The 44,297-nt window shown below is 67.1% G+C and carries 45 protein-coding genes and 3 tRNA genes; 25 read left to right on the top strand and 23 right to left on the bottom strand.

What is annotated here, in order from left to right:
* The first annotated feature begins 240 nt into the window (after positions 1 to 240).
* Both ASE31_RS26305 and ASE31_RS26310 read left to right on the top strand, forming a co-directional pair.
* A complete protein-coding gene (locus tag ASE31_RS26305; protein ID WP_057205395.1) occupies positions 241 to 1,119 on the top strand; it encodes a 2-keto-4-pentenoate hydratase in 879 nt (292 codons plus the stop codon).
* A 143-nt stretch (positions 1,120 to 1,262) separates the two neighbouring features.
* A complete protein-coding gene (locus ASE31_RS26310) occupies positions 1,263 to 2,465 on the top strand; it encodes an L-dopachrome tautomerase-related protein (protein WP_200961170.1) in 1,203 nt (400 codons plus the stop codon).
* Here the strand turns inward: ASE31_RS26310 and ASE31_RS26315 are convergent.
* Positions 2,423 to 3,367: a LysR family transcriptional regulator gene (locus ASE31_RS26315; protein WP_057205402.1), complete on the bottom strand. Its 945-nt coding sequence runs from the start codon at positions 3,365 to 3,367 to the stop codon at positions 2,423 to 2,425. The two genes, ASE31_RS26310 and ASE31_RS26315, sit on opposite strands and share 43 nt — an antisense overlap.
* Before the next feature lie 54 nt (positions 3,368 to 3,421).
* Positions 3,422 to 4,111 carry a GntR family transcriptional regulator gene (locus tag ASE31_RS26320; RefSeq protein WP_057205405.1) on the bottom strand — a complete coding sequence of 230 codons (690 nt, stop codon included), beginning with the start codon at positions 4,109 to 4,111 and terminating at the stop codon, positions 3,422 to 3,424.
* Between the two features lie 179 nt (positions 4,112 to 4,290).
* On the opposite strand from ASE31_RS26320, the gene ASE31_RS26325 reads away from it, so the two are divergent.
* Genes ASE31_RS26325 through ASE31_RS26335 form a run of 3 tightly spaced genes read left to right on the top strand, consistent with a single transcriptional unit; the run spans position 4,291 to position 7,203 of the window.
* Positions 4,291 to 5,094: an igiC gene (locus ASE31_RS26325; protein ID WP_057205408.1), complete on the top strand. Its 804-nt coding sequence runs from the start codon at positions 4,291 to 4,293 to the stop codon at positions 5,092 to 5,094.
* Positions 5,095 to 5,120: 26 nt separating this feature from the next.
* Positions 5,121 to 6,104 (top strand): tripartite tricarboxylate transporter substrate binding protein, encoded by a 984-nt coding sequence (locus ASE31_RS26330; protein ID WP_057205411.1) that lies wholly within the window; start codon positions 5,121 to 5,123, stop codon positions 6,102 to 6,104.
* A 7-nt stretch (positions 6,105 to 6,111) separates the two neighbouring features.
* Positions 6,112 to 7,203: a TRAP transporter substrate-binding protein gene (locus tag ASE31_RS26335; RefSeq protein WP_057205414.1), complete on the top strand. Its 1,092-nt coding sequence runs from the start codon at positions 6,112 to 6,114 to the stop codon at positions 7,201 to 7,203.
* Positions 7,204 to 7,299: 96 nt separating this feature from the next.
* Here the strand turns inward: ASE31_RS26335 and ASE31_RS26340 are convergent, their stop codons facing one another.
* A complete protein-coding gene (locus ASE31_RS26340; RefSeq protein WP_162261440.1) occupies positions 7,300 to 7,722 on the bottom strand; it encodes a nuclear transport factor 2 family protein in 423 nt (140 codons plus the stop codon).
* A 26-nt stretch (positions 7,723 to 7,748) separates the two neighbouring features.
* Entirely contained in the window at positions 7,749 to 8,264 is a 516-nt protein-coding gene (locus ASE31_RS26345) for a heme-binding protein (RefSeq protein ID WP_162261441.1), read from the bottom strand.
* A gap of 158 nt (positions 8,265 to 8,422) precedes the next feature.
* Here ASE31_RS26345 and ASE31_RS26350 point away from each other — a divergent pair, with 158 nt between their 5' ends.
* The gene (locus tag ASE31_RS26350) at positions 8,423 to 9,043 is read left to right on the top strand and encodes a hypothetical protein (protein WP_057205423.1); all 621 of its coding nucleotides are present in this window, start codon (positions 8,423 to 8,425) and stop codon (positions 9,041 to 9,043) included.
* A 24-nt stretch (positions 9,044 to 9,067) separates the two neighbouring features.
* On the opposite strand, the gene ASE31_RS26355 is transcribed toward ASE31_RS26350, so the two are convergent.
* The gene (locus tag ASE31_RS26355) at positions 9,068 to 10,453 is read right to left on the bottom strand and encodes a hypothetical protein (RefSeq protein WP_057205426.1); all 1,386 of its coding nucleotides are present in this window, start codon (positions 10,451 to 10,453) and stop codon (positions 9,068 to 9,070) included.
* A gap of 179 nt (positions 10,454 to 10,632) precedes the next feature.
* Here ASE31_RS26355 and ASE31_RS26360 point away from each other — a divergent pair, with 179 nt between their 5' ends.
* A complete protein-coding gene (locus ASE31_RS26360) occupies positions 10,633 to 11,568 on the top strand; it encodes a LysR family transcriptional regulator (protein ID WP_057205497.1) in 936 nt (311 codons plus the stop codon).
* Positions 11,552 to 12,583 (top strand): tripartite tricarboxylate transporter substrate binding protein, encoded by a 1,032-nt coding sequence (locus tag ASE31_RS26365; protein ID WP_082604383.1) that lies wholly within the window; start codon positions 11,552 to 11,554, stop codon positions 12,581 to 12,583. Before ASE31_RS26360 ends, ASE31_RS26365 begins: the two co-directional genes overlap by 17 nt.
* Positions 12,584 to 12,592: 9 nt before the next feature.
* Here ASE31_RS26365 and ASE31_RS26370 read toward each other — a convergent pair whose 3' ends face one another.
* The gene (locus tag ASE31_RS26370) at positions 12,593 to 13,750 is read right to left on the bottom strand and encodes an ABC transporter substrate-binding protein (RefSeq protein WP_057205429.1); all 1,158 of its coding nucleotides are present in this window, start codon (positions 13,748 to 13,750) and stop codon (positions 12,593 to 12,595) included.
* Positions 13,751 to 13,951: 201 nt separating this feature from the next.
* Between ASE31_RS26370 and ASE31_RS26375 the strand changes: the two genes are divergently transcribed.
* Positions 13,952 to 14,242 (top strand): hypothetical protein, encoded by a 291-nt coding sequence (locus ASE31_RS26375; RefSeq protein WP_157412672.1) that lies wholly within the window; start codon positions 13,952 to 13,954, stop codon positions 14,240 to 14,242.
* Positions 14,243 to 14,575: 333 nt separating this feature from the next.
* Here the strand turns inward: ASE31_RS26375 and ASE31_RS32855 are convergent, their stop codons facing one another.
* Together ASE31_RS32855 and ASE31_RS26385 are read right to left on the bottom strand one after the other, a co-directional pair.
* The gene (locus ASE31_RS32855) at positions 14,576 to 14,914 is read right to left on the bottom strand and encodes a hypothetical protein (protein ID WP_235514779.1); all 339 of its coding nucleotides are present in this window, start codon (positions 14,912 to 14,914) and stop codon (positions 14,576 to 14,578) included.
* Between the two features lie 23 nt (positions 14,915 to 14,937).
* Complete coding sequence (locus ASE31_RS26385; protein ID WP_057205438.1) at positions 14,938 to 15,138, bottom strand: hypothetical protein; 201 nt, start codon at positions 15,136 to 15,138, stop codon at positions 14,938 to 14,940.
* Positions 15,139 to 15,379: 241 nt separating this feature from the next.
* Between ASE31_RS26385 and ASE31_RS26390 the strand changes: the two genes are divergently transcribed.
* The 3 genes from ASE31_RS26390 to ASE31_RS26400 all read left to right on the top strand — a co-directional run bounded on the left by ASE31_RS26390 (position 15,380) and on the right by ASE31_RS26400 (position 17,366).
* Entirely contained in the window at positions 15,380 to 15,715 is a 336-nt protein-coding gene (locus ASE31_RS26390; protein WP_057205440.1) for an I78 family peptidase inhibitor, read from the top strand.
* Between the two features lie 7 nt (positions 15,716 to 15,722).
* Entirely contained in the window at positions 15,723 to 16,052 is a 330-nt protein-coding gene (locus ASE31_RS26395; RefSeq protein ID WP_057205443.1) for a hypothetical protein, read from the top strand.
* 135 nt (positions 16,053 to 16,187) lie between these two features.
* On the top strand, positions 16,188 to 17,366 hold the full coding sequence (locus ASE31_RS26400; protein ID WP_057205506.1) for an MFS transporter: 1,179 nt from the start codon (positions 16,188 to 16,190) through the stop codon (positions 17,364 to 17,366).
* On the opposite strand, the gene hemW is transcribed toward ASE31_RS26400, so the two are convergent.
* The 5 genes from hemW to ASE31_RS26425 form a co-directional block, all read right to left on the bottom strand.
* Positions 17,367 to 18,644, bottom strand: coding sequence for a radical SAM family heme chaperone HemW (gene hemW, locus ASE31_RS26405; RefSeq protein WP_057205446.1), 1,278 nt, complete (start codon positions 18,642 to 18,644; stop codon positions 17,367 to 17,369).
* Between the two features lie 18 nt (positions 18,645 to 18,662).
* Positions 18,663 to 19,262 carry an RdgB/HAM1 family non-canonical purine NTP pyrophosphatase gene (rdgB, locus tag ASE31_RS26410; protein WP_057205449.1) on the bottom strand — a complete coding sequence of 200 codons (600 nt, stop codon included), beginning with the start codon at positions 19,260 to 19,262 and terminating at the stop codon, positions 18,663 to 18,665.
* Positions 19,263 to 19,317: 55 nt separating this feature from the next.
* On the bottom strand, positions 19,318 to 20,046 hold the full coding sequence (gene rph, locus ASE31_RS26415; protein WP_057205451.1) for a ribonuclease PH: 729 nt from the start codon (positions 20,044 to 20,046) through the stop codon (positions 19,318 to 19,320).
* 141 nt (positions 20,047 to 20,187) lie between these two features.
* Positions 20,188 to 21,090 carry a PP2C family serine/threonine-protein phosphatase gene (locus tag ASE31_RS26420; RefSeq protein WP_057205454.1) on the bottom strand — a complete coding sequence of 301 codons (903 nt, stop codon included), beginning with the start codon at positions 21,088 to 21,090 and terminating at the stop codon, positions 20,188 to 20,190.
* Between the two features lie 82 nt (positions 21,091 to 21,172).
* Positions 21,173 to 22,189: a serine/threonine-protein kinase gene (locus tag ASE31_RS26425; RefSeq protein ID WP_008905072.1), complete on the bottom strand. Its 1,017-nt coding sequence runs from the start codon at positions 22,187 to 22,189 to the stop codon at positions 21,173 to 21,175.
* A 75-nt stretch (positions 22,190 to 22,264) separates the two neighbouring features.
* Here ASE31_RS26425 and ASE31_RS26430 point away from each other — a divergent pair, with 75 nt between their 5' ends.
* From ASE31_RS26430 to ASE31_RS26445, 4 genes are all read left to right on the top strand, one after another.
* Positions 22,265 to 23,182, top strand: coding sequence for a YicC/YloC family endoribonuclease (locus tag ASE31_RS26430; RefSeq protein ID WP_082604384.1), 918 nt, complete (start codon positions 22,265 to 22,267; stop codon positions 23,180 to 23,182).
* A gap of 36 nt (positions 23,183 to 23,218) precedes the next feature.
* Entirely contained in the window at positions 23,219 to 23,839 is a 621-nt protein-coding gene (gmk, locus tag ASE31_RS26435; RefSeq protein ID WP_057205460.1) for a guanylate kinase, read from the top strand.
* A 19-nt stretch (positions 23,840 to 23,858) separates the two neighbouring features.
* Positions 23,859 to 24,062 carry a DNA-directed RNA polymerase subunit omega gene (gene rpoZ / locus ASE31_RS26440; protein WP_005794722.1) on the top strand — a complete coding sequence of 68 codons (204 nt, stop codon included), beginning with the start codon at positions 23,859 to 23,861 and terminating at the stop codon, positions 24,060 to 24,062.
* A gap of 98 nt (positions 24,063 to 24,160) precedes the next feature.
* On the top strand, positions 24,161 to 26,437 hold the full coding sequence (locus ASE31_RS26445; protein ID WP_057205462.1) for a bifunctional (p)ppGpp synthetase/guanosine-3',5'-bis(diphosphate) 3'-pyrophosphohydrolase: 2,277 nt from the start codon (positions 24,161 to 24,163) through the stop codon (positions 26,435 to 26,437).
* Positions 26,438 to 26,455: 18 nt separating this feature from the next.
* On the opposite strand, the gene greB is transcribed toward ASE31_RS26445, so the two are convergent.
* From greB to hrcA, 7 genes are all read right to left on the bottom strand, one after another.
* A complete protein-coding gene (gene greB / locus ASE31_RS26450) occupies positions 26,456 to 27,046 on the bottom strand; it encodes a transcription elongation factor GreB (protein WP_057205465.1) in 591 nt (196 codons plus the stop codon).
* 52 nt (positions 27,047 to 27,098) lie between these two features.
* Positions 27,099 to 27,293 carry a hypothetical protein gene (locus tag ASE31_RS31940; protein WP_157412673.1) on the bottom strand — a complete coding sequence of 65 codons (195 nt, stop codon included), beginning with the start codon at positions 27,291 to 27,293 and terminating at the stop codon, positions 27,099 to 27,101.
* Positions 27,283 to 27,612 carry a hypothetical protein gene (locus tag ASE31_RS26455; protein WP_057205468.1) on the bottom strand — a complete coding sequence of 110 codons (330 nt, stop codon included), beginning with the start codon at positions 27,610 to 27,612 and terminating at the stop codon, positions 27,283 to 27,285. Before ASE31_RS26455 ends, ASE31_RS31940 begins: the two co-directional genes overlap by 11 nt.
* 210 nt (positions 27,613 to 27,822) lie before the next feature.
* Positions 27,823 to 27,899 (bottom strand) — tRNA-Arg (locus ASE31_RS26460).
* 338 nt (positions 27,900 to 28,237) lie between these two features.
* Positions 28,238 to 29,299 carry a hypothetical protein gene (locus ASE31_RS26465; RefSeq protein ID WP_057205470.1) on the bottom strand — a complete coding sequence of 354 codons (1,062 nt, stop codon included), beginning with the start codon at positions 29,297 to 29,299 and terminating at the stop codon, positions 28,238 to 28,240.
* A gap of 591 nt (positions 29,300 to 29,890) precedes the next feature.
* Positions 29,891 to 29,967, bottom strand: a tRNA-Ile gene (locus ASE31_RS26470).
* A gap of 52 nt (positions 29,968 to 30,019) precedes the next feature.
* The gene (gene hrcA, locus ASE31_RS26475; protein ID WP_007855554.1) at positions 30,020 to 31,018 is read right to left on the bottom strand and encodes a heat-inducible transcriptional repressor HrcA; all 999 of its coding nucleotides are present in this window, start codon (positions 31,016 to 31,018) and stop codon (positions 30,020 to 30,022) included.
* A 365-nt stretch (positions 31,019 to 31,383) separates the two neighbouring features.
* Between hrcA and ASE31_RS26480 the strand changes: the two genes are divergently transcribed.
* From ASE31_RS26480 to rapZ, 3 genes are read left to right on the top strand one after another with little or no spacing between them, the layout of a single operon-like run.
* The gene (locus ASE31_RS26480) at positions 31,384 to 32,289 is read left to right on the top strand and encodes an NAD kinase (protein ID WP_057205471.1); all 906 of its coding nucleotides are present in this window, start codon (positions 31,384 to 31,386) and stop codon (positions 32,287 to 32,289) included.
* Positions 32,290 to 32,291: 2 nt separating this feature from the next.
* Positions 32,292 to 34,022 (top strand): DNA repair protein RecN, encoded by a 1,731-nt coding sequence (recN, locus tag ASE31_RS26485; protein WP_057205473.1) that lies wholly within the window; start codon positions 32,292 to 32,294, stop codon positions 34,020 to 34,022.
* Complete coding sequence (gene rapZ / locus ASE31_RS26490) at positions 34,012 to 34,890, top strand: RNase adapter RapZ (protein WP_057205475.1); 879 nt, start codon at positions 34,012 to 34,014, stop codon at positions 34,888 to 34,890. The genes recN and rapZ overlap by 11 nt, the downstream gene beginning before the upstream one ends.
* Before the next feature lie 11 nt (positions 34,891 to 34,901).
* On the opposite strand, the gene mutY is transcribed toward rapZ, so the two are convergent.
* The 3 genes from mutY to mutM all read right to left on the bottom strand — a co-directional run bounded on the left by mutY (position 34,902) and on the right by mutM (position 38,920).
* A complete protein-coding gene (gene mutY, locus ASE31_RS26495; protein ID WP_057205476.1) occupies positions 34,902 to 35,972 on the bottom strand; it encodes an A/G-specific adenine glycosylase in 1,071 nt (356 codons plus the stop codon).
* A complete protein-coding gene (locus tag ASE31_RS26500; protein ID WP_057205478.1) occupies positions 35,972 to 37,945 on the bottom strand; it encodes a dynamin family protein in 1,974 nt (657 codons plus the stop codon). The genes mutY and ASE31_RS26500 overlap by 1 nt, the downstream gene beginning before the upstream one ends.
* 159 nt (positions 37,946 to 38,104) lie before the next feature.
* Positions 38,105 to 38,920, bottom strand: coding sequence for a bifunctional DNA-formamidopyrimidine glycosylase/DNA-(apurinic or apyrimidinic site) lyase (mutM, locus tag ASE31_RS26505; protein ID WP_057205480.1), 816 nt, complete (start codon positions 38,918 to 38,920; stop codon positions 38,105 to 38,107).
* A 29-nt stretch (positions 38,921 to 38,949) separates the two neighbouring features.
* Here mutM and ASE31_RS26510 point away from each other — a divergent pair, with 29 nt between their 5' ends.
* The 6 genes from ASE31_RS26510 to ASE31_RS26535 all read left to right on the top strand — a co-directional run bounded on the left by ASE31_RS26510 (position 38,950) and on the right by ASE31_RS26535 (position 44,090).
* A complete protein-coding gene (locus tag ASE31_RS26510) occupies positions 38,950 to 40,746 on the top strand; it encodes a tetratricopeptide repeat protein (RefSeq protein WP_057205483.1) in 1,797 nt (598 codons plus the stop codon).
* Entirely contained in the window at positions 40,746 to 41,264 is a 519-nt protein-coding gene (locus ASE31_RS26515) for a lipoprotein insertase outer membrane protein LolB (RefSeq protein ID WP_057205485.1), read from the top strand. Before ASE31_RS26510 ends, ASE31_RS26515 begins: the two co-directional genes overlap by 1 nt.
* A gap of 24 nt (positions 41,265 to 41,288) precedes the next feature.
* The gene (gene ispE, locus ASE31_RS26520) at positions 41,289 to 42,152 is read left to right on the top strand and encodes a 4-(cytidine 5'-diphospho)-2-C-methyl-D-erythritol kinase (RefSeq protein ID WP_057205488.1); all 864 of its coding nucleotides are present in this window, start codon (positions 41,289 to 41,291) and stop codon (positions 42,150 to 42,152) included.
* Between the two features lie 24 nt (positions 42,153 to 42,176).
* Positions 42,177 to 42,253 (top strand) — tRNA-Gln (locus ASE31_RS26525).
* A gap of 50 nt (positions 42,254 to 42,303) precedes the next feature.
* Complete coding sequence (locus ASE31_RS26530; RefSeq protein WP_057205491.1) at positions 42,304 to 43,278, top strand: ribose-phosphate pyrophosphokinase; 975 nt, start codon at positions 42,304 to 42,306, stop codon at positions 43,276 to 43,278.
* Between the two features lie 179 nt (positions 43,279 to 43,457).
* The gene (locus ASE31_RS26535) at positions 43,458 to 44,090 is read left to right on the top strand and encodes a 50S ribosomal protein L25/general stress protein Ctc (RefSeq protein WP_057205494.1); all 633 of its coding nucleotides are present in this window, start codon (positions 43,458 to 43,460) and stop codon (positions 44,088 to 44,090) included.
* Positions 44,091 to 44,297 lie beyond the last annotated feature (207 nt).

The raw sequence follows: 44,297 nt of genomic DNA on the forward strand, positions 1-44,297 counted from the left end.
GGGGTTGTGCATCTGCGGACCTTACAGGGTGGCAGGTGTTGCACTTCAGTTTTGAATCCGCCCCCTCAAACCGGATTTGAAAATCACGGCGCGGGCAGCCCGGCCACTTTCAACACCGCGCCGAAACTCTTGGCGCCGGGCAAGGCTTGGCGGCGCGGCATTTACCGTCTACGCTGCCAGCGCGGGGCATACCCCGCCGCAACGACAGCACAACAACTCACAACGACAGGAGACACCACCATGCCCTTGAAGCAAGCCCTTGCCACCACCGCCGCCGCTCTGCTGGCGCTGGGAACGGCCACCACCGCCCACGCCGATTGCCTGACCGATGCGCAGGCCGCCGAGCTGCTCGCGCATTACGTGGCGCGCACCCCAGCACCCAACCCGGTGAACCTCTCGGACGCCGATGGCGCCTGCACGCGCGGCAAGCTCAACCAGTTGCTGGCCCAGCGCATGGGCAAGGTGGTGGGCTACAAGGCGGGGCTCACCAACCCGGCGGTGCAAAAGCGCTTCAACACCGACAAGCCGGTGTGGGGCAAGCTCTATGACGGCATGGTGCTGCAGAGCGGCGCCACGGTGGAGGCGGCTTTCGGCGCCCGCGCGCTGTACGAGGCCGACATGCTGGTACGCGTGAAAAGCGCGGCCATCAACCATGCGAAGACGCCCGAAGAGGTGCTGGACGCCATCGACCAGGTGATCCCCTTCATCGAGCTGCCCGACCTGATGGTGCAGGCGCCACCCCAGCTCAACGGCGCGGGCGTCACGGCCATCAACGTGGGTGCGCGCCTGGGCGTTGCCGGCACGCCGCTGCCCATACCGGCCTACCGAGGCGAGCGCTACGCCTTCCTCAAGGCACTGGCCGACATGAATGTCTCGCTCACCGATGGCGCGGGTGCGCGCCTGGGTGGCGGCAAGGGCAGCGACATCCTGGAGCACCCGCTCAACGCCGTCACCTGGCTGGCCACCGCGCTGCAGCAGGAGGGCATCACGCTGCAGCCGGGCGATCTGGTGAGCCTGGGCTCGTTCTCGGCGCTGCTGCCGCCCAAGGCCGGTCTGGCGGTCACGGCCACCTACGACGGGTTGCCGGGCGCCGTGCCAGTGCGCGTGACCTTCAAGTAGGCGGCCTGCGGCGTCTTTCTTCAACGGAACGCCGAAACTGTTAGCGCGCCGGGGCGCTTTATCCTGGCCGTGATCGCTTCTACGCTGGCCGTGCGGGATGGACTTCCATCCCGCACGCACAACAACGACAGGAGACCGATCGAATGCACCCGACCCAATTATTCCGCACTGCGCTTGCCATGGCCTGCGCCACACTGGGCACCACCGCGCTGGCCCAGGCGGGCCACAATGCAGCCCCCGGTGCCACGGGCCAGCCCACCCTCGAAGTCCACGCCCAACTCGATGCCGCGGACATCGGCGGCATCACGCAGATGCCAGACGGCCGGCTCATCGTGGGCTACCACCCGCTCTATGGGCCCAAGGTGCAGGTGGCGCTGCTCAACGCAGACCGGCGCAGCACCACGCCCTACCCCAGCACCGATTGGCAAAGCTGCAAGCACGCCGACGGCAGTTGGAAGAGCGACTTCAACCGCTGCCTGGACTGGGTGCTGGGCCTGCACACCGATGCCAGCGGCATCCTTTGGATGCTCGATTCGGCCAAGACCACCGACCAGGCCGCGGGCCGCCCGGCCGGCCTGGTGCCCAAGCTCGTGGGCTGGAACACGCGCACCAACCGCCTGCACAAGGTCATCCCCATCACCGGCGATGCCACGGTGACCGAGTCGCAGCACAACGACTTCGTGATCGACCTGCGGCGCCAGGTGATAGTGATCGCCGACGAGGCCATCGGCGAGAACTCCAACGGCGTTGGCGACAAGGCCGCGCTGGTGGTGGTCGACCTCAAGACCGGCCAGAGCCGCCGCCTGCTGCAGGGCCACGAGAGCGTGCTGCCCGTGAAGGACCCGATCACCTGGGACGTGGGCCAGCCCACGGCCGGCAGCTTCGCGCTGGGCGTGGGGGTGGACGGCATCGCGCTCGACCGCAAGGGCGAGTGGCTGTACTTCGCGCCCTTGAGCGCCTACAAGATGTACCGCATCCGCATGCGCGACCTGCTCGATGCGCGCCTCACGCCCGAGCAGCTGGGCGCCAAGGTCGAGACCTATGCCGACAAGCCCTTCAACGGCGGCCTGTCCATCGACGCCCGGGACAACCTGTACCTCACCGAGGTGGGCGAGCGCGCCGTGGGCGTCATCCCGCCCGGCACGCGCAAGTACACGCGGCTGGTGACCGACCCCGGCATGGTCTGGCCCGATGGGGTGACCTACAACCGCGATGGCTACATGTACACCGGCGCCGCGCAGTTGCCGCTGACCGACGTGTTGCAGGCCGACAAGGTGGGCAAGAACAAGGCCCCGTACCTGGTCTACCGCTTCAGGCCGCTTGCGCCTGGAACGCCGGGGTTCTGACCGCCCTGCAGCCCGGCAAAGCGCAGGGCCAGAAAGTCCACCAGCGCGCGCACGCGCGCCGGCACGAAGCGGTTGCTGGGCAGGATGGCGTTGAGCGGGTAGTGCTCGCCATGCCAGTCCGCCAGCAGGCGCACCAGCGCACCCGAGGCCAGGTCATGCACCACGTCGAGTTCGGACTTGTAGAGCAGCCCCGCGCCGGCCAGCGCCCACTGGTGGGCGATGGCCGCGTCGTTGGCATCGCGGTCGCCGTCCACCCGCACCTCGGTCCAGTGGCCCGCCTGCTCGAAGCGCCAGGCGTCGTAGCGCTTGCCTGCCAGGTGGAAGGTCAGGCAGTTGTGCTGCGCCAGGTCCCCGGGCGTTTGCGGCGCGCCGTGGCGCTGCAGGTAGGCGGGCGCCGCGCACAGCACTCGGCGCGTGGTGTGCAGCTGGCGCGCCACCAGGCCCGAGTCGCTGAGCGCGCCGTAGCGCAGGGCGATGTCCACCGCGTCGCGCAGCACGTCCTGCACGCGGTCGCTCACCGTCAGGGCCACGCGCACGCCGGGGTGGCTTTCCACGAAGGCATCGAACCAGGGCAGCAGCACGCTGCGCGTGAGGTCCGAGGGCGCGGCCACGCGCACCGTGCCCACCAGCGAGCGGCTTTCGCTGGCCAGCTGTGCCTCGCCCTCCTCCAGCAACTCCAGCGCGCGCGTGGCGTAGTCCAGCAGGGTCTGGCCCTGCGGGGTGATGCGCATGGCGCGGGTGGAACGCTCGAACAGGCGCGCGTCGAGCTGCGCCTCCAGCCGCTTGAGCATGGCGCTGGCCGCAGCCGGGGTGATCCCGAGCACGGCCGCTGCGGCGGTGAGCGAGCCGCCGCGCGCGGTCTCCACCAGCACGCGGATGTCTTCGACGTTCTGGATCTTCATGGCCTGTCGTCTCCCGCTGGTGTGGTGGTGGTGCCCGCGCGCCGCCGTGCAATCTCAGGCGGCCGCGGCACGCGCGCGCCGGGGCGCGGGCGCAGCGGCCAGGACCTCGCGCATGGCCTGCACGATGGCCTCGCTCTTGTGCTGCAGGTGGGTTTTCAGGATGCTGGCCATGGCCGCGCTGTCGCGCCGCTGCAGGGCGTTGAGCATGCCTTCGTGCTCGGCCATGGCGCGCGCCCAGATCTCGGGCGTCATGGGCGAGGCGAAGCGTATGCGGCGGATGCGCGCGTTCAGGATGCTGTACTGCGACACCAGCACGGGGTTGCGCGCGGCCTGCACGATGGCCTCGTGGATCTGCCGGTTGAGCGCGTAGTACGGCGCCATGTCGCGCTGGTCATAGGCCTGGCGCATCTGCGCATGCAGGCCGGCCAGGGCGTCGAGCTCGGGCTGCGTGATGCGCTGGCAGGCCTGCTCGCCCGCCAGGGCCTCCAGCGCGCCGGCCACCGCGAACAGGCCCTCCACCTCGTCGAGCGAGAGCTCGCGCACGCGCGCCCCCCGGTTGGGCAGCAGCTCCACCTGGCCCTCGGCGGCCAGCACCTTGAGCGCCTCGCGCAACGGCGTGCGCGATACGCCGAAGCGCTCGCACAGCGCGGCCTCGGGCACCTTCTGGCCGGGCGGCACCTCGCCGCGCACGAACACTTCGCGCAGGTCTTCCAGCAGGGTGGTGTGGACGAATTCTTTGGACATGGGTAATTATGAATTCATTTTTAGCATCATCAGCGGAAATTACGCCTATTTCAGGATGAATTTTGCCTCTTTGAATTCAAATTGCTTGACATGCTCAGGCCGTCTCCCTACATTCGAATGCATTCATTCGGCCAATGAACACCCCAATCAACCCCTCATTCAATCCCAGGAGACAGAAAATGAATGCATTTCAGCAAGGTATCCGTGAAATCGACGGTTCCACCCACGACGAGCAACGCTATGTGAATGCGCTCGGCCCGCGCGGTGTGATTGGCGTGATGACGCCCGGCCCGAACGTGAACGTGGAGAACGAAATGATGGACATGCGCCCGCGCGGCGTGATCAACGCCGTCGACCGCTACTACGTGCCCAACCAGAAGATCCAGCAGGACGAGGACTGGTCCATCATCATGCGCAACGTGACGGCCAACCTCGACGACTCGGTGCGCCGCCTGAACGAGGCACTGATCGACCACCTGGTGCTGGGCATGTCCTCGCAGAGCTACATGGGCGGCGAGAAAGGCAGCTTTGCACTGCTGGAGCACCTGCAGAAGACCTCGGGCGTGGACGTGACCATGGGCGCGCAGTCGGCCGAGCAGGCCTTCAAGCTGTGCGGCGCCAAGCGCATCGCGCTGCTCACGCCCTACTACCCGGTGATCGAGACCAACGCCATCGACTACTTCACCGCGCGCGGCTTCGAGGTGGTGCACGTCGAGGGGCTCAAGTGCAAGAGCATCATCCACGTCGCCTCGCAGACCTACGAGCAACTAGCCGAGGCCACGCTGCGCTGCGAGGCCGCCAAGCCCGACGCCATTTTGCAGCTGGGCACCAACCTGGCCTATGCCCGCGTGGCCAACGACGCCGAGAAGTGGCTCAAGAAGCCGGTGTTCGCATCGGGCCCCGTCATCTACTGGTCGGCCCTGCGCAAGATGGGCATCAAGGACCAGTTCCCCGGTTTCGGCAGCCTGACCGAATACCACTGAGCCCTGCGGTGCGAGGAGACAAGACCATGAAAAATATCGACCGCCGCCGCGCCATCGTGGCCGCCGCCGCCTGCCTGTCTGCCCTGGCCTTGCCGGCCGGCGCGCAGGAGGCCTATCCATCCCGGCCGGTGAACCTGGTCGTAGGCTTCGCACCGGGCGGGGGCACCGACCTCATCGCGCGGCAGATCGCACCGCGCCTGTCCGAACTGCTCAAGCAGCCCGTGGTGGTGGAAAACCGCGCCGGCGCCAGCGGCACCATCGCCGCCGGCGTGGTGGCCAAGGCCAAGGCCGACGGCTACACCCTGCTGCTGGGCCACGTGAGCTCCAACGCCATGGTGCCGGCCATCACGCCCAAAATGCCGTATGCGGCGGGCAAGGACTTCGCGCCCATCGTGCTCATCGGCAGCGTGCCGCAGGTGGTGGTGGTGCCGGCGTCGTCGCCCGCAAAGACGCTGCAGGAGTTCATCGCCATGGCCAAGGCGAAGAGGGGCGCGGTCAACTACGCCTCGTCGGGCCAGGGCACGCAGCAGCACTTCGCGGCCGAGCTGTTCCAGTTGGCCACGGGCACCAGCATGACGCATGTGCCCTACAAGGGCAGCGGCGCGGCGCTCACTGACCTGATCTCGGGCCAGATCGACGTGAACTTCGACACCGTGCCCACGGTGCTGCAGCACATCCGCGCGGGCAAGCTGCGGGCCCTGGCCGTGACCACGCGCAGCCGCGTGGCTACCCTGCCCGACGTGCCGACCGTGGCCGAGGCCGGCGTGCCCGGCTACGAGATCGGCGCCTGGTACATGCTGATGGGCCCGGCCGCCCTGCCCCGCCCCGTGCGCGACGCGCTGGCCGCCGCCATGGCCAAGGTGCTGGCCACGCCCGACGTGCGCGAAAAGCTCGCCGCGCTGGGCACCGAGATCGCAGGCGGCACGCCCGAGGAGGCGCAGGCCTACCTGGGCACCGAGATCACCAAGTGGGCCCGCCTGGCGGCCGACAAGAAGATCACTGCGGAGTGAATGCGCCATGCTGAACGACACCACCAGCCCCCTGCCCCGGCGCCGCGCACTGGCTGCCGCGCTGGCCACTGCATCGCTGGCCGCCGCGCCCGCCGTGCACGCCCAGGCGGCATCGCCCGCCCCCATCCGCTGGCGCATGGGCACCTCGTGGCCCACCGCGCTGCCGCTGCTGCATGAAACCGCCGTGGACTTTGCCGACAGCGTGCGCGCCGCATCGGGCGGGCGCCTGGCCATCGAGGTCATCGACCCCGGCAAACACGGCGCGCCCGCCGGGCTGCTGCAGGCGGTAAAGGAGGGCCGATTCGAGATCGGCCACACCACCGCGCAGTACTACGCAGCCCAGGTGCCGGCCATCGACTTTTTCACCGCCATCCCCTTCGGCCTGACGGCGCTGGAAAACCACGCCTGGCTGGCCGAGGGCGGCGGGCAGGCGCTGTTCGAGCCCATCCTGGCGCAGCACAACGTGCTGCCGCTGGCGGTGGGCGACACCGGCGTTCAGATGGGCGGCTGGTTCGCCAAGGAGCTGAAGACGCCCGAGGACTTGAAGGGCGTGCGCATCCGCATCGCGGGCTTTCCGGGGCGGGTGCTGGCGCGCGTGGGCGCGGTGCCGGTGAACCTGCCGCTGGGCCAGATCGTCGCGGCCTTTGCCGAGGGCAGGATCGATGCGGCCGACGTGGTCGGCCCGGCCATCGACGCCACGCTGCCGCTGGCGCAGTACGCGCCGCACTACTACGCGCCCTGGCACGAGCCCGATGTGGTGATGCACGCCTTCATCGACCGCGCGAAGTTCATGGCGCTGCCCGCCGACCTGCAGCACATCCTGCGCCAGGTGGCCCAGGCCGCCGCGCTGCGCTCCATGGCCCGCGCGCAGGACCGCAATGCCGTGGCCATGCGCGCACTGGAAGGCCGGGGCACGGCGCTCAGGCAGTTGCCGCCATCGGTGCTGGCGGCCCTGAAGACCGCCACGGCGCAGGAGCTGGCCGAAAGCGCCAGGGCCGACGCCGATGCGAAGAAGGTCATCGACAGCCTGCTGGCGTACAAGGCGCGCGTTGCGCCGTATGCCCTGCAGGCCGATGGCGCCATCTTCCAATCGCGCTGATCCGAAGAAAAATACCCCGGGCACTAATGGTGCCCGGGGCATGCCTGTTGCGATGCAAGGGCCGGTCAGGCCCGTGCCGGCGGTCCTCCCCTCCAACTACCTGGCAGCCAGTGGCGTGTAGTGAAGGTGCTGCAGCTGCAGCGCACCGTTGGTACGTGCCCAGATCATGGTCAGGGCGTAGCGCACCTCCACCGGCGTGGTATTGGGCGCCGCCACGTAGCCGATGCGGGTGCCGGTGACCACGGCGACATCGCCGATCAGCTGCACCTTGATGTCCTCAGCACGCAGATTGATGCGCATGTCCGACGAGAACAGGTCCGTGAAGGGCTTGAGCTCCAGGCGCTGCAGCTCCTTTGACGAAGGCGTGAACTCGGTGAACCCGCCCGGGGGCCGGTACCTGAGGAAGCCCGGCGCGTCCTTGGCCGTCATGCGGGCATAGATGTCCACGCTGGCCGCCGCAGCGTCTTCGGCCAGGCCCGCCATGGCTGGCGAGGCCAGCAGCAGAAGGCCGAGGGCCATGGCGCCAGAGAGCAGGGCTTGCCGCATCATTTCAATGCCTCCGCGCCTGCGAAGGCCACCTTCTCGTCGTTGGCCGAAGCCACGCCCGAGACACCGATGCTGCCCACGATCTTGCCGCCGCTGACGATGGGCACGCCGCCCTGCAGCAGGGTCAGCTCACGGGCCGACAGCAGGCCCAGGGCACCGCCGCCCGAGGCCACGGCCTCTTCCAGCACGCGCGTGGGGCGGCGCATGTCCAGCGCCGTGCGGGCCTTGCCCTGCGCCACGGCGATGCTGGCATGGTGGGTGTTATCGAACTTCTGGTACATGACCATCTGGCCGCCGCTGTCCAGGATGGCGATGGCCACATTCCAGCCATTGCCGCGCGCCAGCGCGTCGGCGGCCGACATGGCCTTGCGCGCCATGTCCAGGGTCAGGGCCGGGCCGTAGTCGGGCACCGCCGGCTGGGCCTGCGACTGCGCACCCAAGCACAGCCCCAGCACCAGGGCTGTAGCCATGCCGGCATGGCGCAGGCCCTTCATGGGCAGGGACAAAGATTTCACCGTTCGCATCGTTTCCACCTCCAGGGTTAATGGTGGGCAAACTGTAGGAGCCGGGTGCCGCGCTGATAAGCCGGTGCGAACCGCTTTCAGTTTCAAATGAGGTTTGAAGAAGCCCATGGGGCGGGCAATTGCCCGCGCGTGCACCGGATAATCCGCCCATGAACAGCCAGCTGCGCTTTGTGATGCACCCTGCCGACGAACGCGAGTTCGCTGCGCAGGTCCTGGCCGACCCTGCGGTGCTGCTGATCGACGGGCCACGCTGGCAGGCTGCGGCGCCGCAGACCTTCCGCGACCTCGACGCCATCCGCGGCAACTACTGCATCCTCTGGTCGCCCGATGACCAAGCAGCGCTGCAAGCCCGCTACATCGCCGGCTGCAACGACTGGTATTGCGAATCGGAGTACGCCACCGTGCAGTTCCTGCGCTCCGAAATCTTTGCGGACGGTGTGCTCTTCGAGGGGCGCATCGCGGTGGCCACGGGCAGCGCCAGCGCGCAGGCCGCCCAGGGAGTCGAGCGGCGCTACAAAACGCTGGGCCGCTTCGTGCGCAAGCACTACAGCAACGCCGTGCTGCGCTGGTGCAACCCCGCCATGCCCTTCGGCCCGGCCGTGCCAGGGCGCTCGGCCAACCCCGGCAAGCCGGACGCTCAGGTCTGGGTGGGCCCGCATGCGCTGCAATGTCTGCGCGATGGTGGTGAGCAGCAGCAGCGCTGCGTCAAGCAGTCGCGCAACGCGGTGGTGGAGGCGCGGCTGGCTGACAGCTTCTCTACGGCTGCCTGACAACCGCGCCTTTGGGCCTGAGCTTCAAGGCCGCGTGCGCGCCGGCACCCGCGTCTCCAGCGCGCCGGGCACGTAGGCCGGCGCAAAGGTGCAGCCCGTGCCGAAGCGCGCTTCGAGCGACGTGCAACGCTGCGCCACGCTGGCGGGTGTGGGCTTGGTGCGCGTCTCCACCCAGTCGAGCAGCGAGGTCACCAGCGCCGGGTAGGTCGGGTCGCTGATGTAGCTGTGCGTGCCGGTGGTCACGAAGGTCTGCACCAGGCGGTCGCCGCTGCCGCCGCGGTCCATCACGGTCTTGAAGTAGGCGTCCAGCTCGACGAAGGCCGTGGGGTCGCTGATCCATTTGGTGGTGAGCACGGGCACGGGGATGGTGCCTTTGGGGTCGGTGTCGTCGGCAAAGCGCTGCACGGCCACCGGGTCGGCGCGGTAGCGCAGCACGCCGGCGTTGAGGGCGGCGTCGTCGGCCGAGCCGCTGTAGACCACGCCGGTGTTGCCAAAGGGGCTGGCGCCGCCGGTGCGCTTGGCGGTCACGTCCTGGAAGTGGTAGGTGCCCCAACTCAGGTGGGCCGAGATGGCGCTGGCGGGGATCTTGATGACTTTCTCGATGGTCTCGACCTTGCGCTGCTGCTCAGGCGTGCGCTGGGCGGCGGTCTTGTCCAGGCCCAGGCATTCGTTGGCGCGGGCGTTGAAGTCGTCGCGCGCCAGGGTCAGCGTGGCGGGCAGGCCGAGGTTGAGCGCATAGCTCGCCTCGGTGGGCCGGGGGTGGTTGTTGCACAGGTATTGGTAGACGGCGCGCAGGTCCAGGCGGAAGTCGTACGAGCGCGTGCCGCCGGCCAGCACGCCACTGGTGAGCAGCACTGCGTCGTACGGCTGCGCGCCCACGGTCTGCGCGGTGAACATCTCAGCGGCCTTGGCGGCCACGCCCGCGCCCCACGACTGCCCGTGCAGCACCGTGCGCTTGGGCACCGCCACATGCTCGTTGAAGATGCGGCGCAGGCGCTCGGTGTCTTCGGCTGCAGCGCGCACTTCCACGCCGCCCTGGCGGAAGGTGGAGCCCGCCCAGGCGTAGCCGGCCTTGACCATGATGGCCCAGCGCACCAGGTCCTCCTGCGCGCGCTCGGCCGTGGGGGCCGCCAGATCGGGCCCGCCGTGTGCGTGCAGGATCAGGTTGCCGCCCCAGTCCTTGGGCGTGGCGATGAGGTAGTAGGCTCCGGCCGAATCGCGCCCGCCCTGGCAGGTGGCGGTGGCGGGCAGTTCGGCCGGGCAAGCCACCGCAACGGGCTTGGCTTCGGGCGGGTATGCGGGGCTGTCGCTGCCGCCGCAGGCGGACAGCAGGGTGATGGCTGACAGGGTGGAAAGGACGGACAGGGTCGACGAAGCGACCGGGCTGCGCGAGCCGGTGGTGAAACGCATGGATTTTGTCTCCGGTTGTTGTTGTGTCAAAAGCGTGCTCCTGTGCGCAATGCACAGGCGGGCACGAAGCCCGCCACAGGGAAACCGACGAGGCCGGTTGCAAGGAACAGGGCGTATCCTAGGAGCGTAGGCTGCACATGCCAAACACCTGAATAATCTGTGGTCCATACGTTATGAATATCGAGTTTCGGCACCTGCGCTACTTTGTCGCCGTTGCGGATGCCAGGCACATCACGCGCGCTGCCGAGCGCCTGGGCATGCAGCAGCCCCCGCTGAGCCAGCAGATCAAGGGGCTGGAGGTGGAGCTCGGTGTGCCGCTGTTCCTGCGCCATCCCAAGGGCGTGACGCTGACCGATGCGGGCCAGCTCTTCTATGCCGAGGCCACGCGCCTGCTGCGCGACTGCGCGGCCATGCAGGAGCGCATGCTGGCCTTTGCCGACGGCAGCCAGGGCATGCTCTCCATCGGTTTCACCAGCTCGTCGGCGGCGCACGACTTCACGCCCGAGGCGCTGCGCATGTGCCGCGCCACCTACCCCGGCATTCAGCTGGTGGTAAGCGAGAACAACGCCGCCGAGATCACCGAGGCGGTGGCCTCGTCCCGACTGCACTGCGGCTTTCTGCGCGTGCCCGTGGCCTGGCCCAAGGGCGTGGTGCTCAAGACCTTGCTGCAGGAGCCGGCCGTGCTTGCCATGCCGCGCGACCACCCGCTGGCGCAGGCGCCTGTGGGCAAGAAGCAGTTGCCCGTGCAGCTCAAGGAGCTGCAGGGCGAGAAGTTCATCTTCGTGCGCAAGCCCGGCGCGCCGGGGCTGTATGCCAACCTGCTGGAGCTGTGCACGCGCGAGGGCGTGGCCATCAACGTGGTGTCTGAGGTGGACCGCATGATGACCAACCTGAACCTGGTGGCCGCCGGGGCCGGCATCTCGGTGGTGCCCTCGTCCATGCAGGGCACGCACCACAACGCCATCGTCTACCGGCCGCTGGCCCGCGCGGTGAAGCTGGGCGCGCCATTGACGCTGGCGTACCGCAAGAGCGACTGCCACGGCCCCACGGGGGCCTTCGTCGAGCTGGTCACGAAGATCGCGGCCGGAAGGGCCAAAGTTGCTGCGACGGCCTGAGCCACTTCTGCCCACCACTGCCACCCTGCCCCGCCGCCACCTGTTGCGCTGGGCTGCGGGCGGCGCGGCCCTGGTGGCTGCAGCACCCGCCGTGCATGCAGCAGCCGCACCGCGCTGGCCCAGCCGCCCGGTGCGGCTGATCGTGGTGTACCCGCCCGGCGGCGTAAGCGATGCCACGGCGCGGGCGCTGGCGCAGCCGCTGGCGCGCGCCCTGGGCGTTCCGGTGCTGGTGGACAACCGCGCCGGTGCCGGCGGCTCGGTGGGCATCGACCTGCTGGCCCGCGCCGCGCCCGACGGGCACACCCTGGCGTTCTCGGCCATCACGCCGGTCACGCTGCAGCCGCTCTTGGTGCCCGGCGGCCTGCGCGATCCGCTCGGCCTGGTTATGCCGGTCGTAGGCATCATGCACACGCCGGTGCTGGTGATGGGCACGCCGGCCCTGGGCCCGCGCTCGTTCACCGAGATGGTCGCCCTGGCGCGCACGCGGCCCGGCGCCGTGCGCTGGGCCAGTTCGGGCGTGGCCACTACCGGGCACATGGTGCTGGTGCAGACGCGCCTGCACAGCGGGGCCGACATCACCCACGTGCCCTACCAGGGCGGCGGTGCGCAGCTCAACGACGCGCTGGGGGGCCAGTTCGAGGTGCTGTCGTCCAACCTCGCGGCGCAGCAGCTCGAGTATGTGGCCGCCGGCCGCCTGCATGCACTGGCCGTGGGCTCGCCCGCGCGCCTGCCGGCGCTGCGCGAGGTGCCCACCCTGGCCGAGCTGGGCTACCCGCGCGCCAACCTGAGCTCGCTGTTCGGCTTGTTCGCCCCCGCGCGCACCCCGCCCGCCGTGGTACAGGGGCTGAACGAGGCGGTCAACCGCATCCTCGGTGCCGGGGGCTTTGCCGCGGTGCTGAGGGACAAGCACCTGCTGCCCGCGGGCGGCACAGTGGCCACCTTCGCGCAGCAGATCGCCACAGACCGGCAGGGCAACGAGGCACTGGTGCGCCACAGCAGCGCCGTGTTGCGCTGAAGCCGATCCTTATTGCCGGATGCGGCCGGTAGCGCTCACGATGGACAGCTCCACGAAGCGCGAACCCGCGCGCTGTCCGGGGCGGTAGCCCACGGTGTAGCCACCCAGGTCCAGGCTGTCGATGCTGTCCAAGGCAGCGGCCAGGTTTTCGCGCGTAGGCTTGGCGCCGGCCCGGCGGGCGGCCTCGGCGATCACCTTGGCGGCGATGTAGCCTTCCATCATGGCGTAGCTCACGGGCACGTCGGGGTCGCCGCTCTTGGCCTGCACCTCGCGGAATTCCTTGCTCAGCTTGCTCGATGCGCGGTACGGGTTGGGCGTGACCTGGGCGATCGATATGCCCTGCATGTGCTCTTCGGCCAGGCGCTTGGCCAGTTGCTCCAGGTCCACGTCGGAGGAGGCGAATAGCCGGGCGGTGCCGCCTTCCAGCCGGTACTTCTCGATGAAGGCCGAAGCGGCGGCGCCGCTGGTGATGAGGATGATGGCCTGGGGCTTGGCCGCCTGCAGCAGCTTGTTGGCGTTCTCCATGCGCAGGGTGTCCATCTCGTACGAACCCTTGGCCACGAGACTGCCGCCGTTCTTCTTCACGGCCTCCTCAGCGCTGGCCAGCAGCGCGGGGGCGTCGGGCCCCTCCTCGTACAGCAGGCCCAGCTTGGTGATGCCCACGGTGGCCAGGTGCTCGGCGATCTTGCCGATCTCGTCGCGCAGGCCGGCGCGCACGTTGTAGAGCAGGGGCGAGTCAGGCTGGAAGGTGCTGCTGCGGTAGCCCACCAGCGCGATCTTCTCCTTGGCCAGCAGGCCCGACTTCTGCAGTGCCGCCAGGTTGCCGGCGCCCATGTAGCCCGCCAGCAGCAGCGGGCGCTGCTCGGCCAGCAGCAGCTGCGTTGCGGCCAAGGTCTGGTCGGCGCGGCCGGTGTCGTCCTTGCGCGCCAGCACCAGGGTGTTGCCGTTGATGCCACCGGCTTTGTTGACGTGGTTGAAGTACATCTGCATGCCTGCCGAGTAGCCCCGGCCGTCGCTGGCCTTGAGGCCCGACAGCGGCGCCACCTGGCCGACCACGATGGGGGCTGCCTGCGCCGCCCCCACCGTAGCGGCGAGCAGCACGCCCGCACTTAGAACAGGGCTGGCAAGCCAGTGGCGGACAGCGGTCGCGGCGGCGCTCGGGTTCATGTGTCTCCTCGGGTCTTTGTCGTTGTGGGCATGCCAGCGCAGCGCGCCGGTGACCGAGCGCGTTTATACCAGCACCGCCGCCTTACCGACAGCCTTCTGTCAGCTTCGAACCCAGCGAAAACTTAGCCAGTGCTGGCCATATGGGCTTGCATGATGGCCTGCGGAGTGCAACCATGGCTGGTCAATTCCTGGGGGAACACCATGAAGAAACTGCTCTTGCTGCTGATGGCCTTGGTGGTATCGCATGGCGCCCTGGCGCAGTCCGGGGAGGCGCCGAGCCTCGACCGGGTGCCGATGCCGTCCATCGAGCGCCCGGCGGCCAGCACCGCCGGCAAAGGCGCGACGCGGGCCCTCGTGATCGAGCCCACCTATTTCTACACCTATCTGTTGAGCACCAGCACGGGCAATGTGGTACAGGTCGGCACGCAGCCGCTGGGGTACCTGACGCGCACCGATGCCTTCATCGAGTTGACCGGATACTTAGTCCACTGAAACCGAGAAATCGGCTGTGCGCCGGGGTGGCAGTGGGATGCAGCGCAAGGCGCGGGCTGCGGCCAAGGCTGGCCGACTTGGCAAAGCCCGCAACGCCGCGATGCGCCCGCGGCAACCCCGGCCCGCAGGGTGAGGGTCTGGCAGAGCCGATTTCTCGGTTTCAGTGGACTATGATGCACGGCAGCTGGCACCTTCATCCCGTTCGCGGGCTACTACGCGGACCGGTACAACTGCCCGCTCTACAACGGCATCATTGCGGTGGCATGGGCGCCTGAGCTCGTCTACGCGCCCTGGATCTGGTACTACTTCCTCACGCCGTAAAGACGCCGGGGTTCAGCGCACCACCAGGGCCAGCACCAGCAGGCGATCGGCGATGCTCTCGGCATCCTGCTCCATGTCTGCCAGGCTGAAGCTGCCCGCGCACCAGCCGCCGTACCAGATGCGAAAGGCCTGCACGCCCGCGACAGGCGAATGTTCGCCGTACCAGCGGATGGCTTCTTCGATGCGCGAGTGGTAGGTGGGGCTGCCCACTTGGTCCTGCTCGTCGAACATGCGGGCACGGTAGCCTTGCGCGCCGTCGTGCGCGATGTGCAGGATAAGGCTGACCTGCAGGCTGCCGTCGTCATTGGGTGCCAGGTTAGTGCGTTGGCTGGGGTGGGCGGCGGCAAGCATGGTGGTTGTACTCTTGAACGCCATCAGCCCATCGCCTGGAATTCGCCATGCAGCGTGTCCCCGAACTGGGGTTCCCATTGCACATGGGCCATGTCGGCCTTGCCCACCATGAGGTACTCGCTCTGCTGGGACTGCGCGGCAGCCCGCATCGGCTGGCCCATTTGCAGGGGGTCCGGCTCGCCGATCCGTTCAAGGCGCCGGGTGTAGAGGTCATCGAAGTGCATGGTTCCATCCTCGCGTTCGGGAAAAGACTGGGCTATGGAAAGATTGGCGCACTTTCGGCGGGAACCCGGGGTCGGATAGCCGATGTCACATGTGTAGGAAATGTCCTGCAATGCCCTGTCTCCCTGTAGGCGCTGGCGCCGTGGTTACGCCACGTCACAAATGACGGGCTCGCCAGGCGTTATGGTGGCAAGGCCACGCGCGCTCCGTGCGCCCCTTTTTGTCCATCCGAGGAGACCCTCCATGCACCACTGCCACCAAACCCTTCTCACCGCCTGCGCTGGCCTGTGCATGGCCCTGCTGGCGGGCTGCGCCGGCACGCCCGCGCGTCCGCCAGCAGCCGACACACCCTCGGTAGGCCCCGGCCCCAGGGGCGGAACCTGCAACGCCGCACCGGCCCAGGGTGCCAAGGGCAAGCAGCCCACGGCCAGCACGGTCGAGCAGGCGCGCGTGGCCTCGGGCGCAGCCATGGCCCGCGTGCTGCGCGACAACCAGCCTGTGACGATGGAGTTCAACGCCGAGCGGCTGAACCTGGTGACGGACGCCAGCGGCAAGATCACCACAGTGCGCTGCGGCTGAGCGCACCATGGCCGACGCAAGGGCATCCCTGCCCACCTGCCTGGCCCTGGCCCTGCTGATGGCCGGCAGCGCCCTTGCGCAGGTGCCGACAGGCACTGCACCCGCAGCGGCCGACACGCGCCTGCAGCAGCGCCGCACCTGTGATGCCTTGCCAGCCCAGATCTACCTGGGCTGGCAGGCCACGCCGTTTGTCGTGGAGCAGGCACGCCAGGCATCGGGCGCCACCTGGGCCTGGCCACTGGAGCCTGGCGTGGGCATCAAGGGCGTGGTAGTCGAAGGCCGGTTGCTGCTGGGGCTGGATGCTGCAGGAATGATCCTGTCGGCGCACTGCGCCTGATCCCCATGCGCGGGCCGGCCGGGGTGCGCGGCCAGGAACGTACGCGGCGGAGCAGACGCAGAAGGAGCATCGGCTGCAAGTACCATCACGGGGCAATTCGCACCCCGCCTGCTCTTGTGCGCCGTCCGCTTTCCGATGCATTTACCCTCCCCCACCGTCCGCGCCGTCGCCGCCCTCTCGCTCACCCAGCTCATCGGCTGGGGCTCCACCTTCTGGCTGCCGGCGGTCACCGGGCCGGCCATGGCGGCCGAGCTGGGCATGGGCCTGCCACTGGTGATGGCCGGGCCCACGGCCATGCTGGTGGTGATGGCCCTGGCCTCGTGGCCGCTGGGCGCCATGTTCGAGCGCCATGGCGCGCGCCCGGTGATGGTGCTGGGCTCGCTGCTGGGCGCGCTGGGCCTGGCGCTGGTGGGGCTGGCGCAAGGCCCCGTGTCCTACCTGCTGGCGTGGGCAGTGCTAGGCCTGGCCGGTGCCGGCATGCTGAGCACGCCGGCGCAGATCGCGGTGACCGAAATCGCGGGCGACAAGGCGCGCCGGGCGCTGGGTGTGCTGATCCTGGCTGGGGGCCTCACCTCCACCCTCTTCTGGCCGCTCTCGGGGCTGCTGCAGGCCCAGTGGGGCTGGCGCGCGGCGACGCTGGCCTTTGCCGCGCTGGTGCTGCTGGTCTGCCTGCCGCTGCACTGGGCCGTGCTGGCGCGCCGGCCCAGGGGTACCACCGCCACCCAGGTGCCGGCCGAGCCCGTCCCCATCGACCGGCCCCGCTTCGCCCTGCTGGCCGTGGGCTTTGCCGCCAATGGCTTCGTGACCTGGGGCTTTGCGCTCACCATCATCATCCTGTTCGAGGCGTCGGGTCTGAGCCACGCCAGCGCGCTGGCGGCGGCGGCCTTCATCGGCATTGCCCAGTGGGCGGGGCGGCTGTTCGACTTTCTGGGCGGCAGGCGCTGGTCGGGCTTTGCCACGGGCCTGGCTGCAGCGGCGCTGTTTCCGCTGAGCTTCATCGTGCTGATGCTTACCAGCAGCTTCACCGGCGCCCTGCTGTTCGCGCTGGTCTACGGCATGGCGGGCGGCGTCATCGCCGTGAGCCGCGCCACGCTGCCGCTGCTGGTGTTTCCGGCCTCGGCCTATGCGCGCGCGTCGGCGCGGCTGGCTATGCCGCTGAACCTCTCGTTCGCCGCCGCACCGCCGGTGTTCGCCGCCATCCTGACCTCGGCCGGACCCCATGCGGCGCTGTGGCTGGCCTTCGGCATCTCGCTCGTGGCGCTGGCGGCGCTGTTCGGGCTGTGGCGGCTGCAGGGCAGCAGCCCCACCGCCTGATCAGTCGGCCAGGAACAGCTCCTGCAGGTCGCTCAGGAAGTCGAAACCCCGCTCCGTGGGCCGCACCTGGCCACCCGGCTCGCGCACGATCAGGCCCTTGGCCTCGGCCTTGTCCAGCGCCTTGGCGATGGCAGTGACGGGCAGGCCGGTGCGCTCGGTGAAATCCTTGAGCGCAAAGCCCTCGCGCAGGCGCAGGGCGTTGAGCATGTACTCGAACGGCAGGTCGGCGCGGCGCACCTCTTCGTCCTGCGCCACGGCGTGGCCGGCCAGGGCGTTATCCATGTAGCGGCCCGGGTCGCGAAAGCGCACCTGGCGCACCACGCGGTGGGCAAAGCTGAGCTTGCTGTGCGCGCCGGCGCCAATGCCCAGGTAGTCGCCGAACTGCCAGTAGTTGGTGTTGTGCCAGCACTGGTGGCCGGCCCGCGCATAGGCCGAGATCTCGTAGCGCGAAAGCCCCGCCTGGCCCGTCATCTCGGTGATGCGGTCGAGCATGGCGTAGGCCTGGTCGTCCTCGGGGATGGCCGGCGGGTACTTGGCGAAGTAGGTGTTGGGCTCGATGGTGAGGTGGTAGATGGAGATGTGCGGCGGATTCAGCGACAAGGCCATGGCCATGTCTTCCTCCAGCTCGGCCGGGGTCTGCCCCGGCAGGGCATACATGATGTCGAGGTTGAAGGTATCGAAGGCCTCGGACGCCTCCTGCACCGCAGCCAGGGCCTGCGCGCGGTCGTGCACGCGGCCCAGGGCTTTCAGGTGCCGGTCGTTGAAGCTCTGCACGCCGATGGACAGGCGCGTGATGCCCGCAGCGCGAAAGGCCTTGAAGCGGTCTTTCTCGAAGGTGCCGGGGTTGGCCTCCATGGTGATCTCGCAATCGGGCTCCAGGCGCAGGCGCGCGCGGATGCCGCCCACCAAGCGGTCGATGGCCGAAGGCGAGAACAGGCTCGGCGTGCCGCCGCCGATGAAGATGCTGTGCACGGTGCGGCCCCAGATCAGGGGCAGCGCGGCCTCCAGGTCAGCCATCAGGGCGTCGATATAGCGCTGCTCGGGCACCTCGCCGGGCGCGGCGTGCCCCGCATCGGCCCCTGCAGCAGCGCCCCGGTACTCGTGCGAGTTGAAGTCGCAGTACGGGCACTTGCGGATGCACCAGGGCAGGTGCACGTACAGCGACAGCGGCGGCAGGCTCTGCAGCTGCAGCAGGCCCGCGCGCATGTAGTGCTGGATGTCACGCACCACGGCGGGCTCGGCCGCCTCGGTGTCGGGGACGATGGGGATGTGGGTCATGGAAATTCGGAGGGGTGCTCAGAACCAGCGCTCGCGCATCAGCGCCAGCATCTGCTGGGCAGATCGGCCGCGGTGGCTGTGGGCGTTCTTCACTTCCACGGGCAGCTCGGCAAAGGTCTTGCCGAACTCGGGGATGAACATCACGGGATCGAAGCCAAAGCCGTTGCTGCCACGCGGCTCGCGCGTGATCTCACCGACCACGCGGCCCACGGCGATCAGGGGTTCGGGGTCTTCGGGGCTGCGCACCGCCACCAGGGTGCTGACCATGGCGGCGCGGCGCTGGTCGATGCCCTGCATCTGCTCCAGGATGGCGCGCACGTTGGTGTCGTCGCCTTTTTCGTAGCCGAACTGGGTGGCGTAGTAGGCCGTGTCCACCCCCGGCAGGCCGCCGAAGGCGTCCACACACAGGCCGGCATCGTCGGCCAGGGCCGGCAGGCCGGTGTGCGCGGCAGCAAAGCGCGCCTTGGCCAGGGCGTTTTCGACAAAGGTGCGAAACGGCTCCTCGGCCTCGCCCACGCCCAGGTCGCCCTGGCGCACGAGTTCGACCGAGAGCGGTGCCAGCATGGCCTGCAGTTCGGCCAGCTTGCCGCGGTTGTTGGATGCGAGGACCAGTTTCATCGTGAAAAATCGTTGTTGTCAGGGCCGACTGGCGGCCAGCCCGGAGGGAATTGGATCAGTCGCGCAGGGCCTGCTGCTGCAGGGTGATCAGCTCGGCAATGCCCTTTTCGGCCAGGGCCAGCAGCGCATCCATCTCCTGGCGGGTGAAGGCCGCGCCTTCTGCCGTGCCCTGCACTTCCACATAGTGTCCCGCACCGGTCATGACCACGTTCATGTCGGTGTCGCAGCCCACGTCTTCCACGTACTCCAGGTCCAGCAGCGGCGTGCCTTCGACAATGCCCACCGAGATGGCGGCCACAGGCTGCACCAGGGGCGACTTCGTGATCTTGCCGGCGGCCAGCAGCTGGGTGACGGCGTCCTGCGCGGCCACCCAAGCGCCAGTGATGGCGGCGGTGCGGGTGCCGCCGTCGGCCTGGATCACGTCGCAGTCGAGCTGGATGGTGCGCTCGCCCAGCAGCTTCAGATCGAACACGGCGCGCAGGCTGCGGCCGATGAGGCGCTGGATCTCCTGCGTGCGACCGTTCTGCTTGCCACGCGCGGCCTCGCGGTCGCTGCGGCTGTGGGTGGCGCGCGGCAGCATGCCGTACTCGGCCGTGACCCAGCCTTCGCCGCTGCCGCGCTTGTGCGGGGGCACGCGCTCTTCCACCGAGGCGGTGCACAGCACCTTGGTGTTGCCGAACTCGATCAGCACCGAGCCCTCGGCATGCATGGTGTAGTGGCGCGTGATGCGCACGGGGCGCAGTTGGTCGGCGGCACGGTCGCCGGTGCGAAGGTAGGTGGTCATGTGAATTTCCGGTGTCAAAAGAAGGCAGTCGCCCGCTGCGCACGCGGGCAGGCCTGCGGGTCAGGTCGGTGCGTCAGCCAGCGGCCGGCCGCACAAGAGCCGTTCTCCACGGCGCCGCACACCGCCCGCAGCCCATGGAACTCAGGTTTTGCGCGCGGCAGAGCGGCGGATGGCTTCGTTGATCTCGGCGATCGAGCGTTCGATGGCGGCGTCGTCCAGGTCGTCCACCAGCCCGTCGAGCGGACCCGCCTGGATGGTAGAGGCGAACACGTCGTCGCTGATGCTGTCGGTGGACACGCCCTGGGTGGACTCGAACGCATCGGGGGTCTCCCATTCGAGCGCCACCACGGTCACGTTGTCGCTGCTGTCACCGGCGGTGCGCAGGGCCTCTTCCACCAGCTCCGGCACGGCGTGCGACACCGTCTGGCGGGCCATCTGCTTGGCGATCTCTTCGTCGCTGAGCGTGCCCCACAGGCCGTCGGAGCACAGCAGGATGCGGTCGCCCTGCTCCAGGTACACCGGGCCGGTGATGTCGTAGATGGGCTTGGTTGGCGAACCCAGGCAGGTGAACAGCACGTTGCGGTTGATGCGCTCAAGCCCCGGCGGCGGGTTGTTGCGCAGCTCCATGTACGAGTGGTCGCGGGTGCGGGTGAGCAGGTCGCCGTCGCGCACCATGTACAGGCGCGAATCGCCGCAGTGGATCCAGGTGGCCGTGCCGGCCTGCAGCACGGCGGCCACCAGTGTGGTGCGCGGCGTGTCGAGCATGCCCTTGTCGGTGGCGTAGCGCAGGATCTGGTGGTGCGCGGCCAGCAGCGCGCCCGAGAGGAACTCCTGCACGTCCTTGAGCTGGGGTTTGGCCTCGCGCTGGAACAGCGCCGAGATGGTCTGCAGCGCGATCTGCGCCGCCACTTCGCCCTCGGGGTGCCCCCCCATGCCGTCGGCCAGGACGAACAGGCCCGATTCGCGCGTGTAGCAATAGCCCATGCGGTCTTCGTTCTTCTCGCGGCCGCCGCGGCGGCTGATCTGGAATACGGAGAACTTCATAGTGGCCCACGCAAACAAGGATGCACCAATGCATCGTTAGTAAATATGCATCCCGCCCGAACCCGCTTTGCGTGGGTGGTTTTCATTTGGGCTTGGCTCCGATACCGGTGGCTTCACCCACCTTCTGCACATTCTTCTTGGTGTCGGACACCAGGGTGTCGAGCTGCAGGCGCATCTTCTCGGCCACCGTGAGCTTGGTGTAGCGGCGCTCGCCTTCGCGGCTGAGCTCCTTCTGCAAGGCGAACACCGACTGCGGGCGCGACAGCGGATCCAGCGCCATGCACCACTCGACCACCTCGATGAGGTTGTCGGAGTACACGCCGCGCAGCTTGGTCAGCGCCAGCGACAGGCGGTCCTTTTCGATGCGCTGGGGCGCCTCGTTGGGCGGAAAGCCCTGCATGCAGGCATAGATGCAGGCGCCGATGGCGTAGATATCGGTCCACGGGCCCATGGACGAGTCGCGCCGGTACATCTCAGGCGCGGCAAAGCCGGGCGTGTACATGGGGCGGATGAAGTTGCCCTCCTTGGACAGCACCTCGCGCGCCGCGCCAAAGTCGATCATCACCGCCTTGTTGTCGTCGGTGATGAAGATGTTGGCCGGCTTGATATCGAGGTGCAGCATCTTGTGCTGGTGCACGATGCGCAGCCCGCGCAGCACCTCGTCGAACAGCGAGCGGATGGTGGACTCACGGAACACCTTCTGCGTCTTCAGGTCGCGCGCGGTGATGATGAAGTCCTGCAGGGTGGCGCCCTCCAGGTAGTTCATCACCATGTAGACGGTTTCGTTCTCGCGAAAGAAGTTGAGCACGCTCACCACCGAGGCATGCGAGATCTGCGCCAGCGCACGGCCTTCTTCAAAGAAGCTCTTGAGGCCCAGGCGGTAGAGCGAGAGCTTTTCGGACTGCACCTTGGGCAGCAGCTCGCCCGGGGCGCGCGTGGCCAGGGACGAAGGCAGGTATTCCTTGATGGCGACCTGCTGGCCTTCGGCATCGAGGGCCAGATAGACCACACCGAAACCACCGGACGACAACCGACGCACCACACGGTAACCACCAATCGCGGTATCGGGTGGCAAGGGGGCCGGTTTGATTTTTGACATATTTTGCGAAGATGACTCGGGGGTAGGGCGGAACCCGGATAATCGCCGGATCGCAAGCAACCATCAAAAAGTCCAATGCCAGTTTACAGCATGACCGGATACGCCAGCGCGCAGCACGGCACATCCGCCGCTGGCGCTGAAACCGAGGGCCGCGCCACCCAGGCGCGCCGCCTGGGGCTGGAGATCCGCTCGGTCAACAGCCGCTTCCTGGACCTGTCGTTCCGGCTGCCCGACGAATTGCGCGCCATGGAGCCCGCCCTGCGCGCCCTGCTGACCGCGCGCTTGAAACGCGGCAAGGTGGAAGTGCGCGCCGCGCTGGAGAACGAAGACAGCAACACCCTGCAGGACCCCCCTGCCCGCCTGCTGCAGCGCCTCAATTCCCTGCAGGACTCTGTCAAGTCCTGGCTGCCCAACGCCGCGCCCCTGAGCGTGGCCGATGCGCTGCGCCTGTGCGCCAACGCCCATTCGGGCAACGAGGACTGGAGCGAGGCCGTGCCCGCTCTCGCCGAAGAGGCCCTGACCGCGCTGATGTCGGCCCGCGAGCGCGAGGGCAAGCGCCTGGCCGCCATGCTGCTCGACCGCTTGAAGCAGCTGCGCGCCCTGGCCGAGCAGGCCGTGCCCATGGTGCCCTTGCTGGTGGAGCAGCAGCGCCAGCGCTTCATGGAGCGCTGGAAGGAAGCCATGGCCCTGACCGATGGCGCCACCCTGCCCGAGGCCGCCCGCGACCGCGCCCTGACCGAGGCCACCGCCTTCGCCATCCGCATCGACGTGGCTGAGGAGATCACCCGCCTCGACTCCCACCTGGAGGAGATTGAGCGCCTGCTCAAGAAGGGCGGCGAAGTCGGCAAGCGCCTCGATTTCCTGATCCAGGAACTGCACCGCGAGGCCAATACCCTGGGCTCCAAATCGGCCGCCCTGGACCTGACCCGCATCAGCGTGGACATGAAGGTCCTGATCGAGCAGATGCGCGAGCAAGTGCAAAATATTGAATAAGACTCATGTTTTGATAGCGCCTGGCGCACATCACCAATGGACTATCCAGGAAATCTCATCGTAGTGGCAGCCCCCAGCGGCGCCGGCAAATCCAGCCTCGTCAAGGCTCTGCTGGAGCTGGACTCGCACGTCCACCTGTCCATCTCGCACACCACGCGGGCACCGCGCGGCCAGGAAAAGCACGGCCGCGACTATTATTTCGCCTCGCAGTCCGAGTTCGACGCCATGGTCGAGGGCAATGCCTTCGTGGAATGGGCGCATGTGCACGGCAACCGCTATGGCACCTCCAAGAAGGCCATCGAGGAGCGCATTGCCCAGGGCTCGGACGTGATCCTGGAAATCGATTTCCAGGGCGCACTGCAGATCAAGGAGGCGTTTGCCAATGCGCTCCTGGTCTTCATCCTGCCGCCGAGCTGGGAAGAGCTGCGCTCGCGCCTGGAACGCCGCGGCGAGGACTCTCCGGATGTCATCGAAGTCCGCCTCAGGAACGCGGCTACCGAGATGGCACAGGTCAGCAAATTCGACTTCGTTATAATCAATGAGTTGTTTGAGCGCGCGCTTTTCGACCTGAAAGCCGTCGTGCACGCCCAGCGCCTGAAGTACGCCGCCCAGCGACGCGCACGTGCTGACACCTTCCAGTCGCTCAATATCACCTGAATCCCCGGAGTACCCACCGATGGCACGCATCACCGTAGAAGACTGTCTGGAAAAGATCCCCAACCGCTTCCAGCTCGTGCTGGCCGCCACCTACCGCGCCCGCATGCTGAGCCAGGGCCATGCCCCGCGCATCGAAAGCCGCAACAAGCCCGCCGTGACCGCCCTGCGCGAGATCGCCGAAGGCAAGGTCGGCCTGGAAATGCTCAAGAAGGTTCCTGGTTGAATCTTTCTCCGGGCACCGGCCCCCGAGAGCACCGCTTTCATGCGGTGCTTTTTTTTTCCTCGGCGACCCGTATTGCGCACCCGCGCTACATTTAAGGCATGAACGCGGTGTTCAACACTCCTTCGGCAGCAGCGCATGCCCGGCCTGGCGACACCCACGCGCCAGTCAGTGCATCTGCGGCAGCGGCCAACGCCGCGGCCGCCAGCTTTGCCGCGCTCACCGATAACCTCGACTATCTGGACGCTCATAGCATCGAACAGGTGCGCCAGGCCTACCGCTTCGCCGACGAGGCCCACCTGGGCCAGCTGCGCAACAGCGGCGAGCCCTACATCACCCACCCCATCGCGGTGGCCGCCCAGTGCGCCACCTGGAAGCTCGACGCCCAGGCCCTGATGGCGGCGCTGCTGCACGACGCCATGGAAGACTGCGGCGTCACCAAGGTGGACCTGATCGAGCGCTTTGGCGCGCCGGTGGCCGAGCTGGTCGATGGACTGACCAAGCTCGACAAGCTGCAGTTCAACACCCGCGAAGAAAACCAGGCCGAGTCGTTTCGCAAGATGCTGCTGGCCATGGCGCGCGACGTGCGCGTCATCCTCATCAAGCTGGCCGACCGCACGCACAACATGCGCACGCTGTCGGACATGCCGCGCAGCAAGTGGGGCCGCATCTCGTCGGAAACGCTGGAGATCTACGCCCCCATCGCCCACCGCCTGGGGCTGAACCAGACCTACCGCGAACTGCAGGACCTGTCGTTCCGCCACCTGCACCCCTGGCGCTATGCCACGCTGGCCAAGGCGGTGAACAAATCGCGCAACCGCCGCCGCGACCTGGTGCAGAAAGTGCAAGCCGAGGTGGACGCCGCCTTTTCGCGCATCGGCATGCAGGTGCGCCTGGCCGGCCGCGAAAAAACGCTCTACGCCATCTACCAGAAGATGGACCAGAAGCACCTGAGCTTTGCCCAAGTGACGGATATGTACGGATTTCGCGTCATCGTGCCCACGGTGACCGACTGCTACACGGCCCTTGGCGTGCTGCACCAGATGTACAAGCCGGTGCCAGGCAAGTTCAAGGACCACATCGCGATTGCCAAGCTCAATGGCTACCAGTCGCTGCACACCACGCTGGTGGGCCCTTCGGGCGTGAACATCGAGTTCCAGATGCGCACCGACGAGATGCATGTCATCGCCGAGGCCGGCGTGGCCGCGCACTGGCTGTACAAGGCGCAGGACGGCGACGGCACCTCGGCCGAGCGCCTGGGCACCAAGTGGCTGCAGTCGCTGCTCGACATCCAGAACGAGACGCGCGACGCCGCCGAGTTCTGGGACCACGTGAAGGTGGACCTGTTCCCCGACGCGGTCTACGTGTTCACCCCCAAGAGCCAGATCATGGCCCTGCCCCGGGGGGCGACGGTGGTGGATTTTGCCTACGCCATCCACAGCAACGTGGGCGACCGCACCACGGCCGCCAAGATCAACAACGAGCAGGTGCCGCTGCGCACCGAGCTCAAGAACGGCGACGTGGTGGAGATCATCACCGCCCCCATCTCCACCCCCAACCCGGCGTGGCTGGGCTTTGTGCGCACGGGGCGCGCGCGCTCCAAGATCCGCCACTACCTCAAGACCCTGGCGCATGCCGAGTCCGAGGGCCTGGGCGAGAAGCTGCTGACCCAGGCCATCCGCTCCGAAGGCCTGGAGCAGTTGCCCCCAGTGAATGCCGAAACCCAGCCCATGTGGGACAAGCTGCTGCGCTTCACGGGCAACCGCACGCGCAGCGAGCTCATGACCGACCTGGGCCTGGGCAAGCGCATCGCCAGCATCGTGGCCAAGCGGCTCATGGTGCTGATGAGCGAGCACGGCCACCGGCCCGACGCGCTGCTGCTCAGCCGCGAGCGCTACACCTCGCATGAGCGGCTGTCGCAGGGCGCCGTCACCCTGGACGGCAGCGAGAACGCATCGGTTCAGTACGCCCATTGCTGCCGCCCCGTGCCGGGCGACGCCATCGTCGGCTACCTGGGCCGGGGCGAGGGCCTGGTGGTGCACAACACCCACTGCGCGGTGGCCAAGCGACTGCAGCACAAGGACAGCGAGCGCTTCATCGCCGTGGACTGGGCGGACGAGCCCGTGCGCATGTTCGAGACCGGCATCGTCGTCACCATCACCAACAGCAAGGGTGTACTGGCCCGCGTGGCCGCCGACCTGGCCAGTGCCGAGGCAGACATCACCCACGTGGACATGGACGACGAAGTGGCGCTGGACACCACCGACCTGCGCTTCATCGTCGCCGTGCGCGACCAGGCCCATATCGAAGCGGCCCTGCGCAACCTGCGGCGCACCCCGGCGGTCATCCGCGCCAGCCGCATTACCCCAGCGGCCTGAGCGCCGCTGGCACAGCGGTCAGGGGGTCGAGGTTCCCTGCAGCGGTGGCGGATCGTGCCGCTCGTAGCGCACCTCCAGCACCTCTAGCGAACGCACGCCGCCCGGCGTGGGCAAAGGCACCTCGTCACCCACCCGGCTCTTGAGCAGAGCGCGCGCCACGGGCGAGACCCAGCTCACCTGGCCCTGGCCGCTGTCAGCCTCGTCGATGCCCATGATGGTGATGGTGCTCTTGGCGTCTTCCTGGTCCACATAGGTCACGGTGGCGCCGAAGAACACCTGGTCGCTGCCGGCATGGACCAGTGGGTCCACCACCTCGGCCACCTCCAGCCGCTTGGTGAGAAAGCGGATGCGCCGGTCGATCTCGCGCAGGCGCTTCTTGCCGTAGAGGTAGTCGCCATTTTCCGAGCGGTCGCCGTTGCTGGCCGCCCAGTGCACCACCTCGACGATCTTCGGGCGCTCGTTGTCGATCAGGTCCAGCAGTTCGCCGCGCAGACGGGCATAGCCTGCAGGCGTCATGTAGTTGCGCGACCCGGCCGGAATGGGGGGCAGCGCAGGCCCTTCGTCGTCATCGGCCTGCGTGTCGGATTCCTTGGTGAAAGCCTTGCTCATGGCGGCATGTTACCCGTGCCGCGGCGTGGACCGCCGCGCGCCTTGGCGTCCCTCAGGTCCTGGGGGGCTTGCCCACGGGGTCGTCGGCTTCGTTCTCCACTTCGCCCGCAAAAGCCCCGGCCCCGTCTGGCGATGGCACCGTGCCGCGTTGCTGCCGGGGCGGGGAAGGATGCGGTGCACTGACGAATGGCCTGGGCAGGTGCTCGGGCGCGCGGTGCTGCGGACGGTCCTTGGGATCAGTGGCCATGGTGGTCAGCTCCCCGGGGGGACATCTCTTCGGATACCGACACACCTTCACCCGACGCGGAAGTCACTGTCTCCCACACCAGTCCCAGTGCCCGGCATTGCAGGTGCAGTTCCTCGGTGGCGACATCGCGCTCCTGCGCATCGAACCGGAGCGTGGCCACCAGCCGGTCACCGCCGCGCAGCAACACTTCGTAGCCCCGGCCCTCCTGGTCTGTCCAACTGAAGAGTACAGCTTCCGCATCCGCCTCCACCGGTGTGGAGGCGAGGCGCTCGGATCCAGGATCGCGCTGGAACTGGCAGGTGACGGCGTGGGCGGGCATGGCTGTGGGAGGCGGAGTTCTTTGCAGTGAACTCTGCCCCACAGGGTGCGCCGGCCGGAGCGGGTGACGTGTAGGAAGACGGCGTGAGGTGCGTGCGAAAAGAGCGAGGCCCCTCCAAGGCCCCCCGGCGGCATCTGGCCAGATGCGGCATGAGAGCAGGACCCACCAAGGAAAAAGCCCTGATACCTTGCGATATCAGGGCTTACCTGTTGGTGCGGCTGGCAGGAATTGAACCCACGACCCCTTGGTTCGTAGCCAAGTACTCTATCCAACTGAGCTACAGCCGCTAAGCTTCAAATTATAGCATGGATTTTTCAACATTTCAAAAAATCACTGCTTTCTGTGTTCGCCACCAGAAAGATCCGAAGGCTTTCACAGAACTCGTCTGCTGCCTGTATTGTAGTTCACCCCGGAGGTGCCTTCAGGCAAAAACGCCAAATTTATTGGCCTGCTGCCCCGCATGGGTCTGCGCCGCGCCCTGCTGCAGTGCCGCGCTTGCACCGGTGCGACGCAGCAGGCCTGCACTGAGCGTTGCCGCCCTGCTCCCCTGCTCGGCAGTCCCATGCAAAAAGGCCCCGAAGGGCCTTTGCATAACCAGGTGAGCGGCGCGCCTGCGCCGACCGATTTACTGGGGCCAGATCTTGCCCTTGCTCACAAAAGCGCCGGTGCTGGTCTTGTAGCCGAAATACACCTCGACATTGAAGGCGCGCAGGTCCGTGTCCGTCAGGTCCAGCGAGGGCGTGAATTTCAAGCTCGTGGCGTTGGTGCCCAGACTCGAGTAAGCCACCGTCTCAGGGAACGGCAACACCAGTTGGGCCCAGCCATCGACCTTGCGGAAGAACCAGACATCCGTCGTGTAGAAAAGGCCGTTGGCGGGAATGCGTGCAGCAACCCAGGTGCTGATCTGCGGATTGGCAGCGACCTCAGTGGCCGACTGGGTCATCGTGATGTCCAGCCTGAGGGGCTGGCCGGTGGTGGAGAGCACCGAGGTGGTGACCGTCGTGCCGGTAACCGGTGGATTGGTGGTACCACCACCACCGCCAGGGCTTGCGGCGTCAACGGGGTCTGGAAAGGCGCTGGTGGTCCAGGAGATCTTGGCGTAGCCGGCCGCGTACTTGGGCATGTCGACGTCCAGGGCACCCTGGTAGTCGTAGAGCGCGGAGCCGCTCAGCTGGCGCACGTAGAGCCATTTGCCCTGGTCGGTGCTGCTGCGGTTGGCATCGAGCTGGCCGCCCACGAAGCGCAGGGTGCCGCCACCGTCGTGCACGACGAAATGATCGACGTCTTCATTGACCAGGCGTGTGAACGAGGAGTCGATGCGCTCGCCGGTCTGTGCCGCCTGGTACTCACTACCGCTCAGGGCGGCGACTCGGGTCGGCTCCTTGCCGTAGCGCAGCACGAAGGCCGACTGGGTGCCTTGGGCCGCATAGCCCGAGAATAGAAACGAACGGGTGCCTGCAGGAATGAAGATCTTGAATTCCTGGTTCTGCATCTGGAAGCCAGTGAATTCAGGCAGGGAGAGGGAGCCACCGCCAGGGAAAGCGCAGCCGCCCGTGCCAAAACCGATGGCGCAGCCCGTCACGCCGGTAGGAGCGTATTGCTCCTTGAAGCCGACCTTGGTGTCGAAGGTATAGCCGCTGCTGCCGGACGACAGAGACAGGGCAATTCTGTGTGCAGACTGGTGCATCGAAACGAAGTTTGCAGCCTGGGCAAACGTGGTCACTGCAGCTAAAAACAAAACAATTAGATACCGCATCGAATGGACTCCAAAAATAAAAATGGCTGAGCAGTGTCGGCAGGCTCCATTCGGCACACCCACCCCCTCGCAGACCAGGACGACCCAACCCTCCTGCTGGCACAGGCAGCGACGCCCCAGCGCCCTGGCCAGTCCAAGGCTTGCAAGAAGCGTGACATCGCGTGTCCTTGAATGTATCGATGACTTGGTGTCGTCGCAGTGACGTGGAGCACAAGTTACATGCGGACACCCGATCGGCGCAAAGTCCTACAAGACATAGTTTGCCAGCGCAGGCCATGGAAAAGGGCAAGGCCGACATCAGATGAGGGTTTCCCACGCCAAGGTGGCCGCCGGGGCCGATGGCGACACCGGAACGAAGCCCGCACAGGCCATGTTGGGCTTACCACAGCGGCCATGGCGGCCGACGGCATCCGTCACAAGGCAAGGCGGCACGTGAAGCCGTCGAAACAGGTTTTGCGGAACAGCCCCTGTTTTGCGGAACAAAACGCTCCGAAAACAATAGCAGAAAACCTAAACGGGATATGGTAGGGCGTGAGGGACTTGAACCCGCGACCAAAGGATTATGAGTCCTCTGCTCTAACCAACTGAGCTAACGCCCCGTGTACCTGACCGAAGATGGGGCACGCGGTATTGTAGGGGGTATCCAGGCGCTCAGCGGCGGTGGCTGAGGGCGTTGGACACCAGCTTGGAGGTGATGTCCACGATCTGGATCATGCGGTCGTAGGGCATGCGCGTGGGGCCGATCACGCCGAGCGTGCCGACCACCTTGCCATCCACCTCGTAGGGAGAGCTCACGATGGAGAGTTCCTCGAAGGGCACGACCTGGCTTTCGCCACCGATGTAGATGCGCACGCCCTCGGCCTGGCTGGAAAAATCCATCAGGCGCAGGATCTGCGTCTTCTGCTCGAACAGGTCGAAGGCGCGGCGCAGGTTGCCCATGTCGCTGGAAAAATCGCTGACCGACAGCAGGTTGCGCTCCCCGGAGATGACCACCTCATCCTGCGCCTCGCCTTCGGAGCCCACGTTGACGGCGGCCTGCATCAGCGTGCCGATCTCGCCGCGCAGCGCGTCGACCTCGGATTTGAGGCGCTCGCGCACCTGCTCCATGGCCAGGCCGGCGTAGTTGGCGTTGAGGAAATTGGCGGCCTCGATCAACTGCGACTGGGAGTGGTCGATGTCGGTGAAGATCACGCGGTTCTGCACATCGCCCTCGGGCGAGACGATGATCACCAGGAAGCGCCGCTCCGACAGCCTTAGGAATTCGATGTGCCGGAACACCGAGGTGCGCCGTGGCGCCATCACTACACCCACGAACTGCGACAGGTTGGACAGCAGGTTGGCGGCGTTGGCGATCACCTTCTGCGGCTGCTCAGGCGCCAGCGGGGGTGAAATCAAAGGGTCACGCTGCACGGTCAACATGGTGTCCACGAACAGGCGGTAGCCCTTGGCCGTGGGAATGCGCCCCGCTGAGGTGTGCGGGCTGGCGATCAGGCCCAGCTCTTCGAGGTCGGCCATCACGTTGCGGATGGTCGCCGGCGACAGGTCCATGCCGGAGGCGCGCGAGAGCGTGCGCGAGCCGACGGGCTGCCCATCGGCTATGTAGCGCTCCACGAGCGCTTTGAGCAACAACTTGGCGCGGTCATCGAGCATGCGGTCGATTTTAATGAGGGAAGTGGGTGATTCCCTGTCGGGTTTCGTCTATCGTTGTACGGAGCAGTCCGCATGGGATGCACTAGGAGCCTGTCGGACTTGGAGCGTCGAAAGCGAAAATCGGCCTCAGCGAGGGCAGTTTTTGCCGGATTTGCAGCCCCATAGCCAAGCTATGGGGCAAAAAGACGGTGGAAAATGGACCGCTGCGGCCGATTTGCAGCCGACGATTTCCAAGTCCGACAGGCTCCTCGCATTAAACACCCTGTCCGGCCTGGGCCGTTCGTATGGTGCCTTCCCGGCCAATGGTGGAGCACGCAAGGCCCCGCCCAGGCCCCGTGTTCTTACAACAATGATGTAATTTGACGATGACCTCCAATTTCCGCCATGTAGCGCTCATCGGCAAGTACCAGCAGGCATCGGGCACAGGCGCCTCCTCCATGACCGACAGTTCGCGCCAGGCCCTGCAGGACATTGCGCAGTTCCTCACGGGGCAGGGCTGCGAGGTGGCGCTGGAGGCCGAGACCGCTGCCAACACCGGCCTGTCCGGCTACCCCGCCATGGACGTGGACACCATCGGTGCCCGCTGCGATCTGGGCCTGGTGGTCGGCGGCGACGGCACCATGCTGGGCATCGGCAGGCAGTTGGCGCGCCACAGGACGCCGCTGATCGGCATCAACCAGGGGCGCCTGGGCTTCATCACCGATATCCCATTAGACACCTACCAGGCCACCCTGCCCCCGATGCTGCAGGGCGAGTACGAAGAAGACCTGCGCCCGCTGATGCACGCCCGCGTGGTGCGCGACGGCCAGGTGGTCTTCGAGGCGCTGGCCATGAACGACGTGGTGGTGAACCGCGGCGCCACCTCGGGCATGGTGGAGCTGCGCGTGGAAGTGGGCGGCCGCTTCGTAGCCAACCAGCGGGCCGATGGCCTGATCATCGCCTCGCCCACGGGCTCCACGGCCTACGCACTGTCGGCCGGTGGCCCCATGCTGCACCCGTCCATCCCCGGCTGGGTGCTGGTACCCATCGCACCGCACACCTTGTCCAACCGGCCCATCGTGCTGTCGGATGCCACCGAGATCGCCGTCGAGGTGGTCAGCGGCCGCGACGTGAGCGCCAATTTCGACATGCAGTCACTGGCCTCGCTGCTGCACGGCGACCGCATCCTGGTGCAGCGCTCCGAGCACTGCGTGCGCTTTCTGCACCCGCTGGGCTGGAACTACTTTGCCACCCTGCGCAAGAAGCTGCGCTGGAACGAAGGGGGCTCCTGACCATGGCCCTGAGGCGCATCACGCTGCGTGATTTCGTCATCGTCCAGGCGCTGGAGCTGGACCTGCAGAGTGGTTTCACCGTGCTCACCGGCGAGACAGGGGCCGGCAAGTCCATCCTCATCGACGCCGTGCAACTGGTGCTCGGCGCCCGGGCCGATGCCGCGCTGGTGCGCGAAGGCTGCCCCCGCACCGACGTGTGTGCCGAATTCGACACCCCGCCCGCCGCCAGGCCCTGGCTCGAAGAAGCCGGGCTGGAGGGCGAGGAACTGCTGCTGCTGCGCCGCACCGTGGACACGCAGGGCAAGAGCCGCGGCTGGATCAACGGCACGCCCGCCACCGCTACGCAACTGCGCGCGCTCGGCGAGCTGCTGCTCGACATCCACGGCCAACATGCCTGGCAGAGCCTGACGCGGCCCGAATCGGTGCGCGGCCTGCTCGACGCCTACTCGGGCACCAGCGACCGGGCGACGCTTGCGCGCTGGAACCAGTGGCGGGCCGACCAGAAGGCACTGGCCCAGGCCCGCGCCGCCCAGGCCACCCTGCAGCAGGAGCGCGAGCGCCTGCAGTGGCAGATCGCCGAGGTCGACAAGCTGGCCCCGGGCGATGACGAATGGCCCGAACTCGACGCGCAGCACAAGCGCCTGTCCAACGCCTCGGCATTGATGGAAGCGGCCAACGCCGCCATCGCTGCCCTGTCGGGTGGCGATGCGGAGGGCGGCGGCGCGCTGGACGGACTCTCGCGCGCCCAGGACCTGCTGCAGGACCACGAGCACCTCGAAGCCAAATTCGCCAGCGCCGCCGATATCCTCAACTCCGCCGTGGCGCAGGCCGGCGATGTGGTGCATTCGCTGCACGCCTACCTGCGCCACAACGACCTGGACCCCGAGCGCCTGGCCGCCGTGGATGCGCGCCTGTCGCTGTGGATGACGCTCTCGCGGCGCTACAAGCGCAGCCCAGTGGAGCTGCCCGCATTGCTGCACGGCTGGAAGGCCGAGCTGCAACAACTCGACGCCGCCGCCGACCTGGTGGCGCTGGAAAAGGCCGAGGCCGCCAGTGCCCGGGCCTACCAGGCCGCGGCGCGCGCCTTGTCGCTGGCGCGGGCCAAAGGCGCGCCGCGGCTGTCGGCCGCCATCACCCAGGCCATGCAGGGCCTGGGCATGGCCGGCGGCCAGTTCGAGGTGGCCCTGGGCAAGCTGGCCGAGCCTGCCGCCCATGGCACGGACGATGTGGCCTTCCTCGTGGCGGGCCACCCGGGCGCAAGCCCCAGGCCCATCGGCAAGGTGGCCTCGGGCGGTGAACTGTCGCGCATCTCGCTGGCGATCTCGGTCACCACCAGCGCACTGGGCGAGGCGCCTACGCTGATCTTCGACGAGGTGGACTCGGGCGTGGGCGGGGCCGTGGCCGACACCGTGGGCCGGCTCATGCAGCAACTGGGGCGCGACCGCCAGGTGCTCACCGTGACCCACCTGCCCAAGGTGGCCGCGCGCGCCGACCACCACCTGGTGGTATCCAAGCGCAGCGGCGCCAAGGGCACGGCCAGCGAGGTCGTGGCCGTGCAGGGCAAGGACCGCATCTCCGAAGTGGCCCGCATGCTGGGCGGCGACGATTCCAGCAAGGCCACCGTGGCCCATGCGCGCGAGATGCTCGATGTCGCTCCACCACCGGCGCCAGTTGCGCCGCCCGCCCGCAGCCCCAAGAGGAAGAACACGAAAAAGGCAACCGATGGCGCTTGAGATTGTGCTGATCACGGGCATGTCCGGCTCCGGCAAGTCGGTGGCACTGCATGCCCTGGAGGATGCGGGCTACTACTGCGTGGACAACCTGCCGCCCGAGCTGCTGCCGGCCTTCGTGGCGCTGGAGCACCGCCACCACGGCAACCGGGTTGCCATCGCGATGGACGTGCGCAGCGCCACCTCCCTGCCGCTGGTGCCGCTGGAGCTCGACCGGCTGCGCAAGCAGGGCGTGGTGGTGCACTCGCTGTTCCTCGATGCAACCATCGACACGCTGGTGCGGCGTTTTTCCGAAACGCGCCGGCGCCACCCGCTGTCGCACGACGAGCTGACTCCGGACACCCTCAAGCAGGGCCGGCGCGCGCTGGTGCAGATCATCGAGCTTGAGCGTGAGCTGCTGGCCGACCTGCGCGAGGAGGCGCACGTCATCGACACCAGCGCCATCCGCTCCTCGCAACTGCAAAGTTACGTAAAGACGCTGATGGCGACGGCGCCAGGGCAGCTGACCCTGGTGTTCCAGTCGTTCGCCTTCAAGCGTGGCATACCGGTGGATGCGGACTACGTGTTCGACGTGCGCATGCTGCCCAACCCGCACTACGAGCCCGAGCTGCGCGACCAGACCGGGCTGGACGCCCCCGTGGCCGACTTCCTGCGCGCGCAGCCGGACGTGTCGCTGATGCAGGGGCACATCGAGGGCTTCCTGGCCCACTGGCTGGAGATGCTGGACCGCAACCACCGCAGCTATGTCACCGTGGCAATCGGCTGCACCGGTGGGCAGCACCGCTCGGTGTACCTGGTGGAGCGCCTGGCCGAGGCCTTTGGCAAGCGCTGGGCCACCCTGCGACGCCACCGCGAACTCGACGGGCGCTGAGCGAGCGCGCCCTACAGCAGGCCGCCGAAGAGATTGCCCAGCAGCTTGCGGATGGGCGCAGGCAGCCCCATCCCTTCCCACTCGCTGGCGCTGAACCAGCCGCCCTCCCCGGCCGCATCGCGTGCCACGGGCACCGTGAGCACCACGGGGTGCAGATGCAGGTCACGGTGCGTCAGCACGTGCATGAAACCGCCCAGCGCCTCGGTCTGCCCCGGCGCCACTGGCGCGGGCAGGTGCGCCAGGTGGTCGTGCAGGTGCGCCTCGTCGGCGAACACCGGCAGGCAGAACAGCCCGGCCCAGATACCCGAATCGGGCCGGCGTTCCAGCCACACGCGGCCCTCGCCATCGCGCATCACCAGCAGCCACCACGATTCGGCCCGGCGCTTGAGCTTGCGCGTGCGCACCGGGTAGCGCTCGGCATCGCCGGCCTGGCCGGCCACGCAGATGTCCAGCAGCGGGCAGGGCGGGCAGTCGGGCGCGCGCGGGCTGCACAGCGAGGCACCCAGGTCCATCAGCCCCTGGGTGTAGCGCGGCATGGCGTTGGCGAGGTCGTCCACGGGCAGCAGCGCCTCGGCCTGGTCCCAGAGCAGGCGCTCATTCCTGGCCACGGCCAGGTCGGCGTCGAAGCCCAGCACCCGCGTGAGCACACGGCGCACGTTGGCATCGAGGATGGGCGTGCGCTCGGCAAAGCAGAATGAGGCAATCGCCCCGGCCGTCGAGCGGCCGATGCCCGGCAGGGTGGCAAGCACCTCGGCCGTGCGCGGGAAGGCGCCGCCGTGCAGCGCCACCACGGCCTGGGCGCAGGCATGCAGGTTGCGCGCCCGGCTGTAGTAACCGAGGCCGCTCCACAGGCCCATGACCTCGTCCTGCGGTGCAGCGGCCAGGGCCTGTACGTCGGGGAATTTTTCCAGGAAGCGGGCGTAGTAACCCAGCACGGTGCTTACCTGGGTCTGCTGCAGCATGATCTCGGACAGCCACACCCGGTAGGGGTCGCGCGTGTTTTGCCAGGGCAGGTGGTTGCGCCCGGCCGTCGCCTGCCAGCGCACCACGCGCTGCGCCACCCCACCCGCCCGCGCGTGCATCAAAGCGGCAGGGCCACGTCCACGGGGGACTCTTCGGCGGCGGCCTGCTCGGCGTCCGGTGGCGCAATCAGCTGCGAGGTCAACTCCTGCAGGCGATGCTCCAGCTGGATGAGTTCACCCTCGCCCTGCTCGATCTCGGCGATGCGCTCCACCAAGCCGCTGGCGGCCTGCTGGATGCGGTCCACCGCCTCCATGCGGCGGGCGAAGCTGCGGCGCCGCTCGCGCAGTTGCGCGTCGAGCTGCGCTGTGGCGGACTTGCTCCACAGCTCCAGGTCGTTGGCGGCGGACTCGTACACGGTGCGCAGGCGCATGGCCAGGGCACGCACCAGGCGCTCGGAAAACTCGGGCTGGGCCAGCTTGAGCGAGTTGCCCAGGCCCAGGTACTGCAGGTGGCTTTGCTCGATCTGCGACAGGTCGTGCGCAAAATGCTCCAGCTGCGGCGGCGGCGGCACCTGCAGCGAGAAACCGAACTCGGCGTTGAGCTGGCGGAAGGTGCCACCCAGCATGGCCTGGATCTCGGTGCCCGAGGCCTGGGCCTTGTCCAGCGTGCCGCGCAGCTTGTCGAAGGTCTGCACGTAGATCTTCTTCACGCCCAACTTGAGGCCCTTTTGCTGCAGCAGTTGCGCCAGCTCGGCCAGCTCCACCTTGAGGGCCTTGGAGCCCAGTTGCTGGAACACATCGCGCAAGAGCTTCAGGTGCACGGCGCGCACGGCCTGGATCTTGGAGGCGGAGAGGTCGAACTCGTGCTGCTCCTGCTCGATGCGCTGGCGCATGGATTCGATGACCGAGGCATTCTTGCCGCGCAGGCTGCGCAGCTCGGCCATCTGGTCGTCCAGGTCGCGCCGGCGGATGTTGATGACACGCGCCGTCTCGGCGCGCAGGCCGGCCACGCCCGTGGCCACAGCTGCGCGCAGGATGGCCTGGCGCTGGCCCATGATGCCCTTGGCCAGCACTTCTTCGAGCACGGGCAGGCCACTGGTCTCCAGCAGCAGGTCGTCGGCGGTGATCTTGGCGACCAGGCCCTTCTGCGCGGAAACGGGCACCACCTTCTCCACCGCCACGCCCAGCATCTCGGCGGCCGTGCTGCGCTGGCGGTCCATCTGCGCCTGGATCTGCTCGGCGGAGTTGAGCGTGTCCCACAGGGTATCGATCTTGTTGAGCACGACCAGGCGGGCGTCCATGCTCTCGGCCGAGGTGGCCAGGTGCTCACGCCAGATGGACAGGTCCGAGCGGGTCACCCCGGTGTCGGCGCTCAGGATGAACACCACCGCATGGGCCTGGGGAATCAGGTTCACCGTGAGCTCGGGCTCCGCCCCCACAGCGTTCAGGCCCGGGGTGTCCAGGATCACCAGCCCCTGCTTGAGCAGCGGATGGGGAATGTTGATGATGGCGTGGCGCCACATGGGCACCTCGACCAGGCCATTGGCATCGGGGATCGGGTTCTCGTCCACCAGATCGTCGTGCCAGAAACCCAGCGCGCGGGCGTTGTCCAGGCTCACGCGGCGCACTTCGGCCACCTTTTCGAGGGCCTTGGCGATCTGGTCGGCGTCGTTTACATCCAGCGGGATCTCGTGCCAGCGATCGGGCCGCATGCGCCATTCGGCCAGGCCGTGCATCTGCAGGCGTGTCTCGATGGGCAAGAGGCGCAGGCTGGGGGCGAACTCGGCGTCGTAGCCCAGCTCGGTGGGGCACATGGTGGTGCGCCCCGCGCTGGCGGGCATGATGCGCCGGCCATAGTCGGCGAAGAAGATCGCGTTGATCAGCTCGGATTTGCCGCGCGAGAACTCGGCAACGAACGCAACCATCACCTTGTCGGTGCGGACCTGACTCTCCAGGCGCTGCAGTCGCTCCTGGACGGACGCGTCCATCAGCTCATGGGAGGACATCCACTCGGCCAGCTGCTTGAGCTGCTGAGCGAACGCACGTCTCCACGCGCCATGCTGGTCAAACTGCTCGTTGAATGAAGGTCCCACTTTGCTCCCGGCGTTCGATAACGACTGTTTCTGAACAAACAAAATATAGCATCGACTGCGCGCCAGCCATAGCTGTGGATGGTGCTTATGTACCACCCCGGCCAGGCCGGGCCATTTTTACGCACAAGCGGCAACCGGCCGGCACGGTGCCTGCCCCTGTCATGCCCGCTGGCAGCGTGGGCAGAAATAGCTGCTGCGCTGGCCCTGGCGAAGCGCCTTGATGGGCGTGCCGCAGACCTTGCAGGGCGCGCCCTCGCGCCCGTACACGTTGGCATGGGCCTGGTAGCTGCCATAGGCGCCGTCGGCGTTGGAAAAATCCTTGAGCGTGCTGCCGCCCAACTCCACGGCACGCTCCAGCACCTGCCGTATGGCTGCATGCAGCCGTCCCATTCTGGCCGGGCCAATGCGTGCCGATGGTGTCTGCGGGCGAATACCCGACAGAAACAGTACCTCCGACGCATAGATGTTGCCGACCCCCACCACGACCTTGCCCCCGAGCAGCATCTGCTTGATGGGCACGCGGCTGGCCTTGATGCCGCGGCTGAAGGCATCCAGGGAGAAATCGTCGGACAGAGGCTCCATGCCGAGGCCGCCGAGCAGCTTGGCCGCCACCGGGTCGGCCTCGCCCGCTGCGTGCACCACCGCGCCGAAGCGACGGGGGTCGTGCAGGCGCAAGGTGCCCTGGGTGGTGACCAGGTCGAAATGGTCATGGGGCCCCGGCGGCGGCAGGCCCTGCGCAAACCGAAGGCTGCCGGACATGCCCAGGTGCACCAGCAGCACCCCCTGATCCAGGTCCACCAGCAGGTACTTGCCCCGGCGGCGCACGCCAGAGACACTGCGCCCGACCAAGGCACCGCCATCGCCCCCCAACGGCCAGCGCAGCGGCTTGCCCATGCGCACGGCGGTGACCTGGGCGCCAGCGATGGCCTGCGCAAAACTGCGCCGCGTTACTTCCACTTCGGGCAACTCAGGCATCCAAAGCCCTCACAAACAGGTTGTCATGCATGGATTATTATGGGTCGATGGTGCCTTCAAACTACTTTCGGTATGCCGTCCTGACACTTGCTCTTGCAGCAGTAACCACGGCAGGCCTTGCCCAGCAACCCGGCGTTGCGGCGCCACAGGCGGCCGAGCCGGCGCCCGATGATGCCCCCAGCAGCAACCCTGCGCTGGACGCAGAATTGTTCTATGAAATCCTCATGGGCGAGATCAATGCCCGCACCGGCGAGGCAGGCACAGGCTATGCCCTCATGCTGGAAGCGGCGCGGCGCACCAACAACCCCCAGCTTTACCAGCGGGCCTCCGACATGGCCTTGCAGGCACGCGCGGGCGACCACGCACTGTTAGCCGCCAAGGCCTGGCGCGAAGCCCAGCCGGACTCGCGCGAGGCCAACCGCTATGTGCTGCAGATACTGATCGCCCTGAACCGCATCGGCGAAACCCCGGAACTGCTGCGCCAGGAACTGGCCCAGGCCCCCGTCCAGGCCAAACCCGCCATCTTGGGCATCGTGCCCCAGATGTTCGCCCGTGCCAGCGACAAGCCACTGGCCGCCAAGGTGGTCGAGCAGGCCCTGGCAGACGAGCTGGCCAAGCCAGCCAATGCGGCAGCCGCGCACATTGCCATCGGGCGTGTGCGCCTGGCTGCCGGCGACAAGACCGGCGCGCTGGCCAGCGCCCGTGCCGCCCAGGACCTGGACCCCACCAGCGAAGGTCCCGCCCGGCTGGGCATGGAGCTGCAGGAAGAGAGCGTGCCCGAAGGGGAAGCGCTGGTGGCCCGTTATTTCGCCAGCCAGCCGCAGGCCACGCCTGAGATGCAGATGGCCTACTCGCGCGTACTGCTCGGCCAGCAGAAGTACGCCGAGGCCAAGGTCCAGCTCGAAGCCGTGACCCGCGCCAAGCCGGACCTGCCCGAGCCCTGGCTGGTGCTGGCCACGCTGCAGTTGCAGGACAACCGGCTGGACCTGTCCGAAACCTCGCTCAAACGCTTCCTGACGCTCATCGAGGGCCCGGACATCAACAGGGAAGCACGCCAGCGCAGCCTCAACCAGGCCTACCTCCTGTACGCGCAGATCGCCGAGAAGAAGGGCGATTTCGCGGGCGCCGAGGGCTGGCTGGCGCGCATCGAGAATTCGAGCGAGCTGTTCAGCGCGCAAAGCCGCCGCGCCTCACTGCTGGCCAAGCAAGGCAAGATCGCCGAGGCCCGCGCGTTGCTGCGCGCCCTGCCCGGCGTGACCGAGGACGACAAGCGCATGAAGCTGCTGGCCGAAGTACAGCTGCTGCGCGACCAGCGCCTGTTCAAGGAAGCCTACGAGGTTCAGACCGAGCTCGTGGCCCTGGCCCCGGAAGACGGCGAACTGCTGTACGACCAGGCCATGCTGGCCGAGAAGGTCGGCCAGTTCGACACCATGGAAAAACTGCTGCGCCAGATCATTGCGCGCCAGCCGGACTACCACCACGCCTACAACGCGCTGGGCTATTCGCTGGCCGAGCGCGGCCAGCGCCTGCCCGAGGCCCGGCAATTGATCGCCAAGGCCCTGGAGCTGGCACCGGGCGACCCCTTCATCACCGACAGCCTAGGCTGGGTGGAGTTCCGCATGGGCAACAAGGCCAAGGCGCGCAGCCTGCTCGAAACCGCGTTCAAGTCCCGGCCCGACGCCGAGATCGCCGCCCACCTGGGTGAAGTGGTCTGGAGCATGGGCGAGCGCGACAAGGCCCTGGGCATCTGGCGCGAAGGCCTGCGCCTGAACCCCGAAAACGACAGCCTCAAGGACACCTTGAAGCGCCTGGGGGCGAAGCCCTGATGCGGCTCCTTGCCGGCAATGGCAACCCCTTTGCGCTGCGCCAATGGATGGCATGGCTGGCCCTGGCCTGCACGCTGTGGCTCACAGGCTGCGCCCAGCCGCCCCGGGCGGCCGAGTCCGGCACCGCATCGTGGTCGGGCCGCCTGTCGCTGCAGGTGGAAGGCCAGGCATCGCAATCGTTCTCCTCGCTGTTCGACCTGCAGGGCAATCCCGACAAGGGCGAGCTGGTGCTCACCAGCCCGCTGGGCAACACGCTGGCGCGGCTGCAGTGGGACGCGGGGCGCGCGCAGCTCACCACCGGGCAGGAAACCCGCGAGTCCACCTCGCTCGACGAATTGCTGCGCCAGGCCACCGGCACGGCCATCCCGGTTGCTGCCATCTTCGAGTGGCTCAATGGCAACCAGGCCACCGCCACCGGCTGGCAGGCCGACCTCTCGGGCAGCGCCGGCGGCCGGCTGGTGGCCCGGCGCCACGACCCCGCACCCGAAGCCACGCTGCGCATCGCCTTCAGCCGCTGAGCCGCGCCCTGCCCCCTTTTTTCCATGCACGCGCTGTACGACGTACCGGCTCCGGCCAAGCTCAATCTGTTTCTGCACATCACAGGGCGGCGCGCCGATGGCTACCACCTGCTGCAGTCGGTGTTCATGCTCATCGACTGGTGCGACACCCTGCACTTCGAGCGCCGCGCAGGCGGCGCCCTGAGCCGCGAAGACCTGGGCCCGGCCCTGCCCGAGATGGACCTGGTGCTGCGCGCAGCGCACGCCCTGCAGGCGGCCACGGGCTGCACCGAGGGCGCGCACATCGGCATCACCAAGCGCATCCCCGCGCAGGCCGGCATGGGCGGGGGCTCGTCGGACGCAGCCAGCACGCTGCTGGCCCTGAACCGGCTGTGGGGCCTGAACCTGTCGCGCCAGGCGCTGCAGAAGATCGGCCTGGCCCTTGGCGCAGACGTTCCGTTTTTTTTATGCGGCACGAACGCTTTTGTCGAAGGAATTGGTGAGACAATCACGCCGCTTGAGAATGCACAGCAACTTCCGCAAGCACGCTTCGCGGTCGTCAAGCCCGCAGCAGGATTGGAGACAAAAGCAATTTTTTCTTCGTCGAGTTTGAAACGTGATTCTGGCTGTGCTACAATCTTAGGCTTTGCTGCAACACACTTTGACTTCGGTCGAAACGATCTGCAGCCAGTTGCCGAGGCACTGTGCCCCGATGTTACGCAAGCCCTTTCGTGGCTTTCGCAGCGCGGGATGCGACCCAGGATGACAGGCTCAGGAAGTGCTGTGTTTGCACAAATGCCACATGCGATGGATCTTCAAGGCGCCCCCGGCGACTGGCAGATTAAGGCATGTGACAATTTGATGGTTCATCCTCTGGCAGGGTGGGCATCAGACGAGAATTTCGGTTAGCTGCTTTCAGCAGTTGACCCGTGTAGGGGAGTCGCCAAGCTGGTTAAGGCACCGGATTTTGATTCCGGCATGCGAAGGTTCGAATCCTTCTTCCCCTGCCAAATATCTACTCGCGTAGTACGGGCTTTTTTTTCAGACCGCTGGGACGCTCATGCAAGGCAATCAACCCGACTTCATGGTATTCACCGGCAATGCCAATCCTGGCATGGCAGCTGAAATTGCCCAACACCTCGGGACCACCCTCGGCGCTGCCGATGTGGGCCGGTTCTCCGACGGTGAAGTGACCGTCGAGATCAAGCAGAACGTGCGTGCGCGCGATGTGTTCGTGGTGCAGTCCACCTGCGCCCCGACCAACGAAAACCTGATGGAACTGCTGATCATGGTCGATGCGCTCAAGCGTGCATCGGCAGAGCGCATCAGCGCCGTGATACCCTACTTCGGCTACGCCCGCCAGGACCGCCGCCCCCGCTCGTCGCGCGTGCCCATCACCGCCAAGGTGGTGGCCAACATGCTGCAGGCCGTGGGTGTGGCCCGCGTGCTGACCATGGACCTGCATGCCGACCAGATCCAGGGTTTCTTCGACATCCCGGTGGACAACATCTACGCATCGCCCGTGCTGCTGGGCGACCTGCGCCAGAAGAATTACGAAGACCTGATCGTGGTCTCGCCCGATGTCGGCGGCGTGGTGCGCGCCCGTGCGCTGGCCAAACAGCTCAACTGCGATCTGGCCATCATCGACAAGCGCCGCCCCAAGGCCAACGTGTCCGAAGTCATGCACGTGATCGGCGAGATCGAAGGCCGCAACTGCGTGATCATGGATGACATGATCGACACCGCCGGCACGCTGGTGAAGGCCGCCGAGGTGCTCAAGGAGCGTGGCGCCAAGAAGGTGTACGCCTACTGCACGCACCCCATTTTCTCGGGTCCCGCCATCGAACGCATCGCCAAGGGCTCGGCCCTTGATGAAGTGGTGGTGACCAACACGATTCCCTTGAACGACAACGCCAAGGGATGCGCAAAAATCCGCCAGCTCTCCGTGGCCCCGCTGATCGCCGAAACGATCCAGCGCATTGCCAAGGGCGAGTCGGTGATGAGTCTGTTCTCGGACCAGGACAACCTGTTCTGACATGCCCCGGGGCTCGCAAGAGGCCCTCGGCTTTGCAAGATGGTTGACATCAAGCCTCCTTCGGGAGGCTTGTCCGTTGGTTCGGGAACGCAATGTGGCCTGCCTGCCCTCTGGGTCAAAGCAGGCCTTTTTAAAACAGGGCAAGACTGGTCGCGGTCTGTCCTTTTCAGGAGCTAGTTATGAACTTCGTCGCTTTTGAGCGCGCCAAGCAAGGTACGGGTGCGAGCCGCCGTCTGCGCAATTCGGGCAAGACGCCTGGCATCGTCTACGGCGGTACTGCCGAACCCCAACTGATCGAGATCGACCACAACGCACTGTGGCACGCCCTCAAGAAGGAAGCCTTCCACTCCAGCGTGCTGGACATGGAAGTGGCCGGCGCCACCAGCAAGGTTCTGCTGCGTGACGTGCAATACCACCCCTACAAGCAACTCGTGCTGCACATCGACTTCCAGCGTGTGGATGCCAAGACCAAGCTGCACATGAAGGTGCCACTGCACTACAGCGGCGCTGAAGAGTCCAAGGCTGTCAAGGTCGACAACTGCCTGGTGAACCCCGTCGTGAACGAACTCGACGTGACCTGCATGCCTTCGGACCTGCCTGAGTTCATCGCCGTGGACCTGTCCACGCTCGAAAAGGGTGCTTCGCTGCACCTCAAGAGCATCAAGCTGCCAAAGGGCGTGACCCCCGTGATCCGCGGTGGCCAGAACAATCCCGTGCTGGTCTCCGTGACCAACCCGGTCGTGGTTGTCGAGACGCCTGTGGAAGCCGCTCCTGCAGCGGATGCCAAGGGCAAGGGCAAGGGCAAGAAGTAATTCTTGGCTTTTTCCTGTCCGGATCAGCGTTGCCCTGGTGGCGCTGCTTCCAGCAACAAGAACGGCTCACTTCGGTGGGCCGTTTTTGTTTTGTGCTTCTGCTTGGGTTGGTTAGTTGGTTGCAGTGGTTGCACTGTGCCTGGATTGAGGGCGGAGGCCGGGATGTGCGCCCGGCGGCGCACCCACCTTCTTTTGCGTCGCCAAAAG

The sequence above is a fragment of the Acidovorax sp. Root217 genome, from assembly GCF_001428645.1.
Classification (GTDB): domain Bacteria; phylum Pseudomonadota; class Gammaproteobacteria; order Burkholderiales; family Burkholderiaceae_C; genus Acidovorax.

What these genes read in the sequence shown, in the direction of transcription:
- ASE31_RS26305 (WP_057205395.1), top strand. Translation starts at nt 241, where the DNA reads ATGCCCTTGAAGCAAGCCCTTGCCACCACCGCCGCCGCTCTGCTGGCG.
- ASE31_RS26310 (WP_200961170.1), top strand. Translation starts at nt 1,263, where the DNA reads ATGCACCCGACCCAATTATTCCGCACTGCGCTTGCCATGGCCTGCGCC.
- ASE31_RS26315 (WP_057205402.1), bottom strand. Translation starts at nt 3,367, where the DNA reads ATGAAGATCCAGAACGTCGAAGACATCCGCGTGCTGGTGGAGACCGCG.
- ASE31_RS26320 (WP_057205405.1), bottom strand. Translation starts at nt 4,111, where the DNA reads ATGTCCAAAGAATTCGTCCACACCACCCTGCTGGAAGACCTGCGCGAA.
- ASE31_RS26325 (WP_057205408.1), top strand. Translation starts at nt 4,291, where the DNA reads ATGAATGCATTTCAGCAAGGTATCCGTGAAATCGACGGTTCCACCCAC.
- ASE31_RS26330 (WP_057205411.1), top strand. Translation starts at nt 5,121, where the DNA reads ATGAAAAATATCGACCGCCGCCGCGCCATCGTGGCCGCCGCCGCCTGC.
- ASE31_RS26335 (WP_057205414.1), top strand. Translation starts at nt 6,112, where the DNA reads ATGCTGAACGACACCACCAGCCCCCTGCCCCGGCGCCGCGCACTGGCT.
- ASE31_RS26340 (WP_162261440.1), bottom strand. Translation starts at nt 7,722, where the DNA reads ATGGCCCTCGGCCTTCTGCTGCTGGCCTCGCCAGCCATGGCGGGCCTG.
- ASE31_RS26350 (WP_057205423.1), top strand. Translation starts at nt 8,423, where the DNA reads ATGAACAGCCAGCTGCGCTTTGTGATGCACCCTGCCGACGAACGCGAG.
- ASE31_RS26355 (WP_057205426.1), bottom strand. Translation starts at nt 10,453, where the DNA reads ATGCGTTTCACCACCGGCTCGCGCAGCCCGGTCGCTTCGTCGACCCTG.
- ASE31_RS26370 (WP_057205429.1), bottom strand. Translation starts at nt 13,750, where the DNA reads ATGAACCCGAGCGCCGCCGCGACCGCTGTCCGCCACTGGCTTGCCAGC.
- ASE31_RS26375 (WP_157412672.1), top strand. Translation starts at nt 13,952, where the DNA reads ATGAAGAAACTGCTCTTGCTGCTGATGGCCTTGGTGGTATCGCATGGC.
- ASE31_RS32855 (WP_235514779.1), bottom strand. Translation starts at nt 14,914, where the DNA reads ATGCTTGCCGCCGCCCACCCCAGCCAACGCACTAACCTGGCACCCAAT.
- ASE31_RS26385 (WP_057205438.1), bottom strand. Translation starts at nt 15,138, where the DNA reads ATGCACTTCGATGACCTCTACACCCGGCGCCTTGAACGGATCGGCGAG.
- ASE31_RS26390 (WP_057205440.1), top strand. Translation starts at nt 15,380, where the DNA reads ATGCACCACTGCCACCAAACCCTTCTCACCGCCTGCGCTGGCCTGTGC.
- ASE31_RS26395 (WP_057205443.1), top strand. Translation starts at nt 15,723, where the DNA reads ATGGCCGACGCAAGGGCATCCCTGCCCACCTGCCTGGCCCTGGCCCTG.
- ASE31_RS26400 (WP_057205506.1), top strand. Translation starts at nt 16,188, where the DNA reads ATGCATTTACCCTCCCCCACCGTCCGCGCCGTCGCCGCCCTCTCGCTC.
- hemW (WP_057205446.1), bottom strand. Translation starts at nt 18,644, where the DNA reads ATGACCCACATCCCCATCGTCCCCGACACCGAGGCGGCCGAGCCCGCC.
- rdgB (WP_057205449.1), bottom strand. Translation starts at nt 19,262, where the DNA reads ATGAAACTGGTCCTCGCATCCAACAACCGCGGCAAGCTGGCCGAACTG.
- rph (WP_057205451.1), bottom strand. Translation starts at nt 20,046, where the DNA reads ATGACCACCTACCTTCGCACCGGCGACCGTGCCGCCGACCAACTGCGC.
- ASE31_RS26420 (WP_057205454.1), bottom strand. Translation starts at nt 21,090, where the DNA reads ATGAAGTTCTCCGTATTCCAGATCAGCCGCCGCGGCGGCCGCGAGAAG.
- ASE31_RS26425 (WP_008905072.1), bottom strand. Translation starts at nt 22,189, where the DNA reads ATGTCAAAAATCAAACCGGCCCCCTTGCCACCCGATACCGCGATTGGT.
- ASE31_RS26430 (WP_082604384.1), top strand. Translation starts at nt 22,265, where the DNA reads ATGCCAGTTTACAGCATGACCGGATACGCCAGCGCGCAGCACGGCACA.
- gmk (WP_057205460.1), top strand. Translation starts at nt 23,219, where the DNA reads ATGGACTATCCAGGAAATCTCATCGTAGTGGCAGCCCCCAGCGGCGCC.
- rpoZ (WP_005794722.1), top strand. Translation starts at nt 23,859, where the DNA reads ATGGCACGCATCACCGTAGAAGACTGTCTGGAAAAGATCCCCAACCGC.
- ASE31_RS26445 (WP_057205462.1), top strand. Translation starts at nt 24,161, where the DNA reads ATGAACGCGGTGTTCAACACTCCTTCGGCAGCAGCGCATGCCCGGCCT.
- greB (WP_057205465.1), bottom strand. Translation starts at nt 27,046, where the DNA reads ATGAGCAAGGCTTTCACCAAGGAATCCGACACGCAGGCCGATGACGAC.
- ASE31_RS31940 (WP_157412673.1), bottom strand. Translation starts at nt 27,293, where the DNA reads ATGGCCACTGATCCCAAGGACCGTCCGCAGCACCGCGCGCCCGAGCAC.
- ASE31_RS26455 (WP_057205468.1), bottom strand. Translation starts at nt 27,612, where the DNA reads ATGCCCGCCCACGCCGTCACCTGCCAGTTCCAGCGCGATCCTGGATCC.
- ASE31_RS26465 (WP_057205470.1), bottom strand. Translation starts at nt 29,299, where the DNA reads ATGCACCAGTCTGCACACAGAATTGCCCTGTCTCTGTCGTCCGGCAGC.
- hrcA (WP_007855554.1), bottom strand. Translation starts at nt 31,018, where the DNA reads ATGCTCGATGACCGCGCCAAGTTGTTGCTCAAAGCGCTCGTGGAGCGC.
- ASE31_RS26480 (WP_057205471.1), top strand. Translation starts at nt 31,384, where the DNA reads ATGACCTCCAATTTCCGCCATGTAGCGCTCATCGGCAAGTACCAGCAG.
- recN (WP_057205473.1), top strand. Translation starts at nt 32,292, where the DNA reads ATGGCCCTGAGGCGCATCACGCTGCGTGATTTCGTCATCGTCCAGGCG.
- rapZ (WP_057205475.1), top strand. Translation starts at nt 34,012, where the DNA reads ATGGCGCTTGAGATTGTGCTGATCACGGGCATGTCCGGCTCCGGCAAG.
- mutY (WP_057205476.1), bottom strand. Translation starts at nt 35,972, where the DNA reads ATGCACGCGCGGGCGGGTGGGGTGGCGCAGCGCGTGGTGCGCTGGCAG.
- mutM (WP_057205480.1), bottom strand. Translation starts at nt 38,920, where the DNA reads ATGCCTGAGTTGCCCGAAGTGGAAGTAACGCGGCGCAGTTTTGCGCAG.
- ASE31_RS26510 (WP_057205483.1), top strand. Translation starts at nt 38,950, where the DNA reads ATGGATTATTATGGGTCGATGGTGCCTTCAAACTACTTTCGGTATGCC.
- ASE31_RS26515 (WP_057205485.1), top strand. Translation starts at nt 40,746, where the DNA reads ATGCGGCTCCTTGCCGGCAATGGCAACCCCTTTGCGCTGCGCCAATGG.
- ispE (WP_057205488.1), top strand. Translation starts at nt 41,289, where the DNA reads ATGCACGCGCTGTACGACGTACCGGCTCCGGCCAAGCTCAATCTGTTT.
- ASE31_RS26530 (WP_057205491.1), top strand. Translation starts at nt 42,304, where the DNA reads ATGCAAGGCAATCAACCCGACTTCATGGTATTCACCGGCAATGCCAAT.
- ASE31_RS26535 (WP_057205494.1), top strand. Translation starts at nt 43,458, where the DNA reads ATGAACTTCGTCGCTTTTGAGCGCGCCAAGCAAGGTACGGGTGCGAGC.